The following is a 55,791-nucleotide window of genomic DNA, read 5'->3' on the forward strand; positions in this document are numbered from 1 at the left end:
TTGGGTTCTGTGCCGTAATGAGGGAACAATCGAAGACGCTACGATGCAGGTGGTTTCTGAGATTTATAGGGTGCTGGGGTGATTGTTGGAGTGGAGACAGATGTTGGTGCAGGAAGGCGCGTAGCGTAATACGTGGTTTAACATAATATACATTACACGTAACAATATGTTTCAGGGTTAGCCCGGTTGCACGCCAGATTTCAATCCAGAGTTTTACCCTGAGTCCTCTTTTCAAAACCTCGGCCTTGCCTGCAATTGGCGACCTTCAATCAGCATCCCGCGTCAGTTTTTCAATCAGCATCCGGTGCTGTGGAAACTGCGCAATCAGTTTGCGTCGATCACCCATCTCCATATCCGCAAAATCAAATCCCGGCGACACGGCCTCGCTGATCAAGCCAAATCCATGTTCTCCCTCGAGCAGTCGCGAAGCTTTCCAGATTCCGCCAGGCACATGCATTTGCAGATGCTGTCCCGCCAGAATGTCGTTGCCCATTACCAGCGTTTCCAGCGAGCCGTCAGCATGGATCATGCTGTACTCGATGGGATCGCCCAGATGGAAAAAATGCACAATGTCGGAATGATTGAAATGAAACTGGCCCACGGGTGATTGCTCGGTCAACAGGTAGTAAATCGAGGTCATCAGGTACCGTGGGCCACCGACGGTATCGAGCATCTCTCTATGATCGGCCTGATAGGTTCTGCGAAAATAACCGCCTTCCACGTGAGATTGCAGATCCAGCGCCTGAATCAAGGCCTGTGCGTTTACTGTGCGTTGAGACATGGTCTGCTCCGGTGGATGGCGGCGTATTTTACGATAGCTCTACTAAACGGCTATTATTGGTATCACCTAAAACTATACTAAGTGCATTAGATTAGAGGTAAAACCTAGCTCTACCTCCCCCTAAAAATCAAAGTGTTGACACCTATACGTGTACTATCTGTACCATCCGCACCTTTTTGGGTGGGTGCATTGGATGGCGGTGGTTCAGGTAGTAGCGAAGGTGGTGGTTGACGATACGGGAATCCAGAGCGAGATCCCTGTCTTGATAACTGAGCATGGAGTGGTGTCCTCGCTGGTTGACTACATCCTGGATAACCACCACCTGAGTCCTAGCTGGCAGCGTTCGGTCACCCAGGCCACAAAGCTGCTGCTGGAGTACATGGAGGCCAACCAGCACAACTTCTCTGATCCCCGCGCCCTCTTCCAGGCTTTTGCCTCACGCCTCTATACCGGAACGGTTGGAGATGATGGCCTAGATCCATCTGGTCTAGGGTGGGTTCCAGCCAGTCGCAACTCATCCAACCGTCACGTTTCAGTTCTCAAGGGCTTCACAGACTATCTGGCTGATCTGTACGACGCTCCGGCCATGAACCCCTTGATGACCGCCAGTACCTATGATCAGAGACTCAACTTCGCTGCCTGGCATCGCCGTAACAGCAATGATTTCCTAGGGCACATTAGAAGCAAGGCGCTCTCGGAGAACGTGGATCAGGCGAGGAATATTCGAGGCCGGCGCACGCTCAGCAACGCTGATGATGATGCCGTGGCATTCCCTGAGAAGCTGTTCCAAGCGATGTACATGGATGGCTTCGGTGGAGCTTCTGATCCTAGGTGTGCAGTACGAGATCAATTGATATTGATCATGATGCATGGCGCGGGTTTGCGAGAGAGCGACGCACAGCACCTATGGGTAGTGGATGTCGAAGATCACCCCCTGATCGAGGGTGGCGCCATGGTTCGTGTCTATCACCCAGAGGAAGGCAAGGCACCAGACAATTGGAGGGGGCGCAAAGGCACGACAACACGTGCGGCTTACTTAAGGGAGAAGTACGCCCTAACGCCCCGAAATCTTCGCCAGGGCACCAAACGTGTTGGGTGGAAAACCAGGATGGTTGACCACGTCGACAATTACATCCAGCTGCACTGGTTTCCTCCACGCTTCAGCGTGCTCTTCATGATGCTGTGGAAGGTGCATCTCCGCTACCTGACTACAGTAGAGCGGCACCACCCATACGCATTCGTCTCCTACGAAGACTCCGCCGCAGGCCAGCCTTACACCCTTCAAGCGCTCAACGGCAATTACAAGCGGGCCCTGGCGCGAATTGGGGAAACGGTTTCAAAACCCGAGGGCCGATCTACCCATGGCCATCGACACGCTTTTGGTCGGCGGATGACCAAGGCTGGGGTTCCCCCGCAGATCATCCGCAAAGCGATGCATCACCGCTCCCTGGATTCGCAGAAGAGATATACCGCACCAGGTGTTGCGGACGTTTCTTCTGCGCTTACAGCCGCTGAAGAGAGGCTCGATGAGTTGACCGACAGCGGCAAGATCATTTCGCCATTCAACGATTGGGACGAAGCGTTGCCAGAGATCCTGGCAGCTTTCGAATCGCCACAAGCAAAGTACAGAGTTAAGAAATTTTGACTAAGACAACACGACGCGGCTCGCGTGACGGTCGCTCTTCGGACACGAACTTCAACTGGATTGTTCAAGAGCGAGGCGAAGCCTGGGAGCGCTGGCGTCAGCTCTTTTCCGGCTGGATAGCCACGCAGACCGGCTCCATTGGCGTGAAAATCAACGCGATGAATTGGTTCATGGCTCATTACCTACCCACGGTGCCGGGCGGGGCCAGTCCAGACGTGTTTTTCCAGATCGCAGAGAAAGGTTTGCTGCCGGAGCTGAGGCCAATCCTGGAGGCATCCATGAACGCCGCGACTGCCGTTAAAAACCAGAATTGGATCGTGGATCTGCTCGGCTGGATCATCACTCACAGCTACAGCGAGCCAAATGACCATGGCGTCCCTATGGCCGTGGTCAAGAATCCGTTTGTCAAAGGGAAGGAAAAGACGGTAATCACCGAGACCGTGTACAACCCCTTGCCCTACGCATACATTCGGGAGCTTCGCGAAATTCTGTGCCCGCAGCCCAGGGGAACATTCCGCGACTGGGAATGGGCTCAATCCCAGTCCGGCCAATTGCGCTCGGATTTCGGAGACTGGTTTCCGGTTGCGCAGTCAGTCATCGACGAAGATGACCCGGACTGCGTATGGCGCTACAAAAATGATCGTTACGAAATCTGGTCTCCCGTTAGGTCGATGGCGCTGCACATAAAGCTTCATTTGCCGCTTCGCACTTATCAGGTACGTTTTCTGGACTCTGGTGAGGCAGATACGTGGCGGTACGAGGGTGGCGACTGGATTCTGAACAAGCGCCATGGGTTCTCTCTAGGCCGTGAGGCGAACCCATGGAAACGAGGGGTCTTCTGCCGTATCCACGACCGGGATATCGGTGAAATCATGACTGGCCTCTACGTCAGTACGAACAAAACGGCAGACCAGAACAAGGAGTCTCGTGAGCGTGGCTACACGATCCCATGGCAGAACGAAGATGTCCTGTACTGGCTGGAACGCCTGAGGGACTGGCAAGAGAAATACAACCCTATTAACGGCCCCACGCCCTGCACCGAGCTGGTAGAGAAGCACTTTGGTAGTGTCAAAACTGTCGAGCAGAAGAAAGACATGGGCTCGATCTGCTTCCTCTTCCGCGACCCCACAGCGGCTCCAGGTGAGCGCGACAAGCCCATTGCAGGCAATACACTGCCCAACCTATGGTATCGATTGCTCTCCACGCTAGAGGATCGGGCTGCCGCGCGTGGTCAAACCCTGTCAGACGGCTCTAGGTTGCGTTTTGTGCAGCCTGTCGACCCCGAATTAAATGTACTACCGGTCAAAACGCATTTCCCGCTTCATAGCCTCCGTGTTTCGCTTTTGACGTGCTATGCCATGGAGGGGCGTGTCCCGATTCAAGTGCTATCTAAGCTAATTGCTGGGCACTCCAGGATCATTATGACGCTGCACTACACCAAGCCAACCCCGGCGATGGTGTCCCAGGTAATGGACTTGGCCAGCGGACGCATCAGTGCTGCGCAGGATGAAAGCCTGAAGATCTTCCTCCGGGACGCTGATATGCGTCAGATCCACTCTAAAACGGCATTCATTGATGCTGGCGCAATCGACATTGCGTTGGCGAATCGCAACGCCATTGGCTGGGAGCAGCGTCACATAGGCTTGTGCCTTGTCGGCGGAAACAGCGCTCGATCTGACGAAATGAGCAACATAGGCGGATGCTGGAACGGAGGGGAGATTGTCGGTCGGAGCAGTAAAGGCCACATCTATGGGCCAGTCCCACATGGCCTAGAAAACTGTCCCCGCTGCCGCTGGTTCATCACGGATGCACGCTATCTACCAGCGCTTGTGGCCCACCTCAACATGCTGAGTTATCTAGCCTCTCAGGTCTCATCACTTGCCGTTGAGATCGAACAAGATCGCGATGAGCTGCTCAACGAAATGTACTTTGCTGAGCAAGAAAAACGCCCCTTCCTCCTGCATGCGGAGCTGCAACAGGCTGAAAGGCGCTACGAAAAGCAGATCAAGGAGGCTGATGAGTACGCGAAAGACTTGGTCTCCTGCTTCCAGATCATCAGCAAGATTGTCGCAATCGAAGAGGGTCGGGATACAGATGATTCGGGCACGAAGCTGGTAGCTGTGGGTTCCTTGCAGGACATCCATCAGCCCATCTCATTCATCGAAACCCGTAGCGAGCTGTGGCAGATATCTCAGCTGTGCGAGAACGCTGAAATTTACGCTGATTTGACCGATGAGCTGAGGGCCACACCTGCCATCGAAAAGCGCTCCCGCGCTTTAAACCATCTCCTCATGCAGGGCGGCTACGCACCTATTTTGATGGGAATGGATGATCGCCTCCAGCTCATCGCTGGGAATGCAATGATGAGGTCTATGGCTTTGACGCTGTCTCCTAAAAACCAAATGGAGGGATTCCGCGAGGTTTCCAGCCTGCTTGAGGCCGGAGAAGGCCTAAAGCTTCTTCCAGCCGCCATGGAGCCGCTAGAGCGCGTTACGAAGCAGCCGGTAGCGAAGCTTTCTGACCTGATCACAACCACCTCAAAACAAGTACGGGAGGCCATCCGTGATCGATCCGCAGCTGATCTTTGAAGAACTCGTGTCTCAGGCTACCAAGCAACAAGCCAAGTCCCTGACCGTGCTGCATGGCGTCCTGGAGGCTCATCAGAAAACGGGGAGTCGCAATTTCTCGATTGCCACGATTGCCAAGCTCTCTGTTGAGGCTGGAGGGCCATCTGCCTCAACGATACGCAACACCGGGGGGTTTCGCTTTCGGCAGTTAATTGAGGCTTGGGCTGCCAGTGTGGGGACAGATAGGAAACTGCCTGCGAAGTCCAAGGAACAGGGTGTACCAAGCGACAATGAGCTAGTTCGACGTATCGACGATCCAGCGCTGCGTGCAGTTTTTACGCAGATCTTGGCCGAGCGTCGCCGCTACCTGGCCGAACTCAACCTGTTGAAATCTCAAAAGGACATTGTTGTTGACCGACGCCCTAATGTGGTCGAGATATCTCAAGAGAGCGAGTCAGTTCAGCTGCTGCCTTCACTGAAAGGGGTTCTCAGTGACATGGAGATTACAGCCCTAAGAGCTGCGGTTTCGGACGATTTCTTCGACAAGCAAGGCTGGATGGTCACCAGGGCAGGTCAGGTGAAAGGGGATTCAGGTGAGATCTACAAGCATGGTTACGTGCCTGCAATTAGGAAAATTCTGAAGGAAATCGAATGATCTGACGGACTGTTGAGGGATGGCTTGTAGTACAGCATCTTAGTACATACACTATCCATCCCTCGCGGCCTTAGCCCCCAGCGCTACTGGCCCACGGTCATCTTAGTACAATAGGTGATCTTATCTGTAGCTCTTTAGTGTAGTTAACAGTAGATCGCTGAATTTAGAAGATTTTACCCTCCTTTTAAGCCACCCTTTTATTCAAGAAAGCAATTCAGAAATCCACCGTTGCCGATAGCAGATAAGTCCGTGGCGTCGAAAGCGTCAACCCGGGCTCACTGTCATCTGATGCGCCCGCCGAACTCCAGTAGCGTTTATCCAATACGTTTTCGACATTGGCGCGTACGGTGATGGTCTTGTCGTCCAGTTTAAAGGCGTAGCGCGTCCCCACGTCGAATCGCTCCCATGAGTCGATTTCCTTCTGGTTGGACTGATCCAGATACTGCGAACTCGAATAGATTCCACGGCCTGTCAGCGTCAGCCCCTGCATATTGGGTACATCCCACTCTGCGCCGAGATTGACGTTGTATTTGGGTGTCGCGGGCGCGCGGTTACCGTCAAAGGTTCCATTGGTGGTCTGGGTCAGTTCGCTGTCGATGTACATCAGGCCGCCGAGCAATCGAAACCCTTTGTACGGCTCGCCGAACACGCTCAACTCCACCCCGTCGTTCTGTCGTTTGCCGTTCGGGCCGAAGACTCGTGTCGAGGCGTTGGTTTCATAAGCAGGCTGTTTGATCCGGAACACAGACGCTGTAAGCGCATACGAACCCGCGTCATATTTGGCCCCGACTTCGACTTGTCGGCTGATAAAAGGCGGGAAAATTTCATCCTCGTTGATCGACGTCGATGGCGCAATTTTCCCTTGGCTGAGGCCTTCCATGTAGTTGGCGTAGAGCGACAACTTTTCCGTCGCCTTGAACAGAATGCCGCCCGATGGCGAGAGTTTTTCTTCGTCATAAGCGGTGTCGCCCTTCACATCATCGCTCCAGTCGTCGACTTGAACCCTTTGCCAACGGGCGCCAAGGGTCAGCTGCAGGCGATCATCGAAGAAGCCCAGCGTATCGGACAGTGCGACGCCGCTGAAGCGGTTTTCCGTGTAGACCTTGGCGTCGTAGCGTGTTGGCGTGCGCGGCTTTGCGGTTTCCACCGGGTCATACAGATTGCTGCGCCCTGCTGCATACCGCGCGCCGCCATTTTCGAAATCCATGTAGAAGTAGCTGGCCGCCAGATTGACCTCGTGGCTGACTGAACCGGTATGGAACCAGTTGCGCACACCCGCCGTGGCAGTCCGGACATTTTCGTCACGGGTGAAGTCCCGCGGTTGAACGCTGAAGTCGCCGGCGTCGTTGGTCACCGACACCGCATGCCGAAGGAAATCGTGGTTACTTTTACGGGCGCCGACGCCGCCATACAACATGACCGAATCGCTGACGTCGAACTCGCCATTGAGCGTGCCAAACGTATCTTTGGTTCGCGCCTGGCTCCAGGGTTGCGCGTAGTTGTCGCGCACATCATCAGCATCCGGAACTTTCGCGTTTGCACCGACCTGCACACGTTCTTGCGGTGCATCGGTATCGCGCTCGGTGTGACCGATATCGGTGGAAAGCCGCAGGCGCTCACCGCGAAAATCCAGGCCCAGCACAGCCATGTCGCGATCGACGCTCTGGTGATCCCATTCAGTGTCACCCGATTGTTTGACGCCGTTGAAACGCAGGCCGAATTGGTTGTCCTCACCAAAGCGACGGCCGATGTCGACGGCGCCGCCGAGCTGATTGTTCGAGGCGTAACTGGCCGTCAGCGATGTATTCGGCTGATCGCCGGCGCGCTTGGGCACCACGTTGATCCCCCCTCCTACACTGCCCCGCGGCGAAATCCCGTTGATCAGTTGGCTCGGGCCCTTGAGGATGTCGACGCGATCGGCCATTTCCATGTCGATCGTGTAAGTGGGCAGAACCCCGTAGAGCCCGTTGTAGGAAACATCACTGTTGAACAGGCTGAAACCGCGGATGGTGAATTGCTCATAACGGCCGCCTGCCGGGTTGGTCGCACGCACCGAAGGGTCGTTGGCAATCAGATCGCCCAGAGTGCGAGCCTGCTGGTTTTTCACCGTTTCGCTGGTGTAGGTGGTCATGCTGAACGGGGTCTCCATGAAATCCCTGGAACCCAGCAGCCCCTGCGAGCCTCGGCGCGCTACCTGGCCACCGGCAAAAACCTCGGTATCCGTGCCACCCGTCGATCCAAGAATCGAAGTGGGTGCCAGTTCCAGACTGCCGCCGTCCGGCGCAGGAATGACTGTGTAAGCGCGGACGCCCGCCGGTTGCAGCTGTAGACCGGACCCCAGCAACAACCGGGTAAAGCCCTCCTCCACGCCGAACTCACCCGACAAACCATTGCTGTTGCGCCCGCTGACCAGGGCAGGATCTACCGAAAGATTGACCCCGGCCAGTCCGGCAAAACGGGTCAGCACAGCACCCAGGCTGCCGGCCGGCACCTGATAAGCGCGGCGGTCGGCGCTTTCCGCCCAACTGCTGGGGATCAACAGGGGGCTGGCACTCAGGCTCAACAAAAGGCTCAACTGCAACAACGGACGCAAACGACCTGGAAATACTGCAGGCATAGGAAAAAGCTCTCGATTCGGTTCACTTGCCTGGAATGACCAGCGAGGCGAAAAAAAGGGACAGGTCTCAGACTGTTTTTTTGGACTGGGACAATTTTCGCGGAACGAGAGAGACCCAAAAGCGCGTGCGTTGCTGCACGTCGATCGGCAGGCTGGCCGCCAACAGTGAGAGCACTTGATCGGTGTTATCCAGGCGAAAACTGCCGGTGATGCGCAGCGCCTCCAGCTCCGGATCCCAGCGCAGCACGCCAGGGCGGTAACGGCTCAATTCGCGCAGAAAATCCCCCAGCGGCTGGTTCTGCGCCATCAGTACACCGTCGCGCCAGCTCGGCATCGAGACATCAAACGCCCGGACAGCACCCGCGCCAGAAGCCTGCAGCCTGATCTGCTGGCCCTGATCGAGGATCAGCGCCGGCCCGTTTGACGGTTGCAACTGCACCGAGCCACTGACCACCGACACATTGCAGTCACGCTCATTGAGACGCACGCAAATCTCACTGTGACTGACGATGATTCGCCCGTACGGCAGATTGATGATCAGCGCTGAGTTGCCTGGTACATCAAGGGCCATCTCGCCACGCACCAGTGTCAACTGACCGGCAGCAAGATCCACATTGACGGCGCTGTCGGTATTCAGCTGCAACGAACTGCCATCCGCGAGCCGCAATCGCTTGTGTTCACCAGTGCTGGTGTGCAAATCCGCGCGCCAGACATCCAGCGGCAGTTGCCGACTGATCAACCAGGCAGCCGGCACCAGTGCCGCGATACCAAGCGCGCGTTTCAGCACGGCCCGACGCGCTGCGTCCGGACGATCCAGCGTAGCCATGGCCAGCGCAGAAGGCAGAGCGGAAAACCGTTCGCGCAAGCGCTGGATTTTCTGCCACGCCTGTTCATGCCGGCTATCGCTGTTGCGCCAGACCTGCAATTGCGCATGATCGTCAGCGCCCGCTTCGCCGGACTCAATCAACGCCAGCCAGTGCGCGGCGGCGCGGGCGACTTCGCGGGCTTCATCGCTGGGGGCTACGCGCATCAAAGCTCCACCAGCAGACAATGCTCGTAGGCCTGCGCCATGTAACGTTTGACGGTGCGCTCGGACACTTGCAGGCGCTCGGCGATTTCGCGGTAACCGAGGCCTTCAAGCTGACTCCACAAAAACGCCCGACGTACCGCTCGGGGCAAACCATCGAGCAACTCATCCAGCGCTTGCAGGGTTTCCAGCAGCAGCCAACGCTGCTCGGGCGATGGCACGCACTCCTCCGGCAGTTGCGCGAGGGCTTCGAGGTAGGCTTTTTCCAGACTGCGGCGGGTGTAGAAGTTGCTCAGCAGACGTTTGCCCACGGTCAGCAGATAGGCGCGGGGCTCACGCATGTCGGCAATCGGTTGCGCGCTGCACAGCACGCGCATGAAGGTGTCCTGGCTCAGATCTGCCGCATCCCAAGCGTTGCCCATGCGTCGACGCAGCCAGGTTTCCAGCCAGCCTCGGTGATCGCGGTACAGCGCGTGCAGGCTCTGCTCAGATGGCGTGGCGGCTTCAATCATCTCAAGAGACCCTGCGCGAAGTTAGATTCAAATGAGACTGATTCTATTTAACTTCGCTTGGGACACAAAGATCTTTTTGCCGGTGACGGCAATCTCTAGCGTTTCAGCGTCTCGCTCGGCAGCTCTTTGAACAGCGCACGATAACTGCTGGAAAACCGCCCCAGATGCCAGAACGACCAGCGCATCGCCACCTCAGCCACGGTGGTTTCCGTGGGCCGGCGCCTGAGCAATTCGCGGTGTGCACTGTTCAGTCGACGCAGGCGTAGCCAGTGACTCGGGGTCATCCCGGTGTAGGCCTTGAATGCCTGCTGCAATTGTCGCAACGGCACCCCTGCGACCTTCGACAGTTCGAGCAGATTGACGGTGTCTTCCGGCGAATCTGCCGCCCACTCCCCTACTCGCTTCATGATCATCCGTTCTTCGCTACGCCGCTGTAATCCGCCGCGGTCAAGACGGGTGTGTGCGTTGTCGAGGATGAACAGGCAGTCTTCGAGTAACTGCTGAGTCAGTGAGTCTTTATCAAACGGATCAACAGCTTGCGACAACTTCGTGAGAGTTGAGCTTAACCAGCGACTGAACAAGGCGTTCTGCCCGCAGTTAAGCGGCGCCATGAACAATCCTTCGAGTCTCGCCACATCCAGACCGTGCTGACGGACGAATTCCGGGCCGAACACCACGGCAATTTCCTGGTAGTTCTCCGGGGTGATCCAGATGTTGCGGCTGTCTTCGTTGAGCAGATACAGCGCGTTGTCGCTGCGATCGAAACAGAAGGCCAAGGCCCCCGACGGCGCGCTGAACGTCTGCTCGACGCGGGTGTTCATCTGTTCTTCGTAGACCTGCACACCTTCCAAGTCCAGATAGCGGATCTGCCCGGCGAAATGCCCGGGAGACATCTGCTGGTAATGCTGAACCCAACCCGGCGTGGCGCGGATCTGTTCGCTGACATCATCGGTATTGAAAGCCTGAACCTGTAGCGGATTACACGTCGTCATGGGAGACCTTGCGCACTCTTTTGGTGCGCTTTGGTGCTGCTTAAAGTGGATAGATGGAACGGCAAGGCACGCCCAAGATAGTCGTCAACGCGCCACAGGGGAAGGGGCGGAAGATGAAACCCGCCCTCCCCGGCGTCTATAAAACCAATAACGAGGTCTTTATGAATGCCCCTTTCGATCAGCTGTTCACGTGGCTGAAAGATCACAAGATTACCGAAGTTGAATGTGTGGTCAGCGACCTGACCGGCATCGCCCGCGGCAAGATCGCACCGACCAACAAGTTCCTGCATGAGCGAGGCATGCGCCTGCCGGAAAGTGTGCTGCTGCAAACGGTAACCGGGGATTTTGTCGACGACGACATCTACTACGACCTGCTCGACCCGGCCGACATCGACATGGTCTGCAAACCGGTGAGCGACGCCGTGTATGTGATTCCATGGGCGATCGAGCCGACCGCCATCGTCATCCACGACACCTTCGACAAGTTCGGCAACCCGATCGAACTGTCGCCGCGCAACGTGCTGAAAAAAGTCCTGCAGCTGTACACCGACAAGGGCTGGAAGCCGATCGTTGCGCCGGAAATGGAGTTCTACCTGACCCAGCGCTGCGAAGACCCGGATCTGCCACTCAAGGCGCCGCTGGGCCGTTCGGGCCGGGCTGAAAGCGGGCGGCAATCGTTCTCGATTGATGCCGCCAACGAATTCGATCCGCTGTTCGAAGACGTCTACGACTGGTGCGAGCTGCAAGGTCTGGATCTGGACACGCTGATCCATGAAGACGGCCCGGCGCAGATGGAAATCAACTTCCGGCACGGCGACGCATTGGATCTGGCCGACCAGATCACCGTGTTCAAACGCACCCTGCGCGAAGCCGCACTCAAGCACAACGTCACTGCCACGTTCATGGCCAAGCCGATTGGTGACGAACCCGGCAGCGCCATGCACCTGCACCAGAGCGTCGTGGAAATCGCCACCGGCAAGCCGATCTTCGCCGATGCCGAGGGCAAGATGAGCGAGCTGTTTCGCCATCACATCGGCGGCCTGCAGAAGTACATCCCGAAAGTCCTGCCGATGTTCGCGCCGAACGTGAACTCGTTCCGCCGCTTCCTGCCGGACACTTCGGCACCGGTTAACGTCGAGTGGGGCGAAGAAAACCGCACCGTCGGCCTGCGTGTGCCGACCTCCGGGCCGGAAGCCATGCGCGTGGAAAACCGCCTGCCGGGCGCCGATGCCAACCCGTATCTGGCGATCGCCGCGAGCCTGCTGTGTGGCTACATCGGCATGGTCGAAGGCATCGAACCGAGTGCCGCCGTCGAAGGCCGTGCCTACGAACGCCGCAACCTGCGCCTGCCGATCACCATCGAAGACGCGCTGACGCAAATGGAAGAGTGCGACACCGTTGCGCGTTACCTGGGCAACAAGTTCGTGCGCGGTTACGTCGCGGTCAAACGCGCCGAGCATGAAAACTTCAAGCGCGTGATCAGCTCCTGGGAGCGCGAGTTCCTGCTGCTGAGCGTCTGATCCATCCCACAAAGCCCCTTCACCTTTGTGGGATGGGCTTTTGTGGGAGGGGGCTTGCTCCCGAAAGCGGTCTGTCAGTCACAGAAAATGTTGAATGTGCCGGCCTCTTCGGGAGCAAGCCCCCTCCCACAGGAATTAGCGAACCACCTGAAAAATCCAAAAAATTCGAAGAGGTGTCGATATGCGTCTATTGAAATCCATGGTTCCCGCCGCGCTGGCGCTGTTGTGCAGCACCGCAGCCCTGGCCCAGCCACAGGTCAGCGTCTACAACTGGACCGACTACATCGGTGAAACCACCCTCGCCGACTTTCAGGCCAAGACCGGGATCAAGGTGATCTATGACGTTTTCGACTCCAATGAAACCCTGGAAGGCAAGCTGCTCGCCGGCCGTACCGGCTATGACGTGGTGGTGCCATCCAACCACTTCCTCGCGCGTCAGGTGAAGGCCGGGGCGTTCCTCAAACTCGATCGCGAGCAGCTACCGAACTGGAAAAATCTCGACCCGAAATTGCTCGAATTGCTCGAAAAGAACGACCCGGGCAACCAGCACTCGGTACCGTACCTGTGGGGCACCAACGGCATCGGCTACAACGTCGACAAGGTCAAGGCAGTGCTCGGCATCGATCACATCGATTCCTGGGCCGTGCTGTTCGAGCCGGAAAACCTGAAGAAACTCACCCAGTGTGGCGTGTCGATGATGGACTCGGCGGACGAAGTGTTCCCGGCGATCCTTAACTACATGGGCATGGACCCTCGCAGCGAAAACCCGGAAGACTATAAAAAGGCCGAAGCGAAACTGCTGAGCATTCGCCCGTACATCACCTATTTCCATTCCTCGAAATACGTTTCCGACCTGGCCAATGGCGACATCTGCGTAGCCTTCGGCTACTCCGGCGACGTGTTCCAGGCGGCCAACCGCGCCAAGGAAGCCAAGAACGGGGTGAACATCGCTTACGCGATTCCGAAGGAAGGCGCCAACCTGTGGTTCGATTTGCTGGCGATTCCGGCCGACGCCAGCAACACCAAGGAAGCCCACGCCTTCATCAATTACCTGCTCGATCCGCAAGTGATTGCCAAGGTCAGCGCTTCGGTCGGTTACGCCAACCCGAACCCGGCCGCCAAGCAGTACATGGATCAGGCGCTGGTGAACAATCCCGAGGTCTACCCGTCCCAGGCGGTGCTGGACAAGCTCTACATCTCCTCTACCCCGCCCCAGCCGATCATGCGTCTGATGACCCGGTCCTGGAGCAAAGTGAAGTCGAACAAATGAATCAGTACAGCAAAGAACACGCCCGCTCCTATTATGCGGCTTCGGCCCGGGCCAGCACGCCTTGGCCGACACTCGACGGCGATCTCAGCGCCGATGTCTGCGTGATCGGCGGCGGCTTCACCGGGGTCAACACTGCCATCGAACTGGCCCAGCGCGGGCTGTCGGTGGTGTTGCTCGAAGCCCGGCGCATCGGCTGGGGCGCCAGCGGGCGCAACGGCGGTCAGTTGATTCGCGGCATCGGTCACGAGGTCGAAGGCTTTGCCCGTTACGTCGGCAACGAAGGCGTACGTTATCTGCAACGCGCCGGCATCGACTCGGTGGAACTGGTGCGCCAGCGCATCACCGAGAACGCCATCGAGTGCGACCTGCGTTGGGGCTTCTGCGAGCTGGCCAACACTCCGGCGCAATTCGCAGCGTTCAAGGACGAACAGGTCAGCCTCGACGAACTCGGTTATCAACACCAGACCCGTTTGGTCGGCCCGGAGCTGATCCGTCAGCAAGTGGTCAACGCCGACATCTACGCGGGTGGTCTGATCGACATGGGCTCCGGTCATCTGCACCCGCTAGATCTGGTGCAAGGCGAAGCGCGTCTGGCGGCGTCCCTCGGTGTGCGAATCTTCGAGCAAAGCCCGGTGCTGCAGATCATTCATGGCGAAACCGTTGAAGTGCGCTGCGCCACCGGCAGCGTTCGCGCCGGCAGTCTGGTGCTCGGTTGCAACGCGCATCTGGATGAACTCGAACAGCAACTCAGCGGCAAGGTACTGCCGGCCGGCAGTTACATCATCGCCACCGAGCCGCTGTCCGAGGAACGTGCCGCGCAATTGATCCCGCACAACCTCGCGTTGTGCGACCAGAAAGTCGGCCTCGATTACTACCGGCTTTCAGCGGATCGACGCCTGCTGTTCGGCGGCGCCTGTCATTATTCCGGGCGCGATCCGGCGGATATCGCCGCCTACATGCGCCCGAAGATGCTCAAGGTCTTCCCGCAACTGGCGGACGTGCGCATCGACTATCAATGGGGTGGCAAGATCGGCATCACCGCCAACCGCTTCCCGCAGGTCGGCCGGCTCCAGCAGCAGCCGAACGTGTTCTACGCTCAGGGTTACTCCGGGCACGGCCTCAACGTCACGCACTGGTGCGCCAAGCTGCTGGGCGAAGCGATTCACGCCGGCCACAGTCAGGGCATGGATGTGTTCAGCGCGGTGCCGCACATGACCTTCCCCGGCGGCCCGGCCCTGCGTTCGCCGCTGCTGGCACTGGGCATGTTCTGGTATCGCCTGCGTGAAATACTCGGCTGAGGCATCCACCACGTAACCATCTCCTCGCTTATTTGCTCTATCGCCAAGCACTTCTATATTGATGAGGTGCTTTTGCGTTCCTGACGCTCAGCATCCACAAAACCGAGGAGGACATGGATGAAGTCGTCAGCCGCCGATGAGCCACGAGCACCGGGCCAAGCGCCGATCAAGACGCGTCGTTTCAGTATTTCACTGGTGTGGATCGTGCCGATCGTCGCGGTGCTGGTCGGTATTTCGCTGGTGGTGCACAACCTGATGCAGGAAGGCCCGACCATCGTCGTCAACTTCAAGACCGGCAGCGGCCTGACCGCCAACAAGACCGAAGTCAAATACCGCAATGTGGTGATCGGTCAGGTGACTGACGTCGAGTTGAGCGGCGATCAGAAAAGTGTCGACGCCACCATCAAGCTGTCCAAACAGGCCGAAACCTTTACCCGCGAAGACTCGCACTTCTGGGTCGTGCGCCCGCGCATCGGCGCTGGTGGTGTGTCGGGCATCGACACCCTGCTCTCCGGCGACTACATCGGCGCCGACATCGGCCAGTCCGACAGCCGCGCCAAACACTTCAAGGGCCTGGAAAATCCACCGCCGATCACCTACGGCGAACCGGGCAAGCGCTTCATGCTGCACGCGCCGGATCTCGGCTCGCTGGACATTGGTTCGCCGGTTTACTACCGCAAGATTCCGGTCGGTCAGGTGGTTACTTACACCCTCAATCCCGAGGGCAAAGGCGTGGACATAGAGGTGTTCATCCATTCGCCGAACGACGCGTTCGTCACCGAAAACACCCGATTCTGGAATGCCAGCGGCATCGACATCAATGTCGGCGCCAACGGCTTTGCGGTGAAGACCGAATCGCTGTCGACCATGCTGGTCGGCGGCATTGCCTTCCGCGCCCCGGATTACAGCCCCAACGACGTTGCCGCCGCCGACGACAAGGATTTCGAACTGTTCGCCGATCAGCAGACCGCCCTCGCCCCGCCCAATGGCAAAGCGCAATACATGGTGCTGCGTTTCGAGCAGTCCTTGCGCGGGCTCAAGGTCGATGCGCCGGTGGAATTTCTCGGCATGGAAATTGGCCGGGTGGTCGGCATCAATCTCGATTTCGACGCGAAGAAACGCAGCTTCCCGCTGAACGTCGGCATCGTCATTTACCCGCAGCGCCTCGGTCAGGCCTACAAAAAAATGCTCACCGAATTCAAGCATGATCCCAACGACGAAGCGGCCGGCATTCGTTTGCTCGGCACCTTCGTCGACAACGGTCTGCGCGCCCAGGCCCGCAGCGGCAACCTGCTGACCGGGCAGTTGTACATCGCGCTGGACTTCTTCCCGAAAGCCGAGAAAGTCGCGTTCGACGCGACGGCCCGGCCGGTGGTCTTGCCAACCGTGCCCGGCAGCCTCGAACAGTTGCAGGAAAAACTCGAAGCCGTGGTCGACAAGCTCAACAAACTGCCGGTCGAACGGATTGCCGGCAACCTCGACAGCAACCTCGTCGAGCTGCGCAAAGGCCTGACCCAGTTCAACGCGAAAACCCTGCCAAGCGTGCAGACCACCCTGGCCGACGTCAGCAAGACCTTGCAGTCCGCCAGCTCGACCCTGGCCGAAGATTCGCCGCAGCGCGAGAAACTCACCGAGACCCTCGACGAACTCGGGCGCATGTCGCGTTCGCTGCGTGAGCTGTCGGATTATCTCGGTCGCCATCCGGAATCGCTGATTCGCGGTCGTCCCGACAACGCGGCGCCGCTGGATCTGAAAGGACCGCCACGTAATTGAGCACAGGAGCTACGCCATGGCTGTACCGCTGAAGATCACCGTGTTCGCTGCGTTCATGCTGCTGGGCGCCTGCCGCAGCGAGCCGATCAACTTTCACACCCTGACCCCGGTGCAACTGCCGGCGTCCCGCTCGGGCGCGCAGATTCCGATCGAGGGGATCAGCGTGCCGCCGCAAGTTGACCGCCCGCAAATCGTCATCCGTCAGGGTAACAATGGCCTGGCGATTCTGGAAACCCAGTGGTGGGGGGCGAGTCTGGCGGATGAGCTGCGCAGTGCCTTGAACGATCAACTGAGCAATACCGGCAGTGGCGGCAACGTCTCGGTGCGCATCGATGTGCAGCGTTTCGACTCGATCCCCGGCCAGTACGGACTGATCGACGTCAAATGGCGCCTGCGTCCCAGCGGTGCGGCGGACAATGCTCTGCTGACCTGCCATTCAACCTTGCAAACTCCGTCCGGCCCGAGCATCGACGAACTGGTGGCCGCGCAACAGAACAACGTCAAACGCCTGGCTGCATTGATCAATCAAGCGGCGGGTAATTCTCGCGTCTGCCCGTCGGCCTCCTGAGCCGCCGACAGCGTGACGGTGAAACGGCAGCCGTTCGGTTCTCGAGTCACCAACTGAACCTGCCAGCGCTGATGGCTGCAGATCCGCTGCACCAGTGACAATCCCAGCCCAAGGCCTTCACCGCGCTGCTCGTCACCGCGCACGAATGGCTGGAACATCGCGTGGCGTTTCTCTTCCGGAATACCGATGCCGCTGTCCTCGACCACGAAGCTGTCCTTGAGCAGGGTCAACCTTACAAAGCCCTGATCGGTGTAGTGCCAGGCATTGCGCAGCAGATTGCCCATGACCGACTGCAAGAATGTCAGGTCATAACGCGTGGTGCCCGCCAGTTGCGGCTCGTAGATGAATTCCAGACCCTTTTCACGAATCAGTCGCCCCCAGATTTCCACCTGGGCATCGGCGATCGATTTGAGTGTGCAGGTCGATTCGGTACCAAGCTCTTCCGGCTTGCGCGCCAGCATCAAGAAGGTTTCGACCAGTTGGCGCATTTCAGCGCTGGCCCGGGCGATGCGTGTGACCTGCTGGGTGGAACGCGGATCCAGCGAAGGGTTGGCCAGTAACAGCTCGCAGGAGCTGGCCAGAACCATCAACGGCGTGCGCAGTTCGTGGCTGACATCACTGGTGAAGAGCTTTTCCCGATTCAGGGTTTCGCGTAACCGGCCGAGTGTCTGGTCAAAAGACAGGGCCAACTCCCCTACTTCATCATCGGCGTAGTCCGGATGCAGGGCCGGCGCCAACGCGATCAACTGATCACGATGCCGCACCTGCCCCGCCAGGCGAATCACCGGCGCCATGACCTGCCGCGCCAGCAGCCTGCCGAGCGCGACGGCCAGCATGACGCTGAGGATGAACCCGACTATCACCACCACGAACAGCAGGTGCTCGCGCTGTTCGAAGCTTTCCTGATTGCGCAGCAGCACATACTTGCGTCCGCCGACTGCCTCGACCATCGCGTAGAAATCGTCACCGTTGAAGGTGATCTCCTGAAACCCCTGGGGCAGTGCTGCCAGTTGTGGCGTCAGCGCCATGGGCCCCGGGCCGTTCTCGAAAAAAAACAGTTCGCTCTTTTCCGGCTCGTGCCGCCATTGGTTGATGTCGTCCATCGCCAACAAGCGGCGCAGTCCGCCACTGAGGGCGGTCATGGTCAGTTTGTGCTCGACGACATGCACCGTGGCCACAATGCCCATCGCGAAGACACCGGCCACCACCGCGCTCATCAAGGCGAACACAATCACAATCCGATTGGCGAGGCTTTGCTTGAGGTCCATCCGGTTCAATGACTCCAGTGCTGATGTCAGGGCTGCAAGGGGCGGCGCGACGACGTTGACCAATATTCGCAGCTTCGCCTTGCCCGGCGTTGTTGTTAAGTGTTTAAAACAAACAAAACGGGTATTTGAGTTTGTTTATCAAATAGCCGTTTTAGTTAACACACGCCGGACCTCGCAAATTTTTCACATGTTCTTCACTGCTCCGCCACGACTCTGAACGTAGTGTTCAGCAGCCATTCAAGTAGACCACCGTAAAGTAACTAACCTCCTGGAGCTTACGTTGCACTGTGCGTGTACTGAGTGGAACTCGGGAATGACAAGGGGCAACGTCGTGGTTGAATTAGTACACGTACAATCACCGTCCAGGCGATGGGATCTGTCTCGTCCGCGCACCTGGGCAATCATTGCTGTCGGTTTGCTGTTGATTACACTGATTTGTGGCTTCGTCTGGATGCAACGTTCGCCCGCCAACCTGCGCTATGCGAGTGCGTCGGCTACCCAGGAATGGGTGAAGGCCTGGCAGGCCGGTGAGGTCGTCGCACTGGTTCGCCACACCGAACGTTGCGACCGCTCGACCAATCCCTGTCTGGGGCCGGCAGACGGTATCACCCAGGCTGGCAGCATTGCTGCAGCCCAGGTAGGCCGTGGCTTTACGAAACTGGGCCTGGAAAAAACCCAGTTGTTCAGCAGCCCGTTGACGCGCACCCTGCAGACTGCGCATTACATGCTCGGCCACGATGCCGTGACGGCGGAATGGCTGCAAACCTGTGGCCCGACGATGCGCAATGAATTGGTGGCGCACAAGACCCCGGGACAGAACATGATTCTGGTAACCCACAGCGGCTGCATTGCCGATTTCGAACGGCAGACCGGTTACCCGCGCGCGGTCGCTGCCGAATATGGCAGCACTGTTTTGGCCCGGATAGATGCGCAAGGAAAACTTGAAGTAATCGGCATCATGAATCCCGAAGGCTGGCAACGACTGGCCAAGTAATCATCAAAACTTAGTCGAGAACAAACGGCCCGGCCAATGCTCTGGCACAAGGTATTGCCGTGTATGAAATTTGTAATAAGAAATGTTTTTTACTTTCCAGAATTGGAAAAAATTAAATTTAAAGCTTGTCTTCTCAAGGAGAACTTAACGCTGGAAGCAGACCCGTTCTCTGAATGCAGGACACGCCCATCGGCCGTGCTCGCCTCTGTATTCATTCAACCCAGTGCCGCGCCTGCAACGGAAATTGCCGGGCCGTCACTGAAACGCACACTTTGTACTGCACCAAGGTCCAGTCATGACGTCTGAGAACAAACCGCTGCACCATGCAGCGCTGAATTTGCCGCGCCTCCACCAGAGCACGCTGATCGAACGCTTTGCGATACCCGGGCTGGTGCTGGCATTCGTGGTGTTTTATCTGCTGCCGCTGATGACTCACGGTCTGTGGATTCCCGATGAAACCCGTTATGGGCAGATCAGCCAGGAAATGCTGCAGAGCGGCAACTGGGTGGCGCCGCACTTCATGGGCATTCGCTACTTTGAAAAACCGATCGCCGGCTACTGGATGATCGCCATCGGCCAGGCGATTTTCGGTGAAAACCTCTTCGGCGTGCGCATCGCGTCGGCACTCAGCTCCGGGGTTAGTGTGTGGCTGGCCTACCTGCTGGCCCGGCGCCTGTGGAACAACCCGCGAATCAGCGCCGCGTGCGCCCTCCTTTATATGAGCTTCGGCCTGATCGCAGGACAAGCCGGCTATGCCAACCTCGATCCGCAGTTCACCTTGTGGGTCAACCTGAGTCTGGTGGCGATCTGGTTTGCCATCGACAGCAACACCCCGCGCGCGCGCCTGGGTGGCTGGGCTTTGTTGGGATTCGCTTGTGGCATGGGCCTGATGACCAAAGGTTTCCTCGCCCTGATGCTGCCGGTGCTGATCGCCCTGCCCTACATGATCTGGCAGCGGCGTTTCGGCGAACTGGTGCGTTATGGACTGATTGCCGTGGCCGTGGCCGCGCTGGTCAGCGTGCCATGGGCACTGGCCGTGCACGCGCGTGAACCGGATTTCTGGCGGTTCTTCTTCTGGCACGAACACATCCGCCGCTTCGCCGCCGGTGAAGACGCACAGCACGCACGACCATGGTGGTTCTACCTGCCGCTGCTGTTTGCGTCCACCTTGCCGTGGGCACTGCTGTTGCCTTCAACGCTGCTGCGTACCTGGCGGGAAAAGCGCGATCCGAAAATCGCCTTCCTCGCCTTGTGGTTCCTGCTGCCGCTGGCGTTTTTCAGCGCGAGCAGCGGCAAACTGCCGACTTACATCATGCCGTGCCTGCTGCCTCTGGCCCTGTTGATGGGCCACACGCTGATGGGCTGGCTCGAACGCCAGAACGGCCGTGTCTTGCGCATCAACGGTGTGGTCAACGTGATGCTGGCCGTTGCCGCACTGGTCGCGCTGATCTATCTGCAAGCGACCCGTGAAATTTACGAACACACCGAAATGTTCAGCCTGTCGCTGGGCTATATCGTGCTGCTCGGCTGGCTGATTGCCGGTTCGCTGCAAGCCTTGCGCCCGCTGACGCTGTGGGCGATGCCGGCGCTGGGCATCGGCCTGCTCGTCGCATTGCTGCCGGCCGCGATGCCGGCGACCATCGTCAACAGCAAGATGCCGGATCAGTTCATTGCCGAACATCAGCAGCAACTGAGCGAAACCAGCTCGTTGCTGAGTAATGACCTGGGCGCTGCGTCGGCACTGTCCTGGCGTTTGCGTCGCCCGCAAGTCGACCTGTTCAACACCGTTGGCGAGCTCAAATACGGCCTCGATGACCCGGCCATGGCGTCACGCAAGGTCAGCCTCGACGGCGTAGGAGAATGGATGACCGCAGCGCGCAAAAAAGGCTCGGTGGGTGTGGTGATGCGCGTCAACAGCACCTCTGACGAGCAGCAACTGGAGCTGTTGCCGATCGATGGTCAGCACTTCCGGCGCGGCAACCTGGAAATCTTTATCTTTGCCCAGAGCAAACCATGACCGCAGACAAAAAAGATCGGGGCGCGTTGCTGCTTCTGCTGGCCGCAACTGCCCTGCTGTTATTGCTCGGCCTGGGCAGTCGCGAGCTGTGGGGGCCGGAAACCCGCTGGGCCAACATCGCCTTGCAGATGCTGCAAAGCGGCGATTATTTCGATCCCTATCTCAAAGGCAGTCCTTATTACGACAAACCGCTGCTGTCGTACTGGCTGATCACCGCCACCTCGTGGTTCACCGGCGGACTGGGGCATTGGTCGTTGCGCCTGTCTTCGGTGATTTCCGCGTGGCTTAGCGTGTGGCTGGTGTACCTGCTCGGCGAGCAACTGTTTCGCAAAGGCACCGGGCTGATCGCCGGCTGGATGCTCGCGACCACCTTCTATTTCGTGTTCTGGGCGCGAGTCGCCACCGCCGACATCCTCACCGTCTGCGGCGTGCTGGCGGCCGTCTGGTGGTACTGGCGCGGCCCGGATGACACCCGCTTCTGGCGCTACGTGGTGTTCTTCGGTTTGTTGTCGCTGACGTCGCTGTTCAAGGGCCTGATCGGTTTCATCCTGCCGGGGCTGGTGCTGCTGCCGCACCTGCTCAGCGAACACCGCTGGAAACGTCATCTGAACCTGCGACTGTTCGGCGCGCTATTGATCGCCGGGGCGTTTTACATGGCGCCTTTCCTGTTGTCTCACCTCTACGGTGCGCCCAACTACGAACAAAGCGGCCTCGGCCTGGTGCTGCGTGAAAACGTCGTGCGGTTTTTCCAGCCGTTCGATCAGTTCGGGCCGATTTACACCTACTTGATCTATCTGCCGGTTTACACCCTGCCGTGGGCGCCGTGCTGGTTGATCGCCTTATGGGTGGCCGCGCGCAACTGGAAGCACATCGAACCGGATACCCGCTGGCTGATTCAAGGGCTCGCGCTGCTGATGCTGTTCTTCACCGCCAGTGGCAGTCGCCGCAGCTATTACGTGTTGCCGCTGGTGCCCTTCGCGCAATTGCTGGGTGCCTGGTGGGTGACCCGGCGCATGACCGCCCGCAACAGCGAAGGCCGTGGGCTGAAGATCGGCTTCGCTGTCACTACTGTGTTGCTCGCTGCGGTACTGGGTGTGCTTTACCCATGGACCAACAGCGGCGGCGGTGTCATCCGCTTCGGCGAGCAGGTACGCGAGCAGGCCAGTCAGCAGGCACCGTTGAATCAATGGCGCATGGTCATGATCGAGGTAGACAACAAAGTACCGATGTATCTGCAAACCGGTGGTGCACCGTTCTACTACATGCCGGAAACGATCGAGGACTTCCCGCACAATGGCGACACCGCGACGCTGATCGCCTGGCTGCAACGCACCAGCGGGGAACACTGGGATCCGCATCGCACGATCTTCGTGGCGCAATACCGTTCCGGTGACGCCGTGCCACTCGATGCGCTGAAGGCTGATCATCAGGTCATCACCACCACCCCGACCCGTGGCGAACAGGTATTCCACGGGCGTGCAGACCAGAGCGTGGCTTACATCCCCCACTCCTGAGCAATGACGTTAAGACAAAAGGAGAGAGTCGCGGTAAATTTGAATGGCAATGACAAGTATTAACGGCTTCTTTGACGTTTTTTTCTCATTTGCCACCCTACATTGCCGCGACTCGACACTTGCAAATCGTTCGCATTGTTTCCTGCGAGGGTTTGCTCATAACGTCTGAAAACAGGAGCTGCCCGAATGAATCCACGCTTTCCATCCTTCTTCAAGCGCGCATTGCTGGCCACCGCGTTGCTCGCCACCGGCGAGGCTTTTGCCGCCGATTCGGTGGGTCTGGTGGTCTACAACGCGCAGCATGAAACGCTGACCAAGGCCTGGGTGGCCGGCTTCACCGAAGAAACCGGAATCCCGGTGACCATTCGCAACGGCGATGACACCGAGATGGGCAACCAGCTCGTGCAGGAAGGCGCCGCCTCGCCGGCAGACGTATTCCTCACCGAAAACTCGCCGGCGATGGTGCTGGTGGACAACGCCAAACTGTTCGCCCCTCTGGCGCCCGCGACCCTTGAGCAAGTCGATTCCGCCTACCGTCCGGCCCACGGCAATTGGGTCGGCATCGCCGCCCGTTCCACCGTGTTCGTCTACAACCCAAGCAAGTTGACTGAAAAAGACCTGCCCAAATCCCTGCTCGACCTCGCCACCCCGGCCTGGAAAGGCCGTTGGGCCGCCTCCCCGGCTGGCGCGGACTTCCAGGCGATCGTCGCCGCCGTCCTGCAACAGAAAGGTGAAGCTGCCACGCTGGAATGGCTCAAGGGCATGAAGACCAACGCCACGATCTATCGCGGCAACAGTGCGGTGCTCAAAGCGGTGAACGCCGGACAGATCGACAGCGGCGTGATCTATCACTATTACAGCTTCGTCGATCAGTCCAAGACCGGCGAAAACAGTAAAAACACCAAGCTGTACTACTTCAAACATCAGGATCCGGGCGCGTTCGTCAGTACCTCCGGCGCCGGCGTGCTGGCATCGAGCAAGCATCAGGAAGACGCACAGAAGTTCGTCAAATACATCACCAGCAAGGAAGGTCAGGAAGTTCTCGAAACCGGCACCTCCTTCGAATACGCCGTGGGTAAAGACGCGCCGTCCAATCCGAAGCTGACTCCGCTGAAAACCCTCGACGCGCCGAAAGTCGATGCGTCGACCCTCGACAGCAAAAAAGCCATCGAGCTGATGACCCAGGCCGGATTGCTCTAAGTGATGCCCGAAACCTTGCCTGCACCGGCCGTTGCGACGGCCGCCGCCAGCCTCATTCACCCGCCCCGCACGCTGGCCGGGCGTGGCAGTTCGTGGGTGGTGAGCTCGGCGGTGCTGGTGTCGTTGTTGTCCCTGCTGCCGATTGCGTTCGTCATCGGCGTGGCGTGGTACACCGGCTGGGCGACCATCGAAGCCCTGATCTTTCGCCCGCGGGTCGGCGAATTGCTGATCAACACCGTGCTGCTGGTGCTGATCACCCTGCCGCTGTGCATCCTGCTCGGAACCACCTTGGCCTGGCTGACCGAACGCAGCAACCTGCCCGGCCGACGCCTGTGGTCAGTGCTGGCGGTGGCTCCGCTGGCCGTGCCGGCGTTCGTCCACAGTTATGCGTGGGTCAGCCTGATTCCGTCGATCCACGGTCTGCCGGCCGGTGTGCTGGTGTCGGTGATCGCCTATTTCCCGTTTCTGTATTTGCCGATTGCCGCGACCTTGCGTCGTCTCGATCCGGCGATTGAAGACGTCGCGCAATCCTTGGGACTCAAGCCATGGGCGGTGTTCTTTCGGGTGGTGTTGCCCCAACTGCGCCTGGCAATCTGCGGTGGCGCGTTGTTGGTCGGTCTGCATTTGCTGGCCGAGTACGGCTTGTACGCGATGATCCGTTTCGACACCTTCACCACAGCGATCTTCGATCAGTTCAAATCGACGTTTAACGGCCCGGCGGCCAACATGCTCGCTGGCGTTCTGGCGCTGTGCTGTCTGGCGATGCTCACCGCCGAATCTGCCGCCCGTGGCAACGCCCGCTATGCGCGAGTCGGTTCCGGCAGCGCCCGGGACCAGCGCAGCGTGCAACTGGGCCGAGGCGTGACAACCCTGGCTTTATTGCTGCAAACCTTGACCTGCCTGCTCGCGCTCGGTGTGCCGTTGCTCACGCTGGGCCGCTGGCTGCTGGCCGGTGGCGTGCAGGTCTGGGAAGGCGACGAACTTTTGCCGGCCTTGCTGCAGACCTTGTCGTACGGCGTTGCCGGCGCGTTGCTGACCAGTGTTGCGGCGATTCCCATCGCGTGGCTGTCGATCCGCTCGCCGGGCAAACTGCAGCGCTTGCTGGAAGGCTGCAACTACATCACCAGCTCCCTGCCCGGCATTGTCGTTGCGCTGGCGTTGGTCACTGTGACCATCCATTTCGCCCGGCCGATCTACCAGACCACCATCACCGTGCTGCTGGCTTATCTGCTGATGTTCCTGCCCCGGGCGCTGGTCAGTCTGCGCGCCGGTTTCGCGCAGGCCCCGGTCGAGCTGGAAAACATCGCGCAAAGCCTTGGCCGCTCGCCGATACGCGCATTGTGGCTGATCACCGTACGCTTGGCAGCTCCCGGCGCGGCGGCAGGTGCGGCACTGGTGTTCCTGGCAATCACCAATGAACTGACCGCAACCCTGCTGCTAGCGCCCAACGGCACGCGCACCCTCGCCACCGGATTCTGGGCGATGACCAGCGAAATCGATTACGCCGCCGCAGCGCCGTATGCGCTGCTGATGATCCTGCTTTCACTGCCGCTGACGGCCATTCTCTATCACCAATCCAGGCGTACCGCTGGCCGATGAACGCTCTCGAACTGCTCAACCTCAGTAAAACCTTCGGCGCGCAGAAGGCGCTCGACGACGTCAGCCTCAACGTGCCGACCGGCAGCCGCACGGTGATAGTCGGCCCCTCCGGTTCCGGCAAGACCACGCTGTTGCGGATGATCGCCGGCTTCGAGTTTCCCGACAGCGGCAGCCTCACCCTCAACGGCCAGACGCTGGTCGACCGCAGCCACGCAGTGCCGGCCTATCAACGGCAGATCGGCTACGTCCCGCAGGACGGCGCGTTGTTCCCGCACATGACGGTGGCGGCGAACATCGGTTTCGGCCTGGCCCTGACCGGTGCGGCCCGCACCCAGCGCATCCTTGAGTTGATGGACAGCGTCGCCCTCGACGCCAACATGGCCAACCGTTGGCCCCACGAATTGTCCGGTGGCCAGCAACAGCGGGTCTCGCTGGCCCGCGCTCTGGCGCAGCAACCACGGCTGATGCTGCTGGACGAGCCGTTCTCCGCCCTCGACACCGGTTTGCGCAGTGCCATGCGCAAAATGGTCGCGCGCCTGCTCGAAGACGCCGGCGTCACCACCATTCTGGTGACTCACGATCAGAGCGAAGCGTTGTCGTTTGCCGATCAATTGGCGGTGATGCGCAGCGGCCGGCTGGTGCAGTCCGGGCATCCGATGGATCTCTACCGCTATCCGGAGGATGAACAGACCGCGCACTTTCTCGGCGAAGCGGTGGTCCTGCCCGCGCGAATCGAGGCGGGTTGGGCGCATTGCGATCTGGGTCCGGTGGCGGTGAACAGCAACGGCTTCAGCGGCGCTGCACAGATCATGCTGCGTCCTGAACAATTGCAGATCGCCGAGGTGGCGTCTGACGGCCAAAGCTGCCCTGCGCTGGTCACCGACCGCGATTTTGCCGGCAACACCTGCACCCTGACGGTTGAACTGAGCTCATCCGCGACTCAGGATCCGGCCCGTTCGATTCTGGTGCGCAGCTCCGGCATGCACGCGCCGCCCGCCGGCAGCGCGGTGCAGCTGTCGGTACTCGGTGCGGCGCATGTGTTTGGCCTGAGCTGATCAGAGATCGAAGCGATCCACCGCCCGCCGCCGCTCGTTGTCATCGCGCACATCGTAGTTGGCGGTGGTCTGGATATTGCTGTGATGCGCCAGTTTCTGCGCGATCGACAGGTCGTGCTCCTCGATCACCCGAGTGATGAACGAGCGACGGAAATCGTGGGGCATGATCTTCACCCCGACCTGCGTGCCGCGCTGGCGAGCAATGTAGTAGATCGCATGTTTGGTGATGCGCTCGCGGGTGATGTGGCTGCCACGGCGAATGCGGTTGAACAGGAAGGCATCGTCGCTCTCGCCTTCCTTGAGCTGTGAACGGCGTAGTTCGAGCCACGCGTCGAGCTTGCTGAACGCCCATGCCGGCGCGTACTTGATCAACTGCTTGTTGCCCTTGGCGGTGACGCACAGGCTGCGCTCGCTGAAATCAACCTGATTCAGGTCCAGATCCACCGATTCCGACTTGCGCATGCCGGTGCCGTACAGCAACGCGATGATTGCCGCATCACGCAGGCCCTGCGGGCGTGGATCGGCGGCGCAGACTTCCATCAGTTCGTGTATCAGCGTGCGCTTGAGATTGCGCCCCTGAGACAGCCGCGTGCCGGCGATGCCCTTGACCGAACGCATCTTCAGAAGATGTTCCTGGCTGATCAGACTCATGCGCCAGGCCTCATTCATCACCCCGCGCACCGCATTCACATACAACGAAGAAGTGTTCGGTGCGTAGTTGTCTGCACGTAATGCAGCGACCAGCGCTACAACATCTTCCGGTTGCAAGGCATGCCAGGGAATCTCTTCGACATTCATGTCTTCAAAGCCCAGGCGATCGGCCGCATCTTGCAGCACATAGCGCATGGTCAGTTGGCTGGAGGGCGCCAAACGCGCGAGGTACAGGCTCATCGGGTTGGTTTTTGGAGCGTCAGGGGTTGCAGCAACTAAATCAATCAAACGTTAAACCTTGAGTAAAAAATGTACAGCACTACAACAACTAACAAATGCAATGTACTTGAAGTAAAGAAGGTACTTGAGCGGCACTGTCCGACAAAAAACTGCGATGGACGGCAGAAGCCTGAACAGCGGCTGTATAAGTGACAGATAAACGATTCGCCAACCGGTTTTTCATGTTCCTTTCACAAAAACCGGCATAACCTTAATTCCCATAGGTTCGGTAGTGGCTATGCCCCAACCTGCCGGGCAAATCGTGAAAAGTCAATCAATCCCCGACGTCATGCTTTTTTTGCCAAGTTATTGATGCAGGAGCGCTTTTCTGTGTCTACGCTGAGGCTGGATCCAATAACCGCGTGAATCCATCCTTTATTTTTTTTGTAATGAGGTGCCCATGAGTCAGGCGTTTCTCCCCTTCTCCCGCCCAAGTATTGGCGATGAGGAAATTGCCGCTGTCGAGCAGGTGTTGCGCTCGGGCTGGATCACCACGGGGCCGAAAAACCAGGCACTCGAAGAGCAGTTTGCGCAGTATGTGGGTTGCAAGCACGCGGTGGCCCTGTCTTCGGCCACCGGCGGCATGCACATCACGCTGCTGGCCCTGGGCATCGGCCCGGGCGACGAAGTCATCACCCCGTCGCAGACCTGGGTCTCGACCGCCAACATGATCTCCCTGCTGGGCGCCAAACCGGTGTTTGTCGATGTCGACCGCGACACGCTGATGACCGACGCTGCGCGCATTGAAGCGGCCATCACTCCGCGAACCAAAGCAATCATTCCGGTGCACTACGCCGGCGCTGCATTCGATCTCGATCCGCTGTATGCCCTGGCCGACAAGCACGGCATCCCGGTCATCGAAGACGCCGCCCACGCCGCCGGCACCCGCTACAAGGGGCGCCACGTCGGTTCGCAAGGCACGGCGATCTTCTCGTTCCATGCGATCAAGAACATGACCTGTGCCGAAGGCGCGATGTTCGTCACCGACGACGAAGCCCTTGCCAGCCGCGTGCGCATGCTCAAATTCCACGGCCTGGGCGTTGACGCCTATGACCGTCTGACCGGTGGCCGCAAGCCGCAGGCGCAAGTGATGGAACCGGGTTTCAAGTACAACCTGGCCGACATCAACGCCGCGATTGCCCTGGTGCAGTTGCAACGTCTGGACGAAATCAACACTCGCCGCACCGAGCTGGCCACCAGCTACCTGCAAAAATTCGAAGGCCTGCCGGTGCAACCGCTGGCCCTGCCCGCCTATGCCCAGCAACACGCCTGGCACCTGTTCATCCTGCGCATCGACAGCGAGCGTTGCGGCATGGACCGCGAAGCGTTCATGAAGGCGTTGCAGGATCAGGGCATCGGCACCGGTATCCATTTCATCGCCACCCACCTGCACACCTGGTATCGCCAGCGTGACCCCGACCTCTACCTGCCCAACACCGAATGGAACTCGGCGCGGCTGTGCTCGATTCCGCTGTTCCCCGACATGACCGGTCAAGACCTTGACCGGGTGGTCGGTGCCATCGCTCAAATCATGGAAAAACGCCTGTGAAACCTTATCCAATCCGTAGCGTGTCGATCGTCATCCCGGTCTACAACGAACAGGAAAGCCTGCCCGAGCTGCTGCGTCGTACCGAGGCGGCCTGCCGCCAGTTGCACCACGATTTTGAAATCGTGCTGGTCGACGACGGCAGCCGCGACGAATCGGCGAACATGCTCGAAGAAGCCGCCGGGCGTGAAAACAGCCCGTTCGTGGCGGTCATTCTCAACCGCAACTATGGTCAGCACGCCGCGATCATGGCCGGTTTCGAACAGTGCAAGGGCGACGTGGTGATCACCCTCGACGCCGACCTGCAGAACCCGCCGGAAGAAATCCCGCGGCTGGTGGCCGAAGCCGAAAAAGGTTACGACGTGGTCGGCACCGTGCGCGGCAATCGTCAGGACTCGGCACTGCGCCGTTATCCGTCGAAGCTGATCAACCTTGCCGTGCAACGCTCCACCGGCGTCGCCATGAGCGACTACGGCTGCATGCTGCGCGCCTACCGCCGCACCATCATCGACGCGATGCTCGCCTGCCGCGAACGCAGCACGTTCATCCCGATCCTGGCCAACAGCTTCGCCCGTCACACCACCGAAATCGTCGTGGCCCACGCCGAGCGTGAACACGGCGACTCGAAATACAGCCCGATGCGCCTGATCAACCTGATGTTCGATCTGGTCACCTGCATGACCACCACCCCGCTGCGCTTGCTCAGCATCGTCGGCTTCGCCATGGCCGGCTTGGGCGTGCTGTTCGCGATTGCGTTGATTGTCTTGCGTCTGGCCTTCGGTGCCGGTTGGGCCGGTGACGGCATGTTCGTGCTGTTCGCCGTGCTGTTCGTGTTCACCGGTGGTCAGTTCATCGGCATGGGCCTGCTGGGTGAATACCTCGGCCGCATGTACAGCGATGTGCGCGCCCGTCCACGTTTCTTCATCGAAAAGGTGTTGCGCAGCCAGCCGGCCGCTCCGGCCCCTGCCGTCACCGTTGATGGTCTTTCTTCTACCGCTACTTCTTCCACTTCCGATCAGGTTCTCTCATGAGTGCAAAAACTGTTGTCTTCGCCTACCACGATATTGGCTGCGCCGGCATTGAAGCCCTGCTCAACAGCGGCTATGACATTGCAGCAGTGTTCACTCACGCCGATGATCCGAAAGAAAACGCGTTCTATGCCTCGGTTGCACAGCTGTGCGCCAACAAAGGCATCCCGGTGCACGCGCCGGAAGACGCCAACCACCCACTGTGGATCGAGCGCATCGCCAAGCTGGATCCGGAGTACATTTTCTCCTTCTACTACCGCAATCTGCTGAGCGAACCACTGCTGGCCCTGGCCAAAAAAGGCGCGTTCAACCTGCACGGTTCGCTGCTGCCACGCTATCGCGGCCGCGCTCCGGCGAACTGGGTGCTGGTCAACGGCGAAACCGAAACCGGCGTGACCCTGCACCGCATGGTCAAGCGCGCTGATGCCGGCGCCATCGTTGCCCAGCAGCGCGTTGCCATCGAGCGCAGCGACACCGGCCTGACCCTGCATGCCAAACTGCGCACCGCCGCCAGCGACCTGCTGCGCGACACCCTGCCGAACATGCTGCAAGGCAAGATCACTGAAACCCCGCAGGACGAATCGAAAGCCACCGTGTTCGGTCGTCGCACCCCGGCGGACGGCAAACTGGTCTGGGCCAAACCGGCCGAAGAACTGTTCAACCTGGTGCGCGCCGTGACCCGTCCTTACCCGGGTGCGTTCTGCGCCGTGGGCGAGCACAAACTGATCGTCTGGAGCGCCGAAGTCGTCAAGGGCAACGAAGGCCAGGCGCCAGGCCGCGTGATCAGCGTCGATCCGCTGCGCATTGCCTGCGGTCAGGACTCGCTGGTGATCAACGCCGGTCAGCGCAACGACAACGGCCTGTACCTCAGCGGCCCGCAACTGGCCAACGAACTGGGTCTGGTCGATGGCTCGTTGCTGCGCGGCGCCGAATCCGGTCGTGCGCCACGTCGTACTCGCGTACTGATCCTGGGCGTCAACGGTTTCATCGGTAACCACCTGTCCGAGCGCCTGCTGCGTGACGACCGCTACGAAGTCTACGGTCTGGACATCGGCTCCGACGCCATCGACCGTCTGCGCAGCCACCCGCACTTCCACTTCGTCGAAGGCGACATCAGCATTCACTCCGAGTGGATCGAGTACCACATCAAGAAGTGCGACGTGGTCCTGCCGCTGGTGGCCATCGCCACCCCGATCGAATACACCCGCAACCCACTGCGCGTATTCGAGCTGGACTTCGAAGAAAACCTGAAACTGGTGCGCTACTGCGTCAAGTACAACAAGCGCGTGATTTTCCCGTCGACTTCGGAAGTCTATGGCATGTGCCAGGACAAGAACTTCGACGAAGACAGCTCGAACCTGATCGTCGGTCCGATCAACAAGCAGCGCTGGATCTACTCGGTCTCCAAGCAACTGCTGGACCGCGTGATCTGGGCTTACGGCGCCAAGGGCCTGAACTTCACCCTGTTCCGTCCGTTCAACTGGATGGGCCCGCGTCTGGACCGTCTGGATTCGGCGCGTATCGGCAGCTCCCGCGCCATCACCCAACTGATCCTCAACCTGGTGGAAGGCACGCCGATCCGTCTGTTCGACGGTGGCGAGCAGAAGCGTTGCTTCACTGACATCGCTGACGGCGTTGAAGCCCTGGCGCGGATCATCGACAACGACAACGATGTCTGCAACGGCCAGATCATCAACATTGGCAACCCGGACAACGAAGCCAGCATCCGTCAGTTGGGCGAAGAGCTGCTGCGTCAGTTCGAAGCGCACCCGCTGCGTCACAACTTCCCTCCGTTCGCCGGTTTCCGCGACGTGGAAAGCAAGGCGTTCTACGGTGCCGGTTACCAGGACGTGGAACACCGCAAGCCAAGCATCGCCAACGCCAAGCGCCTGCTGAACTGGGAGCCGACCGTGGAAATGCGCGAGACCATCGGCAACACCCTGGACTTCTTCCTGCGTGAAGCCATGCTCGAAATCGCGGACAAGAAGTAATGCAGGCAGGTCTTCGTATCGATGTCGACACCTACCGTGGCACCCGAGAAGGTGTGCCGCGGCTGCTGGAGATGCTCGACGAGGCGCAGGTCAAGGCAACGTTTTTCTTCAGTGTCGGCCCGGACAACATGGGTCGGCATCTGTGGCGCCTGATCCGCCCGCAGTTCCTCTGGAAAATGCTGCGCTCCAACGCTGCCGGCCTGTACGGCTGGGACATTTTGCTGGCCGGCACTGCCTGGCCCGGCAAACCGATTGGCCGTGATCTCGGACACCTGATGCGTCAGGCCCGGGACGCCGGTCACGAAGTCGGCCTGCACGCCTGGGATCACCATGGCTGGCAGGCCAACGCCGGGCGCTGGAGCGACGCGCAACTGATCGAACAGATCCGGCGCGGCGTCGATACCTTGAGCGACATCCTCGGCGAAAAGATCCAGTGTTCGGCCGCCGCCGGTTGGCGTGCGGACGAGCGCGTGATCGAGGCCAAGCAGACCTTCGGCTTTCGCTATAACAGCGATTGCCGCGGGCAGAGCCTGTTCCGTCCGCTGCTGGCGGACGGTTCGCTGGGCACTCCGCAGATTCCGGTGGACCTGCCGACCTTCGACGAAGTCGTCGGCCCGCACGTGGCGGCGAAGGACTTCAACGCCTTCATCCTCGACCGGTTCCAGTCGCAAGCACTCAACGTCTACACCATTCATGCCGAAGTAGAAGGGATTCTGATGGCTCAGGACTTTCGTCAATTGCTGGCCGATGCACGCCAGCGCAATATTGACTTCAAACCCTTGGGCGACTTGTTGCCCGAGTTTTTCAACACCCTGCCCGTGGGCCGCGTGCAACGAGGTGTGCTCGAAGGCCGTGAAGGCTGGCTGGGAGTGCAAGGCGCATGACCAGACGCTGGGCACTGCCGCTGTTGGTCGGCCTCTGTCTGCTGGCCTATCTGTTGCCGTTGAGCACCCATGGCCTGTGGATCCCCGACGAAACCCGCTACGCACAGATCAGCCAGGACATGCTGCTCAGTGGCAACTGGGTGTCGCCGCATTTCATGGGGCTGCGGTATTTCGAGAAACCGATTGCCGGCTACTGGATGATCGCCATCGGCCAGGAATTGTTCGGGCAGAATCTGTTCGGCGTGCGCTTCGCCTCGGCCCTCAGCACCGCTTTGAGTGTGCTGCTGGCCTACCTGGTCGCGCGCAGGTTATGGAGCGATCCGCGCAAGAGCTTCGTCTGCGCCCTGCTCTACATGAGCTTCACCGTCGTCGCCGGTCAGGCCGGGTACGCCAACCTCGATCCGCAATTCACCTTCTGGGTCAACCTGAGCCTGGTGGCGCTGTGGTTTGCGCTCGACAGCCGCAGCACCGGGCAACGGCTGGGCGCCTGGGCGCTGCTGGGGCTGGCCTGCGGCATGGGTTTCATGACCAAGGGCTTTCTCGCCTGGTTGCTGCCGGTACTGATCGCATTGCCGTGGATGCTCTGGCAGAAACGCTGGCGTGAACTACTGGTGTTCGGTCCGGTGGCGATCGCCATCGCGATCATCGTCAGCTTGCCGTGGGCGCTGGCGGTGCACGCACAAGAACCGGATTACTGGCGGTTCTTCTTCTGGCACGAACACATCCGGCGCTTTGCCGGTGACGATGCGCAGCACGATGCACCGTGGTGGTTCTACCTGCCGCTGCTGGTGGCATTCAGTCTGCCGTGGGTTGGCCTGTTGCCGACCGCGTTCAAGCAAGCCTGGCAAACCCGGGCCCAGCCGAACATGGTCTTCCTGCTGTTGTGGCTGTGGTTGCCGCTGGGCTTTTTCAGCCTGAGCAACGGCAAGCTGCCGACCTACATCCTGCCGTGTCTGCTGCCATTGGCACTGCTGCTGGGCAATACGCTGGCTGATCGTCTGCGTCTCGAACAAGGTCGGGCGCTGGGAATCAACGGTCTGCTGAACCTGCTGCTGGGTGTGGTCACGCTGATTGCACTGGTTTACCTGCAACTGAACAAACCTGTGTACGACCACGAACTGCACAGCCTGGTGCTGGTGTTCATCGCCCTGATCGGCTGGATCATCGCCAACCTGGCGCAAGCGTTCCTGCCGCTGCAGTGCTGGGCGGCGCCGGCGCTGGGCAGCCTGTTGCTGGCGGGAATCCTGCCGGCGGCGTTGCCCAAGTCGGTGGTGGCCAACAAAACCCCGGATCAGTTCATCCGCCACCATGTCACCGAACTGTCCGGCGCCACTCACCTGCTGAGCAATGATCTGGGTGCGGCGGCAGCGCTGGCCTGGCGCATGAAACAACCAGAGGTCGCGCTGTACAACACGGTCGGCGAACTCAAATACGGTCTGTCCTTCCCGGAAGGCGCTGAACGCCGACTCACCAAGGACAACGTTCAACAATGGGTACGTGAAGCGCGCCGCAGCGGCTCGGTCGGCGTGCTGATGCGCGTCAAGGGCCAGGACGAGCTCGAAGAGCTGGACCTGCTGCCCAAGGACGGTACCCGTTATGAGTCGGGCAATCTGGTGATCATGGTGCTGCCCAAGGATCCGTCATGAGTTGGTTGCTGTTACTGACGGCGTGTCTGCTGACGTGCCTGGGGCAAGTCGCGCAGAAATTCGCCGTGGAGAGCTGGCGCGGCGTTGATTCGTCCTGGGCCGACAAACTGCGTTCGCCATGGTTGTGGCTGGCGCTGTTTGCTCTCGGCAGCGGGCTGCTGGTCTGGCTGCTGGTGTTGCAACGTCTTGAAGTGGGCATCGCTTACCCGATGCTCAGCCTCAACTTCGTGCTGATCACCCTGATCGCTCGCTTCGTTTTTCGCGAGCCCATCGACCGTCAGCATTGGCTGGGCGTGGCGCTGGTGATCGGCGGCGTAGTTTTACTGGGGCAACAGTCATGAACAAGGCACGTGGTATCGGTTTTGCTCTGGGCAGCGTAATGCTGGTCAGTGGCGCCCAACTGGGCATGCGCTGGAGCATGACGCGCCTGCCGCAACCGGAACAATGGCTGACGGCGTTGAGCGCCGGCAGTGTCGATCTGTCGGCACTGGCCGTGGTGGTGGCGGCGATTTTCGCCTACGCCCTGTCGATGCTCTGCTGGCTCGCGGCATTGCGCGATCTGCCGCTGGGCCGGGCTTATTCACTATTGAGCATCAGCTACGCGCTGGTGTACCTGCTGGCGGCCAGTCTGCCGCTGTTCAACGAATCGTTCAGTTTCACTAAATCGCTGGGCGTGGCACTGGTCATGCTCGGGGTCATCACTATTAACACTCGTCCGTCTCGTGCGCCCGAATTCAGGAGTGCTCCATGAAAATCACAGTATTTGGTAGCGGTTATGTTGGCCTGGTGCAGGCCGCCGTGTTGGCCGAAGTCGGTCACGACGTCGTGTGCATGGACATCGATCAGAAGAAAGTCGAGCTGCTGCGCCAGGGTCACGTCAGCATCTTCGAACCGGGCCTGTCGAGCCTGGTGCGCGAAGGTCTGGACTCCGGCCGCCTGCATTTCACTTCCGATGAAAAACTCGCCGTACAACACGGTCGCGTTGCGTTCATCGCCGTGGGTACACCGTCCAGCGAAGACGGCTCGGCCGATCTGAAATACGTGCTGTCGGTAGGTGACGCCGTGGCGCGGCACCGTGAGCAGCCGCTGATCCTGGTGGAGAAGTCCACCGTACCGGTCGGCACCGGCGACACCCTGCGTGCGCACATTCAAGCCGCACTGGACAAGGCCGGTCGTGAGCTGCAGTTCGATATCGTCTCCAACCCGGAATTCCTCAAGGAAGGTTCGGCGGTGGCCGACTGCCGTCGTCCGGACCGCATCGTCATCGGCTGCGAAGGTGACGAAGTGCAAGATGTGATGCGCGACCTGTACTCGCCGTTCAACCGCAACCATGACCGCATCATGTTCATGGACCTGCGCAGCGCCGAGCTGACCAAATACGCCGCCAACTGCATGCTGGCGACCAAGATCAGCTTCATCAACCAGATCGCCGAACTGGCCGAACACCTGGGCGCCGACATCGAGTCGGTCCGTCAGGGCATCGGTGCCGACACGCGCATCGGTTACCACTTCATCTACCCGGGCTGCGGTTATGGTGGCTCGTGCTTCCCGAAAGACATGCGCGCGCTGATCCACAGCGCCGAGCAGGCACACTGCTCCAGTGACCTGCTGCAAGCGGTCGAGGCGATCAACGAGCGGCAGAAGCACAAGCTGTTCGACCGTATCAACGCGTTCTACAAGGGTGACCTGCGCGGCAAGACCTTTGCCCTGTGGGGCCTGGCGTTCAAGCCAAACACCGACGACATGCGCGACGCGCCGAGCCGTGTCCTGCTCGATTCGTTGTTCGCTGCTGGCGCCAGCGTTCGCGCGTTCGACCCGGAAGCGATGCAGGAAACCCAGCATCTGTACCCGAACGAAGAAAAACTGATGCTGATGGGCACCCCGGAATCGGTGCTGGCGGGTTCCGATGCGCTGATCATCTGCACCGAATGGCAGCAGTTCAAGGCGCCGGATTTCGACCTGATCGAGCAACGCCTGAAAGCCCCGGTGATCTTCGACGGCCGCAACCTGTACGACGCCGAGCGTCTGGCACGCAACGGCTTCAAGTACTTCCCGATCGGCCGTGGCGACTCGCGCAAACTGCCGATGCCGCTGCAGCAATGGTCTGACAAAGCGGACGTCGCTTGATCACGTTGTCGCCTGTCATCCGCCGGCAGTCCCTGATCGCAGGGCTGCTGGCACTGTTGCTGTTCATCGCCGGGGTTTACGGACAGGCGCCCATTGGCTTCGATTCACGTTTCGTACTGTTTGCCCAGGAGATGCTCCGGCACGGGCCAACGGTATTCCCGACCACTTACGGTGAGCCGTACGCCGACTATTCGGCGCTCTCGACGCTGTTCATCTGGTTGTTGTCGTTGCCCTTTGGCGCGGTCAACACCCTCACGGCATGGCTGCCGAGTGCCATTGCCGGCGGCGTGATCGTGACGTTGATGTATCGCTTGCTGGCGGTGCATTCGCAACACTGGGCCCTGATCAGCATCGCGCTGTTGATGCTCACCAGCACCTTCGTCACCGAAGTGCGCGCGGTGTCGCAAGACCTGATGCTCGCCGCCGTGGCGCTGTCGGTGTTTTATCTGGGCTATGCGCACGACCACTTCGGCTCGCGCCGGCGCTGGCCGCTGATCTTTGTCCTGCTGTTGCTGGGCTTCGGGATTCGCGGGCCTATCGGCCTGGTGGTACCGACCGGCATGCTCTGCAGTTACTACCTGCTCAACCGTGAGTGGAAACGCCTCTTCGTGTTCGGCGTGATCGCTTCTGTGTTACTCGCAGCGTGTGTCAGCCTGCTGTTGTGGCTGGCGAAACTCAGCGGTGGCGAAGCCTTCCTGCAGGACGTGATCCGCATGCAGTTCATGGGGCGCATGGACGGCAGTGAAGGCGTCAGTGGTTCGCTGTATTACTTCACCAGCTCCATCGGCAACTACGCACTGGCGTATCCGCTGGCGATCCTGGCGTTGGCCGCGACCTGGCTGAGCAAACCGCATCAGCGCGGGCCGGCCTTGCGTCTGGTGCAATATTGCGCCGCCGCCGGGCTGATCGTCATGGTCGGCCTGTCGATTCCACAGGCGAAGAAGGCGCGTTACCTGCTGCCGATGTTGCCGATGGCGGCGATCATCGCCGCGTACCCGTTTCAGGTGCTGCACGGTCGGGTGTTCCGCGTATTGCGTGGGGTGATTCAAGGTATCTGGCTGGTGACGCCGGGACTGTTGATGGTGGCCCTGCTGGTTGCCAAGCGCCGTTTTCCCGAGCAGCTCGACGGCATCACCCTGGTGCTGGTCGTGCTCGGCGTTCTGCAATTACTCGCGTTGTCGCGTCTGATGATCCCGCGCTGGCGGGCCGAAGTGTTGGCGCTGTGCTCGGTGTTAGCCTTGTGGACGGTGTATGCCGCGGTGTTCGAACCGGTGGAGCGACGTCTGTACGACACGCAGGCGTTCAGTCGTGCTGCCTTCGCGCAGGTGCAGCAGAACCCGGCCCCGCTGGTGCTGCACGGCATGGGCAAAGACGCCAAGGCGATCAAGTTCATGGTCAACGTCGAGCAGGATCTGCAACCGCAGTTCACCGAAACGGTGCAGCAACTCGAAGCCCTCAAAGCCCCGGCCTGGTTGATGATGGACAGCAAGGACCTGCAATCGCTGCAAGGCACCTCGCTGGCCAGCCTGCAACCGGTGCTGACCGGGCGTTTCGACAAGAACGATTACGTGCTGTTGTATCTGAAGCCCTTGTAGGAACTGATTGAGGCTGCGATCTTTTGTGCTTTCAGGAAAAAGATCGCAGCCTGCGGCAGCTTCTACAGGGACTGTTTACCATGAGTTTTGTTGTACGCCGGGCGCGGCAGAATGATGCCGCCGCCCTCCCCGCCATCGAACGCTCGGCCGCCGAGCTGTTTCGCACAGATCCTACCCTCGCCTGGCTTGCCGACACCGACGTGGCAAGCGCCGCGCAACACCGCCAAGCCATCGACAATGCCTACGTCTGGGTCGCCGAAAACACCTCGGCGCAACTGGCAGGGTTTATTCGCGCGCTGGATTTCGACAACCAACTGCACATTGAAGAACTGTCCGTCAGCCTGGCGTTTCAGGGGCAAGGCGTGGGTCGTCAACTGCTGCTGGCCGCGATTGAACATGCCCTCCGTGAGCAAATGCGCGCCGTGACCCTGACCACGTTTCGCGACGTGCCGTGGAATGCGCCGTTTTATCAGCGGATGGGGTTTGTGGAAGTCGCACCCGGTGAGCACGAAGCGCATTTGCTCGATGCTCTGCAGAAAGAAATCGAGCATGGCTTTGCCGCCGAGCGACGCTGCGCCATGCTCCTGCCCCTCTATTGATAACACCGCCAATCCCCTCTGTGGGAGCGGGCTTGCTCGCGAAGGCGGTGTGCCCGCTGATAACGATGCTGGATGTGCCGGCCCCTTCGCGAGCAAGCCCGCTCCCACACGGATTTGCGGTGTGTCAGGTTGACCGCCGAGCGCGACCCGGTGAGGATGGCAACGCCGCCCGCGCATTCTGAAATAAGGACATTGACCTCTTCGTGGCCACCTACTCCCGCCTGATCCGCCGACTGATGATCACCTCGCTGAGCATCGTCATCAGCCGTGCCCTGATCAGCCCGCTGCTGACCCTGTTCCTCAGCAACAAACTGGGTCTCAACCCGCAAGACGTCGGCCTGCTGTTGGGCATCGCCGTGTTCAGTGCCACGCTGTTGTCGCTGTACGGCGGCTACATCATCGATCGCCTCGACAAGCGCCAACTATTGATCCTGACCATGCTTTCCAGCGGTGTCGGCCTGATGCTGCTGACCTTCGCGCAGAATCTGTACCTGGTCACGCTGGTGCTGATCATCAGTGAAACGGCGTCGGCGCTGTTCCTGATCTGTTCCAAAGCGATGCTCAGTGAAAACCTGCCGGTCGGCCAGCGGGTCAAGGCGTTTTCGCTGAACTACACGCTGACCAATATTGGCTACGCCGTCGGCCCGATGATCGGCGTGGTGATTGCCGGGGTTCAGCCTTCAGCGCCATTTATCGTCGCCGGGCTGATTGCCGCTGGCAGCGTTTTCCTGTTGCTGGGCGTCTCTCGCGAGGTCAGCCCGCTGTCGCAGGCGAGCCAGCCGCAGAGCTTCCTGAAGACGCTGATCATTCTGAAAAACGACCGCACGATGATCCTGTTCACCCTCGGTTGCCTGCTCAGCACCCTGGTTCACGGGCGCTTCACCCTGTACCTGTCGCAGTATCTGCTGGTGACCCACACGCAGGAGCAGACCCTCGACACCATGGCCGCCCTGCTCGCCTGCAACGCGATCACGGTGATCCTGCTGCAATACCAGATCGGCCGCTTCCTCAAGCGTGAGCACCTGCGGTTCTGGATTGCCGGCGGCACCGCGTTGTTCATCGTCGGTCTGATCGGCTTCAGCCTGGCCGACAGTCTGGTCGGCTGGTGCGTGGCGATGTTCATCTTCACCCTCGGCGAGATGATCATCTATCCGGCGGATTTCCTCTTCGTCGACACCCTCGCGCCCGAAGAGCTGCGCGGCAGTTACTACGGTGCGCAGAACCTCGCGGCGCTGGGCGGTGCGCTGAGTCCGGTGATGTGCGGGGTTCTGCTGATGCACACGCCGGCGCCGAGCATGTTCTACGCCCTGAGCGCTCTGGCGGCGTTGGGTGGGTACTTGTGTTTCGTCAGTGGACGCCGCGTGGCGACAACTCAAAAATAATGCACTGAAGCAGCATTTATATGAATTTGTCAGCATCGACTTTGCACGGCACACTGTGCGCGTTCCTCCCCCAAATAGTTGGAACGCTTCGAGGACTTTCCGAAACGGACAAGTCCTTTTTTTTGCCCCGAATTTACTGCAAGGACCCGATTCACATGCTCGCTCGCTGGTTGCCCGCCGCCATCAACACTCGCCCCACCGAATGGAGCCGCGCCGCAATCGGCATGGCGCTGGGCACCTTGTTCAGCGTCTGGGCGTGCAGTCAGGTGTTCGGCATCGAGGTCGCGTACCACCTGATCGGGCCGTTGGGCGCCTCGGCCGTGTTGCTGTTTGCCGTCTCATCGGGCGCCCTCGCGCAACCCTGGTCGATCATCGGCGGCTATCTGTGCGCCAGCGTGGTCGCGCTGCTGGTGGCCCACGTCCTCGGCCGCACCTTGGGCAGCGCCTGCCTGGCAGCAGGCATGGCGTTGATCCTGATGTGCTGGCTGCGTTGCCTGCATCCACCGGCCGGCGCACTGGCGCTGACCTTGGTACTGGCCGATCCGGCCACCATCGCCATGGACTGGAAAGCCATGGAACCGGTGATGCTCGCCGCCGCCTGCATGCTGCTCAGCGCGCTGGCCTACAACAACCTGACGCGCATCCGCTACCCCAAGCGCCCGGCCGAGCCAGCGCCGGCACTGGCACCGGTCGATAGCCAGGCAATTACCGCTGAGGATTTGAAACTGGCATTGGCCGACATGGAAGCGTTTATCGACGTCACCCCCGAAGACCTCGAACAACTGATCCACGCCAGCGAGCTGCATGCCAAACGCCGCAGTATCGGCGAAGTCTTCACCCGATAACCACCTGCATCTCTGTGGCGAGGGAGCTTGCTCCCGCTCGGCTGCGCAGCAGTCGTAAAACCGCCGTGTCGGGCCGCTTCGCAGCCCGGCGGGAGCAAGCTCCCTCGCCACAAAGGCAATCCTCAACCTGCTGCAAAAACGCAAACTCCCCCTGCACATATCCCGGTTGTACACGGCAAATTTGCACTGTTACGATCCGTCAACGCTCGCGCGCGAGCTTCTCGAATAAAGACAATAAAAGCAGGGAGTTAGTGATGACTGCTCAGGCTTCATCCCCGCGGACGCCGTCCATGGATGCCACGCCAGACGAAGTGCTGGCCGAGGTTCGCAATCACATCGGTCACCTGACCCTCAACCGCCCCGCCGGTCTCAACGCCATCACCCTCGACATGGTTCGTCAGTTGCAGCAGCAACTCGATGCCTGGGCGACTGACGCCAGCGTGCACGCCGTGGTGCTGCGCGGTGCCGGTGAGAAGGCGTTCTGCGCCGGTGGCGATATCCGTTCGCTGTACGACAGCTTCAAAAGCGGCGACACGCTGCACGAAGATTTCTTCGTCGAGGAATACGCCCTCGACCTGACGCTTCATCATTACCGCAAACCGGTGCTGGCCTTGATGGACGGTTTCGTCCTCGGCGGCGGCATGGGCCTGGTGCAAGGTGCGGATTTGCGGGTGGTCACCGAAAAGAGCCGGCTGGCGATGCCGGAAGTGGCGATCGGGTATTTCCCCGATGTCGGCGGCAGCTATTTCCTCTCACGGATTCCCGGTGTACTGGGGATCTATCTGGGCGTCAGCGGCGTGCAGATTCGCGCGGCCGATGCGTTGCACTGCGGGCTGGCGGACTGGTTTGTCGACAGCAGCAAACTGTCGAGCCTCGACGAACAACTCGATCACCTGGAATGGCGCGACACGCCGCTCAAGGATCTGCAGGGCCTGCTCGCCAAAAACGGCGTGCAAACCCTCGCCGATGCGCCGCTGGAGAAACTGCGCCCGGCCATCGACCACTTCTTCGCCCTGCCGGACGTGCCGAGCATTGTCGAGCAACTGCGCGCAGTCACCGTCGCCGACAGCCACGAGTGGGCGACAAGCACCGCTGACCTGCTGGAGACCCGCTCGCCACTGGCGATGGCCGTGACCCTGGAGATGCTCCGTCGCGGTCGGCACCTGAGCCTGGAACACTGCTTCGCCCTCGAACTGCATCTGGATCGCCAGTGGTTCGAACGCGGCGACCTGATCGAGGGCGTGCGCGCCCTGCTGATCGACAAAGACAAGACCCCACGCTGGAACCCGCCGACCCTTGCTGCGCTGGACGCCGGGCATGTCGCGAGTTTCTTTCACGGTTTTACTGAGAGCGGGAGCTGAGCCATGCACGATCTCGAACTGACTGAAGAACAAGTGATGATCCGCGACATGGCCCGGGACTTCGCCCGTGGCGAAATCGCGCCGCATGCGCAAGCCTGGGAAAAGGCCGGCTGGATCGACGACGCACTGGTGGCGAAGATGGGCGAACTCGGTCTGCTCGGCATGGTGGTGCCCGAGGAATGGGGCGGCACTTACGTCGATTACGTGGCCTATGCGCTGGCGGTGGAAGAAATCTCTGCCGGCGATGGCGCGACCGGCGCGTTCATGAGCATCCACAACTCGGTGGGCTGCGGGCCGGTATTGAATTACGGCAGCGAAGAACAGAAAAAGACCTGGCTGGCGGATCTCGCCAGTGGCCAGACGATTGGCTGCTTCTGCCTCACCGAACCGCAGGCCGGCTCCGAAGCGCACAACCTGCGCACCCGCGCCGAACTGCGCGACGGCCAGTGGGTGATCAACGGCGCCAAGCAATTCGTCAGCAATGGCAAACGGGCGAAACTGGCGATCGTGTTTGCGGTGACGGATCCGGATCTGGGCAAGAAAGGCATTTCCGCGTTCCTGGTGCCCACCGATACTGCGGGTTTCATCGTCGATCGCACCGAACACAAGATGGGCATCCGCGCCTCCGACACCTGCGCGGTGACCCTGAACAACTGCAGCATTCCCGAGGCCAATCTGCTCGGCGAGCGCGGCAAGGGTCTGGCGATTGCCCTGTCCAACCTCGAAGGCGGCCGCATCGGCATTGCTGCGCAGGCCTTGGGCATCGCCCGGGCCGCGTTTGAAGCGGCGCTGGTGTATTCCCGCGACCGAATCCAGTTCGGCAAGCCGATCAACGAACACCAGAGCATCGCCAACCTGCTGGCCGACATGCACATGCAAATCAACGCGGCGCGCTTGATGATCCTGCACGCGGCGCGCCTGCGCACGGCGGGCAAACCGTGCCTGTCGGAGGCATCGCAGGCCAAACTGTTCGCCTCGGAGATGGCCGAGAAGGTCTGCTCCTCGGCGATTCAGATTCATGGCGGGTATGGGTATCTGGAGGACTATCCGGTCGAGAAGTACTACCGCGATGCGCGGATTACCCAGATCTACGAGGGGTCGAGCGAGATTCAGCGGATGGTGATTGCGCGGGAGCTGAAGAACTACCAGTTGTAACGCCAAAAGCTTCGCTAGCAAGCCCGCTCCCACATGGGATCTGCGTCGTACACAAATCCCATGTGGGAGCGGGCTTGCTCGCGAAGGCGTCAGTCAGGTCAGCGCATTATTTGCCCTGAAACTCCGGCGTCCGCTTGGCGACGAACGCCGCCATGCCTTCCTTCTGATCCTGCGTGGCAAACGCCGCATGGAACACCCGGCGTTCGAAGCGCACGCCTTCGGTCAGGTTGACTTCGAACGCACGGTTGACGCTTTCCTTGATCATCATCGCAATCGGTAGCGATTTACTGGCGATCACTGCGGCGACTTTCAGCGCCTCGTCGAGCAGTTCATCGCTCGGCACGATCCGCGCAACGATGCCGCAGCGTTCGGCTTCCACCGCATCGATCATCCGCCCGCTGAGGCACATTTCCATGGCCTTGGCTTTGCCCACGGCGCGGGTCAGGCGCTGGGTGCCGCCCATGCCCGGGAGCACGCCGAGGTTGATTTCCGGCTGACCGAATTTGGCGTTGTCACCGGCCAGGATGAAGTCGCACATCAGCGCCAGTTCGCAGCCGCCACCGAGGGCGAAACCGTTGACCGCAGCAATGATTGGCTTACGGCGGTTGGCCACACGGTCGCTGTCGCTGAACAGGTCATCCATGTAAATCTGCGGGTAGGTCAGCTCGGCCATTTCCTTGATGTCGGCGCCGGCGGCGAAGGCCTTCTTCGAACCGGTGATGACGATGCAACCGATGTTCGCATCCGCTTCCAGACCATCGAGGGCATGGTTCACTTCGCTGACCAGTTGCGCGTTCAGGGCGTTCAGCGCCTGTGGGCGGTTGAGGGTGATCAGGCCGACGCGGCCGTGGTTTTCCAGCAGAATCGTTTCGTAAGTCATGGGCAAGATTCCTTGTCAGAGATTGCGCGAAATAACCATGCGCTGAATGTCGCTGGTGCCTTCGTAGATCTGGCAGACGCGCACGTCGCGGTAGATGCGTTCCAGCGGGAAGTCGTTGAGGTAACCGTAACCGCCCAGCGTCTGCAACGCCATTGAGCAAACCTTCTCGGCCATTTCCGAGGCGAACAGTTTCGCCATCGAAGCCTCGACCAGCGCCGGCTGGCCGCTGTCACGCAGGGCCGCGGCGTAATGCACCATTTGCCGGGCGACGGCGATCTGCGTGGCCATGTCGGCGAGGCGGAAGGCCACGGCCTGGTGTTCGATGATCGGTTTGCCAAAGGTGTCGCGTTCGCGGGCGTAATCGCGAGCCGCTTCGAACGCAGCGCGGGCCATGCCCACCGCTTGCGAAGCGATGCCGACGCGCCCGCCTTCAAGGTTGGCCAGGGCGATCTTGTAGCCCTCTCCCTCTTCGCCCAAGCGGTTGGCGACCGGCACTTTGACGTCTTCAAACAGAATCTGGCAGGTGTCCGACGCATGCTGGCCGAGCTTGTCTTCGACCCGGGCGACTTTGTAGCCCGGCGAATCGGTGGGCACGATGAACGCCGTGATCCCGCGTTTGCCGGCACTCGGATCGGTCACCGCAAACACGATCACGATCCCGGCGTTCTGCCCGGAAGTGATGAACTGTTTGCAGCCGTTGAGCACGTAATGATCACCTTCCAGACGTGCGCGGGTTTTCAGGCTGCTGGCGTCGGAACCGGCCTGTGGCTCGGTCAAGGCGAAGGCGCCGAGCATGGCGCCGCTGGCCAATGGCTTGAGGAAGCGTTCGCGCTGGTCGTCGTTGCCGAACTTGAGAATCGGCACACAGCCCACCGAGTTGTGCACGCTCATGATGGTCGAGCAGGCGCCGTCGCCGGCGGCGATTTCCTCCAGGGCCATGGCGTACGCCAGGTAGCCGGTGTCACAGCCGCCCCACTGCTCCGGCACAAGCATGCCGAAGAAGCCCAGCTCGGCCATCTCGCCGATGGCTTCCTTGGGGAAACGATGCTCGCGATCCCACTCGGCGGCGAACGGTTTCAGCCGTTCCTCGGCGAACTGTCGGGCCATGTCGCGGATCTGGGTTTGGTCTTCGTTGGGAATCATGGTGAATCCTTAAATTCAAGTCGACCCGCTTTCCCTTGTAGGAGTGAGCCTGCTCGCGATAGCGGTGGGTCATATAAATCAGTGTTGACTGACACGACGCCATCGCGAGCAGGCTCACTCCTACAAAGGGATTGCGTGGATCAATAAACGCATTCCACGGCCATCGCCGTGGCTTCACCGCCGCCGATGCAGATCGCCGCAATCCCGCGTTTCAGGTTTTTCTGGCGCAGGGCTGAGAGCAAGGTCACCAGAATCCGCGCGCCCGAGGCACCGATCGGATGGCCCAGCGCGCAGGCGCCGCCGTGCACGTTGAGCTTGTCGTGGGGGATTTCCAGGTGGGTCATCGCCGCCATCGCCACCACGGCGAACGCTTCGTTGATTTCGAACAGATCGACCTCGTTCAACGCCCAACCAGTCTTCTTCACCAGCTTTTTGATCGCGCCAATCGGTGCCACCGGGAACAGGCCCGGCGTGTCGGCAAATGCCGCGTGGCCGTGAATCACCGCCAGCGGTTTAAGCTCGAGTTTCTGCGCTTGCGACTGGCGCATCAGCACCAGTGCCGCCGCACCGTCGGAGATCGAGCTGGAGTTGGCCGCCGTCACCGTGCCGCCTTCGCGGAACGCCGGTTTCAGCGAGGCGACTTTGTCCAGTTTGGCTTTCGGCGGCTGCTCGTCGTTGCTGATCAGCACCTGCTCTTTGCCGACGGTCACGGTCAGCGGCACGATCTCGGCCTTGAAGCTGCCGTCCTTGATCGCCTGTTGGGCCCGAGTGGTCGAAGCGATGGCAAACGCATCCTGGGCTTCGCGGCTGAAGTCGTTGGTTTCGGCGCAGTCTTCGGCGAAGGTGCCCATCAGACGGCCCTTGTCGTAGGCGTCTTCGAGGCCGTCGAGGAACATCGAGTCGAGCACCCGGCCATGGCCCATGCGGTAACCGGCGCGGGCACGGTCGAGCAGGTACGGCGAGTTGGACATGCTTTCCATACCGCCGGCGATCACCACATCGGCGCTGCCGGCCAGCAGCATGTCGTGGGCGAGAATGGTGGTTTCCATGCCCGAGCCGCACATTTTGTTGACGGTGGTGCAGCGCGTCGATTTATCCAGCCCGGCACCCAGTGCCGCCTGCCGCGCCGGCGCCTGACCGAGGCCGGCCGGCAATACGCAACCGAACAACACTTCATCAACCGCGTCGCTGGCAACCCCGGCGCGCTCAACCGCTGCCTTGATCGCGGCAGCGCCAAGTTGCGGCGCGGTGAGGCTTTTCAGTTCACCCTGAAAACCGCCCATCGGGGTGCGGACGGCGCTGACGATAACAATCGGATCGTTGGCAATAGTCATGACAAATCCTCCTTACTTGGCGGCCATGCGCAAGGCGCCGTCGAGACGGATCACCTCACCGTTGAGCATGCTGTTTTCGATGATATGCCGAACCAGCGCGGCGTACTCGGCAGGTTTGCCAAGACGCGGCGGGAACGGCACGCCAGCGGCCAGCGACTCGCGCACTTCCGGGGTCATGCCGGCCATCATCGGGGTTTCGAAAATGCCCGGGGCAATGGTCATCACGCGGATGCCGAAGCGCGCCAGTTCACGCGCGGCTGGCAGGGTCAGGCTGGCAATCGCGCCTTTGGAGGCGGAATACGCGGCCTGGCCGATCTGGCCGTCGAACGCCGCGACCGAGGCGGTGTTGATGATCACCCCGCGCTCGCCATCGGCATTCGCCTCGCTCTCGGCGATGGCCGCCGCGGCCAGACGCAGCATGTTGAAACTGCCGATCAGGTTGACGTTGATCACCTGGGCAAAACTGGACAGCGCATGCGGGCCGTTCTTGCCGAGAATCTTCTCGCCCCGGACGATGCCGGCGCAGTTGACCAGACCGTTAAGGCTGCCAAAGGCTTTGAGCGTGGCCTGCACGGCGGCTTCGGCAGCGGCTTCATTGCTGATGTCGGCGACGACGCTTTGCGCGCCGAGGCGCTGGGCCTGAGCGGCAACGGCTTCGGCGTTCATGTCCACCAGCATCACTTTGGCGCCGGCGTTGACCAGCAATTCAGCGCTGGCCGCGCCCAGGCCGGAAGCGCCGCCGGTGACGATAAAAACCTTGTTCTCGATCTGCATGACTGACTTCCTGATTCAAGCTGAAACGTTGTGCGCCGCGGCCTCTTGAGCCTTGGCGATTTCCTGGTTGCGCAAGATAAAGCGCTGCAACTTGCCGCTTGGGGTTTTCGGCAATTCGCTGACAAATTCGATTTCACGCGGGTACGAATGCGCGGCCAGACGTTTGCGCACGTGTTGCCGCAACTCCTCGGCCAGCGCCGGTTCGGCGCGGTATTGCGGGTTGAGCACGACGAAGGCCTTGACCAGTTCGGTACGCTCCGGATCCGGCTTGCCGACCACGGCGGCTTCGACCACCGCCGGGTGTTCGATCAGCGCGCTTTCGACGTCGAACGGGCCGACGCGGTAGCCAGAGGTGGTGATCACGTCATCACTACGGCCGACGAAGCTGATGCTGCCGTCCGGGTTCCATTCCACCGTGTCGCCGCTGAGGTAGTAATCGCCGACGAAGGCTTTGGTCGGCACGCCCTCGTAGCCGCCGAACCAGCACATCGGCGACTGGGTGCGGTCGATGGCGAGAATGCCCGGCTGTCCGACGCCGAGTTCGTTGTACTGCTCGTCGAGCACCACGATGCGATGGCCCGGCGAGGCGAAACCGGCGGCGCCGAGGTGGATCGGGTGTTCCAGGCCGTGGTGGTTGCACAGGACCATGCCCAGTTCGGTCTGGCCGTAATGGTCGTGAATGACTACGCCGAGGTTGTCGGCGAACCAGCGGATCACTTCCGGGTTGAGCGGCTCGCCAGCGCTGCTGACGATGCGCAGCTTGCCCTTGATCGACTTGGCAAACTCGTTGCCGCCGGCAATCAACAAGCGGTACGCGGTCGGCGAACCGGTGAGGTTGGTGATGGCGTATTTGTTGATCACCCGGCAGGTGCTTTCGAGGGTGAACGGGCCATCGTAAAAGGTGATCGGGTGCCCCATCGACATAGGGCCGGTGACGCCGAAATAGATGCCGTAGGCCCAGCCCGGATCGGCGACGTTCCAGAACGAATCTTCGGGACGCAGATCCACCGCGTCGCGGGTGTAGCTCTGGAACGCGACGATGGCCTTGAGCGGCACCGACAGTGCTTTCGACGGACCGGTGGTGCCCGAGGTGAACATCAGCAGGAACGGGTCTTCGCCGCTCAGCAGCACCGGCTCGCAAACGCTGGAATAGTTGACCAGCTCGGCCCAGAAACTGAAATCGCCACGCACGATACCCTGGCCCTTGGCGCCGCCGACGGTGACGATGGTCGGGCAATCGCTGACTTCAGCGAGTTTCGGCCGGTTGACCGCGTCGGTGACCACCACTTTGGCGCCGGAGCTGTTCAGCCGGTGTTCGATGGCCTTGGGGCCGAATGCGGTGAACAACGGCTGATACACCGCGCCGATGCGCCAGGTGGCGAATACGGTGATGAGCAATTCGATGTTGCGTGGCAGCAGACCGGCGACCTTGTCGCCCTTCTGCACGCCTTGTTCGAGAAGGAAGTTGGCGAAACGCGCGGCTTGGTCTTGCAGCTCGCTGAAGGAGTACGTAGCACTCGCACCGTCGCGGCCCTCCCAGAACAACGCAATGCGCCCCGGCAAGGCGTGGCGGTCGCAACATTCGACGCAGGCGTTGAGCGCCTCCAGCGTGCCGCTGAGCGCAGCGTCCACGGTGTGCTGATAGTTGAACTGTTCAGTGGCAGACAAGTAATCGCGCATTGCCAGAATCCCTCGGTGTTTTTATTAGGCTGGGAACCGTAAACAACACAGGGATAGTCGCGCTGCGGCGCTGAGGCGGCAATGGTCAAAGCCATCAAAGTGGCTGACTGGTTTGGCCAAGGTTCGAGAGATGTACAGGCTGGACTGACGCCTTCGGGAGCAAGCCCCCTCCCACAGGGAATTGCATTTCACAATGAGGGATCAGCCACAAAAGCAAGGGAGGCTGCAATCACAGAAGGAATGCATTTCAAATGGAAGGCCACCTGGGTAAGCCAGGCAGGCTGCACATCACAGGAAAAATGCATTTCAAATGATGGCCACCTGAGCAATCCAGGCAGGCTGCAAATACCAGGAAAAATGCATTTCAAATGTGGGAGGGGGCTTGCTCCCGAAGAGGCCTGATCAGGCTACAAACAGTCCGGATCAGACCGCTTCGTTGAGGATCAGCGTGCGGTAATGCCCAGGATTGGACCCCGACCACTTGCGAAACGCCTTGTAGAACGAGCTCGCATCGGCAAACCCCAGCCGCGTCGCGATTTCGACGAAACTGATCGACGGCTCCGCCAGCCAGCTGATTGCCAGTTCCTTGCGCACGCTGTCCTTCAGCCCCTGATAGGTCTGCCCCTCCTCGGACAATCGCCGGCGCAGGGTCGAGGCGGACATGCACAGCTGTTGCGCCAGCGCCTCGGTCTCCGGCCACTGTTCGGCGGGTAGCTGCCGCAGGTCCTGTTTGATCCGGCTGGCGAGGCTTTCCGGGTCGCGGTACTTGACGAGAATGTTCGCCGGCGCATGGGCCAGAAAGCGTTTCAGTTCTTCGGCCGTACGCTTGATCGGCAGGTCGAGGCAGTCAGCAGCAAAGATCATCCGCGTGCGCGGACGCTCGAAGCGCAGGTTTTCCGAGAACATTACCCGGTAGTCGTCGCAGAAATCCGGCTCGGCGCAGCGCAATTCGATCGCCAGAATCGGAATCCGCCGCCCCGCCAGCCAACAGGCCACGCCGTGGACGATCATCCAGTAGGTGAAATAGGTAAACGCCCGACGCGGCTCAGGATCGTCTTCGAGCAGGACGATTTCCGCCAGGCTCTGCTGATGCGCCAATTGCGCGGGCATTTTTTCCAGCATCAAGGAGAGGAAATTCAGGCCCATGCCCAGACCGGCGGCCAGCGTCGGTTGCGCCATGGCGCTGCGGCAAAGGAACTCAAGGCTGCCGGACTTTAGCCGACGCGGATCCATGCCGAAGAACTCGTCATCGCCGCGCCGGGCCAGCAAGCGCCAGAGTCTGGCGTATTGCGAGGCAGGCACCCGACCTTGCTTGCTGTGCAGCAGCGCCGGAGCAATCCCGACCTTGTTCAAGACTTCATCCGTGGCCACGCCCGGGGCACAACTTTGCAGCAGCGCTTCACGCACCAGTTGAACGGCAATGGTGTCCTTTTCCGACATGGAGCGAGGCAGACCTTGTTGTTTTCGAGTGAGTGGCATCTTAACGCAGGATGCGAATTCAGCACGAATCCCCTGTGGGAGCGGGCTTGCTCGCGAAGGCGATGTGTCAGCAACATCCTTATCGACTGACGCGCCGCCTTCGCGAGCAAGCCCGCTCCCACAGGGATTTGTGCGTGGCAAAAAACAGGTTGTTCAGCTTGCGTTCAGGTTTATGTCAATCATTGTCATGTGAGAATGGTTGTCATTATGTTACAACTTGTAACTTCTTCGAATGACTTAGTGGACACCGAATGCTCGTTCCCTTTCTGATCATGCTGCGCGAAGGCATTGAAGCCGCCCTGATCGTTGGCATCATCGCCAGCTACCTGCAACAGACCGGTCGTGGCCAGTGGATGCCGGCAGTGTGGATCGGCGTCTTCCTCGCCGCCGCTCTGGCGCTGCTAGTCGGCGGTGGTCTGGAGCTGGTCAGCGCCGAATTCCCACAGAAACAGCAGGAGCTGTTCGAAGGCATTGTCGGTCTGGTCGCGGTGGGCATTCTCAGTTCGATGGTGTTCTGGATGCGCAAGGTTGCGCGCTCGATCAAGCATTCGTTGCAGGCCTCGCTGGATCACGCTCTGACTTCGTCAAAACATCAGGTGATCGCGCTGATCGCCATGGTGTTCTTCGCCGTAGCTCGCGAAGGCCTGGAAACCGTGTTCTTCCTGCTCGCCGTGTTCCAGCAGAGCGAAGGCCCGGGCGCGCCGATCGGTGCCCTGCTCGGCCTGGTGCTGGCGATTGTCGTCGGTTTCCTGATCTACAGCGGCAGCATGCGCCTGAACCTGTCGGCGTTCTTCAAGTGGACCGGGTTGTTCATTCTGGTGGTCGCCGCCGGGATCCTCGCCAATTCCGTTCAGGCGCTGCATGAAGCCGGCGTTTGGAACCACCTGCAAACCGTGCTGTTCGACTTCAGCGCGACGCTGCCGATGGACGGCCCGCTGGGTTCGGTGCTGGCCGGCATGTTCGGGTATCAGGATGCGCCGACCGTCAGCACCCTCGGTGCCTATCTGATCTATCTGGTGCTGGCGCTGGTGATGTTTTTCTACCCCGCCGCCCCGGCCTCCAGCGCAGACGCAGCCGGCAAATCGTCTTCCGTTTCCAGCCAATAAGGGCATCCATGTCAAAGCCTAATACTCCTCAGGCCTCCCCTCCCCGCGCCTTGCGCTGGGCGGTGGCCGGTTCGGTGGTCGTGATGATTGCCGCCGGAGGCCTGTTCTACTACGCCTCGAAAATGGCCGCGGCCAAGCGTCAGCACAACCATGATGAAGTGGTGGTCAACATCAACGCGCACAGCTGCGATCCGAACGAGCTGACGGTTCCCGCCGGCCGCGCCAGTTTCCGCATCGTCAACCGTTCTGACCGGGCGGTGGAGTGGGAAATCCTCGACGGCGTGCTGGTGATCGAAGAGCGCGAAAACATCGCGCCGGGCCTGAGCCAGGTGATCAACGCCAACCTGCAACCCGGCGACTACGCGATCACTTGCGGTCTGCTGAGCAATCCGCGTGGCGTACTGCACGTGACGCCGACGGCAGCCTCCGATGCTGCCGCCAAGGCCAAGCCATCGATGGTCGCCTTCGTCGGGCCGCTGTCGGAGTTCCGAGTGTATATGGCGACGCAAGGCAGCGCGCTGATCAAAGCCGTGACCGCGCTGAATCAGGCAATTGCCGGCGGCGATCTGGCCCAGGCGCAGACGCTGTACCTGCCGGCGCGTGCCGCTTACCAGCGTCTGGCGCCTGCCGCGCAACGGCTGGCCGAACTGGACAACAGCATCAATGCCCGCGCCGATTACTTCGAAAAACGCGAACAGGATCCGGCCTTCGTCGGCTTCCACCGCGTCGAATATGCACTGTTCCAGCAACGCAGCCTCGACGGCTTGAACCCGGTCGCCGAGCGTCTGCTGGCCGACGTCACCACGCTCAAGCAACAGCTGCTGGCCCAATCGCTGCCGCCGGAACAACTGGTGAGCATCGTGGTGCGCAACCTCAACACCCTGGCCGACGTGCGTGCTGCCAGCGGCGAAGAGGAACGCTACAGCCACGCCGATCTCAACGGCTTCGCCAGCAACCTGGAAACCGCACACAAAGTGGTCGAGCTGCTGCGGCCGATGCTGACCAGGTCGGCGCCGGATCTGCTGCCGAAAATCGACGCGGCGCTGAGTGATTTCGACAGCGTACTGAACAGCTTCAAGGTCAAGGACGGCTACGCCACTTACGACACGGTCAGTGGCGAACAACGCAAACAGATCGCCGACAAGGCTCAGGCCCTGGCTGACGCTCTGGATGGCATCGATCCCGCCCTCGGCCTTTCCGGCCTGTAAGCAGAAGACGAATACCGATGAAAGAATTGCAAAACCTCGACCTGCAACGTCGCCGCCTGCTGATGGGCATGGGTGTCGCCGGCGTCGCCCTGGCCGGTTCGGCCCTGAGCTGCCCGGCCATGGCGGCAGCCCCGGCGCAAGTCACCGAAGCGCCGAGCAGCGACAAGACCGAAGACCGCCACGATTTCCATGGCGTGCACCAGACCGGGATCGTCACCCCGCGTCCGGTGTCCGGCATGTTCGTGTCGTTTGACGTGCTGGCCAGTGATCGCGAAGACCTTGAGCGGCTGTTCCGCACCCTCAACGAGCGCATTGCGTTTCTGATGAAGGGCGGCCCGGTGGCACAGATCGACCCGAAACTGCCGCCGCCGGATTCCGGCATCCTCGGCCCGGTGGTGACTCCGGACAACCTGACCATCACCGTCTCGGTGGGCGAGTCGCTGTTCGACGAGCGCTTCGGTCTGGCCGCCGCCAAACCGAAGCGCCTGCAACGCATGGTCGGCTTCCCCAACGATGCGCTGGAGGCCGATTGCTGCCACGGCGATCTGAGCCTGCAATTCTGCTCGAACACCGCCGACACCAACATTCACGCCCTGCGCGACATCGTCAAGAACCTGCCGGACCTGCTGCTGGTGCGCTGGAAACAGGAAGGCAGCGTGCCGCCACAAGCCCCGGCCAAACCGGGTGTGCCGGCGCAATCGGCGCGTAACTTTCTCGGTTTCCGCGACGGCTCGGCCAACCCCGATTCCAACGATACCAAGGCCATGGACAAGATTGTCTGGGTGCAACCGGGCAGCGATGAGCCGGCGTGGGCGGCCCACGGCAGCTATCAAGCGGTGCGGATCATCCGCAACTTTGTCGAGCGCTGGGATCGTACGCCGTTGCAGGAACAGGAAAGCATCATCGGCAGGGTCAAGACCACGGGTGCGCCGATGGGCGCGCAGCATGAGACCGAAGTCCCGGATTACAGCAAAGACCCGGAAGGCAAACTGACCAAGCTCGATGCGCACATTCGCCTGGCCAACCCGCGCACCGCCGCGAGCCAGGCCAACCTGATCCTGCGCCGGCCGTTCAACTACTCCAACGGCGTGAACAAGAACGGCCAGCTCGACATGGGCCTGCTGTTCATCTGCTACCAGGCCGATCTGGAAAAAGGCTTTATCACCGTGCAGACCCGGCTCAACGGCGAGCCACTTGAGGAATACCTCAAACCGGTCGGCGGCGGTTACTTCTTCACCCTTCCGGGTGTCACCAGCGACAAGGATTTCATCGGTCGCTCGCTGCTCAACGCCACACAACCCAAAACAGCTGCCTAACCATAAAAACCCTCGGAGCCGCTCCATGAAAAAGTCGCCACTCGCGTTACTGCTGACCCTCGGTTTGCTCAACACCCCGCTGTCGGCGTTCGCCGCGACGGCGCCACTGGATCTGGTCGGCCCGGTGTCGGACTACAAGATCTACGTCACCGAGCAACTGGATGAACTGGGCAGCCACACCAAACAATTCACCGATGCGGTGAAAAAAGGTGACCTGGCCACCGCACAAAAACTCTACGCACCGACCCGCGTCTACTACGAGTCGATCGAGCCGATTGCCGAGCTGTTCAGTGACCTCGATGCGTCCATCGACTCGCGCGTCGACGACCACGAAAAAGGCGTGAAGGCTGAAGACTTCACCGGTTTTCACCGCATTGAATATTCGCTGTTCTCGGAGAAAACCACTGAAGGCCTGACCGCTCTGGCGGACAAGCTCGACAGCGATGTGAAAGACCTGCAAACCCGCGTCGCTGGCCTGACCTTCCCGCCGGAGAAAGTCGTCGGTGGTGCGGCTGCACTGCTGGAAGAGGTTGCCGCGACCAAGATCTCCGGTGAAGAAGACCGTTACAGTCACACTGACCTGTATGACTTCCAGGGCAACATCGACGGCGCGAAGAAAATCGTCGACCTGTTCCGTCCGCAGATCGAAAAACAGGACAAGGCGTTTGTTGCCAAAGTCGACAAGAACTTCGCCACCGTGGACAAGATCCTTGCCAAGTACAAGACCAAGGACGGTGGTTTCGAGACTTATGACAAGGTGAAGGACAACGATCGCAAGGCGCTGGTCGGGCCGGTCAATACCTTGGCGGAAGACCTGTCCACGTTGCGTGGCAAGCTGGGTCTGAACTGATTGATGTAGAGGCCTTAAGTGCCCCATCGCGAGCAGGCTCACTCCTACAGTTGGAATGCA

Annotated in this window: 45 protein-coding genes and 1 pseudogene; 33 read left to right on the forward strand and 13 right to left on the reverse strand. The window is 60.3% G+C overall.

What is annotated here, in order from left to right:
* Positions 1-82 (forward strand): annotated as a pseudogene (locus V3W27_RS26235) (thymidylate kinase); the annotation flags it as partial.
* Between the two features lie 183 nt (positions 83-265).
* Here V3W27_RS26235 and V3W27_RS26240 read toward each other — a convergent pair.
* Positions 266-781 carry a cupin domain-containing protein gene (locus tag V3W27_RS26240; RefSeq protein ID WP_027611930.1) on the reverse strand — a complete coding sequence of 172 codons (516 nt, stop codon included), beginning with the start codon at positions 779-781 and terminating at the stop codon, positions 266-268.
* A 193-nt stretch (positions 782-974) separates the two neighbouring features.
* Between V3W27_RS26240 and gmtY the strand changes: the two genes are divergently transcribed.
* From gmtY to gmtX, 3 genes are read left to right on the forward strand one after another with little or no spacing between them, the layout of a single operon-like run.
* A complete protein-coding gene (gene gmtY / locus V3W27_RS26245) occupies positions 975-2,426 on the forward strand; it encodes a gamma-mobile-trio recombinase GmtY (RefSeq protein WP_122257766.1) in 1,452 nt (483 codons plus the stop codon).
* Positions 2,423-5,014 carry a gamma-mobile-trio integrase GmtZ gene (gene gmtZ / locus V3W27_RS26250; protein ID WP_330207896.1) on the forward strand — a complete coding sequence of 864 codons (2,592 nt, stop codon included), beginning with the start codon at positions 2,423-2,425 and terminating at the stop codon, positions 5,012-5,014. Before gmtY ends, gmtZ begins: the two co-directional genes overlap by 4 nt.
* Positions 4,989-5,648: a gamma-mobile-trio protein GmtX gene (gene gmtX / locus V3W27_RS26255; RefSeq protein ID WP_122257768.1), complete on the forward strand. Its 660-nt coding sequence runs from the start codon at positions 4,989-4,991 to the stop codon at positions 5,646-5,648. Before gmtZ ends, gmtX begins: the two co-directional genes overlap by 26 nt.
* A 214-nt stretch (positions 5,649-5,862) precedes the next feature.
* Here gmtX and V3W27_RS26260 read toward each other — a convergent pair whose 3' ends face one another.
* From V3W27_RS26260 to V3W27_RS26275, 4 genes are all read right to left on the reverse strand, one after another.
* Positions 5,863-8,265 (reverse strand): TonB-dependent receptor, encoded by a 2,403-nt coding sequence (locus V3W27_RS26260; RefSeq protein WP_330207897.1) that lies wholly within the window; start codon positions 8,263-8,265, stop codon positions 5,863-5,865.
* A gap of 67 nt (positions 8,266-8,332) precedes the next feature.
* Complete coding sequence (locus tag V3W27_RS26265) at positions 8,333-9,295, reverse strand: FecR domain-containing protein (RefSeq protein ID WP_330207898.1); 963 nt, start codon at positions 9,293-9,295, stop codon at positions 8,333-8,335.
* Complete coding sequence (locus V3W27_RS26270; protein ID WP_210557110.1) at positions 9,295-9,804, reverse strand: sigma-70 family RNA polymerase sigma factor; 510 nt, start codon at positions 9,802-9,804, stop codon at positions 9,295-9,297. Before V3W27_RS26270 ends, V3W27_RS26265 begins: the two co-directional genes overlap by 1 nt.
* A 95-nt stretch (positions 9,805-9,899) precedes the next feature.
* On the reverse strand, positions 9,900-10,796 hold the full coding sequence (locus tag V3W27_RS26275) for a helix-turn-helix domain-containing protein (RefSeq protein ID WP_330207899.1): 897 nt from the start codon (positions 10,794-10,796) through the stop codon (positions 9,900-9,902).
* A 161-nt stretch (positions 10,797-10,957) separates the two neighbouring features.
* On the opposite strand from V3W27_RS26275, the gene V3W27_RS26280 reads away from it, so the two are divergent.
* From V3W27_RS26280 to V3W27_RS26300, 5 genes are all read left to right on the forward strand, one after another.
* On the forward strand, positions 10,958-12,316 hold the full coding sequence (locus tag V3W27_RS26280; RefSeq protein WP_330207900.1) for a glutamine synthetase family protein: 1,359 nt from the start codon (positions 10,958-10,960) through the stop codon (positions 12,314-12,316).
* Between the two features lie 181 nt (positions 12,317-12,497).
* On the forward strand, positions 12,498-13,586 hold the full coding sequence (locus tag V3W27_RS26285) for a polyamine ABC transporter substrate-binding protein (protein WP_330207901.1): 1,089 nt from the start codon (positions 12,498-12,500) through the stop codon (positions 13,584-13,586).
* Positions 13,583-14,884, forward strand: a complete 1,302-nt coding sequence (locus V3W27_RS26290; RefSeq protein ID WP_330207902.1) for an NAD(P)/FAD-dependent oxidoreductase — start codon at positions 13,583-13,585, stop codon at positions 14,882-14,884. Before V3W27_RS26285 ends, V3W27_RS26290 begins: the two co-directional genes overlap by 4 nt.
* 117 nt (positions 14,885-15,001) lie before the next feature.
* The gene (locus V3W27_RS26295; RefSeq protein WP_330207903.1) at positions 15,002-16,657 is read left to right on the forward strand and encodes a PqiB family protein; all 1,656 of its coding nucleotides are present in this window, start codon (positions 15,002-15,004) and stop codon (positions 16,655-16,657) included.
* 16 nt (positions 16,658-16,673) lie between these two features.
* Entirely contained in the window at positions 16,674-17,225 is a 552-nt protein-coding gene (locus V3W27_RS26300) for a PqiC family protein (RefSeq protein ID WP_330207904.1), read from the forward strand.
* On the opposite strand, the gene V3W27_RS26305 is transcribed toward V3W27_RS26300, so the two are convergent.
* Entirely contained in the window at positions 17,183-18,493 is a 1,311-nt protein-coding gene (locus V3W27_RS26305) for a sensor histidine kinase (protein ID WP_330207905.1), read from the reverse strand. The genes V3W27_RS26300 and V3W27_RS26305 overlap by 43 nt on opposite strands.
* Before the next feature lie 451 nt (positions 18,494-18,944).
* Here V3W27_RS26305 and V3W27_RS26310 point away from each other — a divergent pair, with 451 nt between their 5' ends.
* The 6 genes from V3W27_RS26310 (at position 18,945) to V3W27_RS26335 (ending at position 26,872) form a co-directional block, all read left to right on the forward strand.
* On the forward strand, positions 18,945-19,487 hold the full coding sequence (locus tag V3W27_RS26310; RefSeq protein ID WP_330207906.1) for a histidine phosphatase family protein: 543 nt from the start codon (positions 18,945-18,947) through the stop codon (positions 19,485-19,487).
* Positions 19,488-19,782: 295 nt separating this feature from the next.
* Positions 19,783-21,504, forward strand: coding sequence for a lipid IV(A) 4-amino-4-deoxy-L-arabinosyltransferase (gene arnT, locus V3W27_RS26315; RefSeq protein ID WP_330207907.1), 1,722 nt, complete (start codon positions 19,783-19,785; stop codon positions 21,502-21,504).
* Positions 21,501-23,018, forward strand: a complete 1,518-nt coding sequence (locus V3W27_RS26320) for an ArnT family glycosyltransferase (RefSeq protein ID WP_330207908.1) — start codon at positions 21,501-21,503, stop codon at positions 23,016-23,018. Before arnT (V3W27_RS26315) ends, V3W27_RS26320 begins: the two co-directional genes overlap by 4 nt.
* A 186-nt stretch (positions 23,019-23,204) precedes the next feature.
* Positions 23,205-24,218: an iron ABC transporter substrate-binding protein gene (locus tag V3W27_RS26325; RefSeq protein WP_330207909.1), complete on the forward strand. Its 1,014-nt coding sequence runs from the start codon at positions 23,205-23,207 to the stop codon at positions 24,216-24,218.
* Between the two features lie 3 nt (positions 24,219-24,221).
* Positions 24,222-25,817 (forward strand): ABC transporter permease, encoded by a 1,596-nt coding sequence (locus tag V3W27_RS26330; RefSeq protein ID WP_330207910.1) that lies wholly within the window; start codon positions 24,222-24,224, stop codon positions 25,815-25,817.
* Complete coding sequence (locus V3W27_RS26335; protein WP_330207911.1) at positions 25,814-26,872, forward strand: ABC transporter ATP-binding protein; 1,059 nt, start codon at positions 25,814-25,816, stop codon at positions 26,870-26,872. The genes V3W27_RS26330 and V3W27_RS26335 overlap by 4 nt, the downstream gene beginning before the upstream one ends.
* On the opposite strand, the gene V3W27_RS26340 is transcribed toward V3W27_RS26335, so the two are convergent.
* Positions 26,873-27,763: a site-specific integrase gene (locus V3W27_RS26340; protein ID WP_027611947.1), complete on the reverse strand. Its 891-nt coding sequence runs from the start codon at positions 27,761-27,763 to the stop codon at positions 26,873-26,875.
* 439 nt (positions 27,764-28,202) lie between these two features.
* On the opposite strand from V3W27_RS26340, the gene arnB reads away from it, so the two are divergent.
* The 14 genes from arnB to V3W27_RS26410 all read left to right on the forward strand — a co-directional run bounded on the left by arnB (position 28,203) and on the right by V3W27_RS26410 (position 43,961).
* A complete protein-coding gene (gene arnB / locus V3W27_RS26345; RefSeq protein ID WP_330207912.1) occupies positions 28,203-29,351 on the forward strand; it encodes a UDP-4-amino-4-deoxy-L-arabinose aminotransferase in 1,149 nt (382 codons plus the stop codon).
* Positions 29,348-30,379: an undecaprenyl-phosphate 4-deoxy-4-formamido-L-arabinose transferase gene (arnC, locus tag V3W27_RS26350; protein ID WP_123586304.1), complete on the forward strand. Its 1,032-nt coding sequence runs from the start codon at positions 29,348-29,350 to the stop codon at positions 30,377-30,379. The genes arnB and arnC overlap by 4 nt, the downstream gene beginning before the upstream one ends.
* Entirely contained in the window at positions 30,376-32,367 is a 1,992-nt protein-coding gene (arnA, locus tag V3W27_RS26355) for a bifunctional UDP-4-amino-4-deoxy-L-arabinose formyltransferase/UDP-glucuronic acid oxidase ArnA (RefSeq protein ID WP_330207913.1), read from the forward strand. Before arnC ends, arnA begins: the two co-directional genes overlap by 4 nt.
* Positions 32,367-33,251, forward strand: coding sequence for a 4-deoxy-4-formamido-L-arabinose-phosphoundecaprenol deformylase (gene arnD / locus V3W27_RS26360; protein WP_123586303.1), 885 nt, complete (start codon positions 32,367-32,369; stop codon positions 33,249-33,251). The genes arnA and arnD overlap by 1 nt, the downstream gene beginning before the upstream one ends.
* On the forward strand, positions 33,248-34,897 hold the full coding sequence (gene arnT / locus V3W27_RS26365) for a lipid IV(A) 4-amino-4-deoxy-L-arabinosyltransferase (RefSeq protein ID WP_330207914.1): 1,650 nt from the start codon (positions 33,248-33,250) through the stop codon (positions 34,895-34,897). Before arnD ends, arnT (V3W27_RS26365) begins: the two co-directional genes overlap by 4 nt.
* A complete protein-coding gene (gene arnE / locus V3W27_RS26370; RefSeq protein WP_027611953.1) occupies positions 34,894-35,238 on the forward strand; it encodes a 4-amino-4-deoxy-L-arabinose-phosphoundecaprenol flippase subunit ArnE in 345 nt (114 codons plus the stop codon). Before arnT (V3W27_RS26365) ends, arnE begins: the two co-directional genes overlap by 4 nt.
* A complete protein-coding gene (arnF, locus tag V3W27_RS26375) occupies positions 35,235-35,648 on the forward strand; it encodes a 4-amino-4-deoxy-L-arabinose-phosphoundecaprenol flippase subunit ArnF (protein WP_330207915.1) in 414 nt (137 codons plus the stop codon). The genes arnE and arnF overlap by 4 nt, the downstream gene beginning before the upstream one ends.
* Complete coding sequence (locus tag V3W27_RS26380; protein WP_103367181.1) at positions 35,645-37,024, forward strand: UDP-glucose dehydrogenase family protein; 1,380 nt, start codon at positions 35,645-35,647, stop codon at positions 37,022-37,024. The genes arnF and V3W27_RS26380 overlap by 4 nt, the downstream gene beginning before the upstream one ends.
* Positions 37,021-38,619, forward strand: coding sequence for an ArnT family glycosyltransferase (locus V3W27_RS26385; protein ID WP_330207916.1), 1,599 nt, complete (start codon positions 37,021-37,023; stop codon positions 38,617-38,619). The genes V3W27_RS26380 and V3W27_RS26385 overlap by 4 nt, the downstream gene beginning before the upstream one ends.
* Positions 38,620-38,699: 80 nt before the next feature.
* The gene (locus V3W27_RS26390; protein WP_330207917.1) at positions 38,700-39,218 is read left to right on the forward strand and encodes a GNAT family N-acetyltransferase; all 519 of its coding nucleotides are present in this window, start codon (positions 38,700-38,702) and stop codon (positions 39,216-39,218) included.
* A 203-nt stretch (positions 39,219-39,421) separates the two neighbouring features.
* A complete protein-coding gene (locus tag V3W27_RS26395; protein WP_330207918.1) occupies positions 39,422-40,600 on the forward strand; it encodes an MFS transporter in 1,179 nt (392 codons plus the stop codon).
* 155 nt (positions 40,601-40,755) lie between these two features.
* On the forward strand, positions 40,756-41,445 hold the full coding sequence (locus V3W27_RS26400; RefSeq protein WP_330207919.1) for an HPP family protein: 690 nt from the start codon (positions 40,756-40,758) through the stop codon (positions 41,443-41,445).
* Between the two features lie 254 nt (positions 41,446-41,699).
* Complete coding sequence (locus V3W27_RS26405) at positions 41,700-42,806, forward strand: enoyl-CoA hydratase/isomerase family protein (protein ID WP_330207920.1); 1,107 nt, start codon at positions 41,700-41,702, stop codon at positions 42,804-42,806.
* Positions 42,807-42,809: 3 nt separating this feature from the next.
* The gene (locus V3W27_RS26410; protein WP_007969526.1) at positions 42,810-43,961 is read left to right on the forward strand and encodes an acyl-CoA dehydrogenase family protein; all 1,152 of its coding nucleotides are present in this window, start codon (positions 42,810-42,812) and stop codon (positions 43,959-43,961) included.
* 106 nt (positions 43,962-44,067) lie between these two features.
* Here V3W27_RS26410 and V3W27_RS26415 read toward each other — a convergent pair whose 3' ends face one another.
* The 6 genes from V3W27_RS26415 to V3W27_RS26440 form a co-directional block, all read right to left on the reverse strand.
* Complete coding sequence (locus tag V3W27_RS26415) at positions 44,068-44,841, reverse strand: enoyl-CoA hydratase (protein ID WP_098963986.1); 774 nt, start codon at positions 44,839-44,841, stop codon at positions 44,068-44,070.
* Between the two features lie 15 nt (positions 44,842-44,856).
* Positions 44,857-45,984, reverse strand: coding sequence for an acyl-CoA dehydrogenase (locus V3W27_RS26420; RefSeq protein ID WP_027611962.1), 1,128 nt, complete (start codon positions 45,982-45,984; stop codon positions 44,857-44,859).
* A 140-nt stretch (positions 45,985-46,124) separates the two neighbouring features.
* A complete protein-coding gene (locus tag V3W27_RS26425; protein WP_330207921.1) occupies positions 46,125-47,318 on the reverse strand; it encodes an acetyl-CoA C-acyltransferase in 1,194 nt (397 codons plus the stop codon).
* Positions 47,319-47,330: 12 nt separating this feature from the next.
* On the reverse strand, positions 47,331-48,092 hold the full coding sequence (locus tag V3W27_RS26430) for an SDR family NAD(P)-dependent oxidoreductase (protein ID WP_096796067.1): 762 nt from the start codon (positions 48,090-48,092) through the stop codon (positions 47,331-47,333).
* Positions 48,093-48,107: 15 nt separating this feature from the next.
* A complete protein-coding gene (locus tag V3W27_RS26435; protein WP_330207922.1) occupies positions 48,108-49,772 on the reverse strand; it encodes an AMP-binding protein in 1,665 nt (554 codons plus the stop codon).
* A gap of 423 nt (positions 49,773-50,195) precedes the next feature.
* Positions 50,196-51,212 carry an AraC family transcriptional regulator gene (locus V3W27_RS26440; RefSeq protein ID WP_330207923.1) on the reverse strand — a complete coding sequence of 339 codons (1,017 nt, stop codon included), beginning with the start codon at positions 51,210-51,212 and terminating at the stop codon, positions 50,196-50,198.
* 290 nt (positions 51,213-51,502) lie between these two features.
* On the opposite strand from V3W27_RS26440, the gene efeU reads away from it, so the two are divergent.
* The 4 genes from efeU to efeO (V3W27_RS26460) are packed head-to-tail and all read left to right on the forward strand — an operon-like array spanning position 51,503 to position 55,731.
* Entirely contained in the window at positions 51,503-52,357 is an 855-nt protein-coding gene (gene efeU, locus V3W27_RS26445; RefSeq protein WP_027611967.1) for an iron uptake transporter permease EfeU, read from the forward strand.
* Between the two features lie 8 nt (positions 52,358-52,365).
* Complete coding sequence (efeO, locus tag V3W27_RS26450; protein ID WP_330207924.1) at positions 52,366-53,565, forward strand: iron uptake system protein EfeO; 1,200 nt, start codon at positions 52,366-52,368, stop codon at positions 53,563-53,565.
* 17 nt (positions 53,566-53,582) lie between these two features.
* The gene (efeB, locus tag V3W27_RS26455; protein WP_330207925.1) at positions 53,583-54,881 is read left to right on the forward strand and encodes an iron uptake transporter deferrochelatase/peroxidase subunit; all 1,299 of its coding nucleotides are present in this window, start codon (positions 53,583-53,585) and stop codon (positions 54,879-54,881) included.
* A 25-nt stretch (positions 54,882-54,906) separates the two neighbouring features.
* Positions 54,907-55,731, forward strand: a complete 825-nt coding sequence (gene efeO, locus V3W27_RS26460; RefSeq protein WP_027611970.1) for an iron uptake system protein EfeO — start codon at positions 54,907-54,909, stop codon at positions 55,729-55,731.
* The last annotated feature ends 60 nt before the right edge of the window (positions 55,732-55,791 follow it).

It is taken from the genome of Pseudomonas sp. AM14(2022) (assembly GCF_036346455.1).
GTDB classification, from domain to species: Bacteria; Pseudomonadota; Gammaproteobacteria; order Pseudomonadales; family Pseudomonadaceae; genus Aquipseudomonas; species Aquipseudomonas putida_A.

Coding starts and splice junctions, on each gene's coding strand:
- V3W27_RS26240 (WP_027611930.1), bottom strand. CDS start 781: ATGTCTCAACGCACAGTAAACGCACAGGCCTTGATTCAGGCGCTGGAT.
- gmtY (WP_122257766.1), top strand. CDS start 975: ATGGCGGTGGTTCAGGTAGTAGCGAAGGTGGTGGTTGACGATACGGGA.
- V3W27_RS26260 (WP_330207897.1), bottom strand. CDS start 8,265: ATGCCTGCAGTATTTCCAGGTCGTTTGCGTCCGTTGTTGCAGTTGAGC.
- V3W27_RS26265 (WP_330207898.1), bottom strand. CDS start 9,295: ATGCGCGTAGCCCCCAGCGATGAAGCCCGCGAAGTCGCCCGCGCCGCC.
- V3W27_RS26270 (WP_210557110.1), bottom strand. CDS start 9,804: ATGATTGAAGCCGCCACGCCATCTGAGCAGAGCCTGCACGCGCTGTAC.
- V3W27_RS26275 (WP_330207899.1), bottom strand. CDS start 10,796: ATGACGACGTGTAATCCGCTACAGGTTCAGGCTTTCAATACCGATGAT.
- V3W27_RS26280 (WP_330207900.1), top strand. CDS start 10,958: ATGAATGCCCCTTTCGATCAGCTGTTCACGTGGCTGAAAGATCACAAG.
- V3W27_RS26285 (WP_330207901.1), top strand. CDS start 12,498: ATGCGTCTATTGAAATCCATGGTTCCCGCCGCGCTGGCGCTGTTGTGC.
- V3W27_RS26290 (WP_330207902.1), top strand. CDS start 13,583: ATGAATCAGTACAGCAAAGAACACGCCCGCTCCTATTATGCGGCTTCG.
- V3W27_RS26295 (WP_330207903.1), top strand. CDS start 15,002: ATGAAGTCGTCAGCCGCCGATGAGCCACGAGCACCGGGCCAAGCGCCG.
- V3W27_RS26300 (WP_330207904.1), top strand. CDS start 16,674: ATGGCTGTACCGCTGAAGATCACCGTGTTCGCTGCGTTCATGCTGCTG.
- V3W27_RS26305 (WP_330207905.1), bottom strand. CDS start 18,493: ATGGACCTCAAGCAAAGCCTCGCCAATCGGATTGTGATTGTGTTCGCC.
- V3W27_RS26310 (WP_330207906.1), top strand. CDS start 18,945: ATGCAACGTTCGCCCGCCAACCTGCGCTATGCGAGTGCGTCGGCTACC.
- arnT (WP_330207907.1), top strand. CDS start 19,783: ATGACGTCTGAGAACAAACCGCTGCACCATGCAGCGCTGAATTTGCCG.
- V3W27_RS26320 (WP_330207908.1), top strand. CDS start 21,501: ATGACCGCAGACAAAAAAGATCGGGGCGCGTTGCTGCTTCTGCTGGCC.
- V3W27_RS26325 (WP_330207909.1), top strand. CDS start 23,205: ATGAATCCACGCTTTCCATCCTTCTTCAAGCGCGCATTGCTGGCCACC.
- V3W27_RS26330 (WP_330207910.1), top strand. CDS start 24,222: ATGCCCGAAACCTTGCCTGCACCGGCCGTTGCGACGGCCGCCGCCAGC.
- V3W27_RS26335 (WP_330207911.1), top strand. CDS start 25,814: ATGAACGCTCTCGAACTGCTCAACCTCAGTAAAACCTTCGGCGCGCAG.
- V3W27_RS26340 (WP_027611947.1), bottom strand. CDS start 27,763: ATGAGCCTGTACCTCGCGCGTTTGGCGCCCTCCAGCCAACTGACCATG.
- arnB (WP_330207912.1), top strand. CDS start 28,203: ATGAGTCAGGCGTTTCTCCCCTTCTCCCGCCCAAGTATTGGCGATGAG.
- arnA (WP_330207913.1), top strand. CDS start 30,376: ATGAGTGCAAAAACTGTTGTCTTCGCCTACCACGATATTGGCTGCGCC.
- arnD (WP_123586303.1), top strand. CDS start 32,367: ATGCAGGCAGGTCTTCGTATCGATGTCGACACCTACCGTGGCACCCGA.
- arnT (WP_330207914.1), top strand. CDS start 33,248: ATGACCAGACGCTGGGCACTGCCGCTGTTGGTCGGCCTCTGTCTGCTG.
- arnE (WP_027611953.1), top strand. CDS start 34,894: ATGAGTTGGTTGCTGTTACTGACGGCGTGTCTGCTGACGTGCCTGGGG.
- arnF (WP_330207915.1), top strand. CDS start 35,235: ATGAACAAGGCACGTGGTATCGGTTTTGCTCTGGGCAGCGTAATGCTG.
- V3W27_RS26380 (WP_103367181.1), top strand. CDS start 35,645: ATGAAAATCACAGTATTTGGTAGCGGTTATGTTGGCCTGGTGCAGGCC.
- V3W27_RS26390 (WP_330207917.1), top strand. CDS start 38,700: ATGAGTTTTGTTGTACGCCGGGCGCGGCAGAATGATGCCGCCGCCCTC.
- V3W27_RS26400 (WP_330207919.1), top strand. CDS start 40,756: ATGCTCGCTCGCTGGTTGCCCGCCGCCATCAACACTCGCCCCACCGAA.
- V3W27_RS26405 (WP_330207920.1), top strand. CDS start 41,700: ATGACTGCTCAGGCTTCATCCCCGCGGACGCCGTCCATGGATGCCACG.
- V3W27_RS26410 (WP_007969526.1), top strand. CDS start 42,810: ATGCACGATCTCGAACTGACTGAAGAACAAGTGATGATCCGCGACATG.
- V3W27_RS26415 (WP_098963986.1), bottom strand. CDS start 44,841: ATGACTTACGAAACGATTCTGCTGGAAAACCACGGCCGCGTCGGCCTG.
- V3W27_RS26420 (WP_027611962.1), bottom strand. CDS start 45,984: ATGATTCCCAACGAAGACCAAACCCAGATCCGCGACATGGCCCGACAG.
- V3W27_RS26425 (WP_330207921.1), bottom strand. CDS start 47,318: ATGACTATTGCCAACGATCCGATTGTTATCGTCAGCGCCGTCCGCACC.
- V3W27_RS26430 (WP_096796067.1), bottom strand. CDS start 48,092: ATGCAGATCGAGAACAAGGTTTTTATCGTCACCGGCGGCGCTTCCGGC.
- V3W27_RS26435 (WP_330207922.1), bottom strand. CDS start 49,772: ATGCGCGATTACTTGTCTGCCACTGAACAGTTCAACTATCAGCACACC.
- V3W27_RS26440 (WP_330207923.1), bottom strand. CDS start 51,212: ATGTCGGAAAAGGACACCATTGCCGTTCAACTGGTGCGTGAAGCGCTG.
- efeU (WP_027611967.1), top strand. CDS start 51,503: ATGCTCGTTCCCTTTCTGATCATGCTGCGCGAAGGCATTGAAGCCGCC.
- efeO (WP_330207924.1), top strand. CDS start 52,366: ATGTCAAAGCCTAATACTCCTCAGGCCTCCCCTCCCCGCGCCTTGCGC.
- efeB (WP_330207925.1), top strand. CDS start 53,583: ATGAAAGAATTGCAAAACCTCGACCTGCAACGTCGCCGCCTGCTGATG.
- efeO (WP_027611970.1), top strand. CDS start 54,907: ATGAAAAAGTCGCCACTCGCGTTACTGCTGACCCTCGGTTTGCTCAAC.